Source organism: Xylophilus sp. Leaf220 (assembly GCF_001421705.1).
Taxonomy (GTDB): Bacteria; Pseudomonadota; Gammaproteobacteria; order Burkholderiales; family Burkholderiaceae_C; genus Xylophilus.
Window position 1 is genome coordinate 1 of the sequence record NZ_LMKO01000011.1, and the last position, 49,534, is coordinate 49,534.

43 protein-coding genes are annotated in these 49,534 nt (G+C 70.5%); 26 read left to right on the top strand and 17 right to left on the bottom strand.

From position 1 onward, the window contains the following. A partial coding sequence (locus ASE76_RS08665; protein ID WP_156362600.1) for a HAMP domain-containing protein occupies positions 1 to 857 on the bottom strand: 857 nt, incomplete at its 3' end. A gap of 211 nt (positions 858 to 1,068) precedes the next feature. On the opposite strand from ASE76_RS08665, the gene ASE76_RS08670 reads away from it, so the two are divergent. The 7 genes from ASE76_RS08670 to ASE76_RS20515 all read left to right on the top strand — a co-directional run bounded on the left by ASE76_RS08670 (position 1,069) and on the right by ASE76_RS20515 (position 6,664). After that, positions 1,069 to 1,923, top strand: a complete 855-nt coding sequence (locus ASE76_RS08670) for a 3',5'-nucleoside bisphosphate phosphatase (protein WP_055837811.1) — start codon at positions 1,069 to 1,071, stop codon at positions 1,921 to 1,923. A 13-nt stretch (positions 1,924 to 1,936) separates the two neighbouring features. After that, on the top strand, positions 1,937 to 2,830 hold the full coding sequence (locus tag ASE76_RS08675; protein ID WP_055837812.1) for a DMT family transporter: 894 nt from the start codon (positions 1,937 to 1,939) through the stop codon (positions 2,828 to 2,830). 64 nt (positions 2,831 to 2,894) lie between these two features. Beyond that, on the top strand, positions 2,895 to 3,536 hold the full coding sequence (locus ASE76_RS08680) for an L-threonylcarbamoyladenylate synthase (RefSeq protein WP_055837815.1): 642 nt from the start codon (positions 2,895 to 2,897) through the stop codon (positions 3,534 to 3,536). A 155-nt stretch (positions 3,537 to 3,691) separates the two neighbouring features. Beyond that, complete coding sequence (locus tag ASE76_RS08685; protein WP_055837818.1) at positions 3,692 to 4,360, top strand: site-2 protease family protein; 669 nt, start codon at positions 3,692 to 3,694, stop codon at positions 4,358 to 4,360. Positions 4,361 to 4,393: 33 nt separating this feature from the next. Then, a complete protein-coding gene (locus ASE76_RS08690) occupies positions 4,394 to 5,689 on the top strand; it encodes a tryptophan--tRNA ligase (protein WP_055837821.1) in 1,296 nt (431 codons plus the stop codon). A gap of 7 nt (positions 5,690 to 5,696) precedes the next feature. Further along, positions 5,697 to 6,278: a YigZ family protein gene (locus ASE76_RS08695; RefSeq protein ID WP_055837824.1), complete on the top strand. Its 582-nt coding sequence runs from the start codon at positions 5,697 to 5,699 to the stop codon at positions 6,276 to 6,278. A 221-nt stretch (positions 6,279 to 6,499) separates the two neighbouring features. After that, on the top strand, positions 6,500 to 6,664 hold the full coding sequence (locus ASE76_RS20515) for a hypothetical protein (protein ID WP_156362602.1): 165 nt from the start codon (positions 6,500 to 6,502) through the stop codon (positions 6,662 to 6,664). A gap of 81 nt (positions 6,665 to 6,745) precedes the next feature. On the opposite strand, the gene ASE76_RS08700 is transcribed toward ASE76_RS20515, so the two are convergent. Then, a complete protein-coding gene (locus ASE76_RS08700; protein WP_055837827.1) occupies positions 6,746 to 7,171 on the bottom strand; it encodes a hypothetical protein in 426 nt (141 codons plus the stop codon). Positions 7,172 to 7,456: 285 nt separating this feature from the next. Continuing rightward, complete coding sequence (locus ASE76_RS08705; RefSeq protein ID WP_055837830.1) at positions 7,457 to 8,434, bottom strand: LysR substrate-binding domain-containing protein; 978 nt, start codon at positions 8,432 to 8,434, stop codon at positions 7,457 to 7,459. A gap of 158 nt (positions 8,435 to 8,592) precedes the next feature. Between ASE76_RS08705 and pcaH the strand changes: the two genes are divergently transcribed. Together pcaH and pcaG are read left to right on the top strand one after the other, a co-directional pair. Further along, positions 8,593 to 9,321, top strand: a complete 729-nt coding sequence (pcaH, locus tag ASE76_RS08710; RefSeq protein WP_055837833.1) for a protocatechuate 3,4-dioxygenase subunit beta — start codon at positions 8,593 to 8,595, stop codon at positions 9,319 to 9,321. A gap of 10 nt (positions 9,322 to 9,331) precedes the next feature. Continuing rightward, positions 9,332 to 9,961: a protocatechuate 3,4-dioxygenase subunit alpha gene (gene pcaG / locus ASE76_RS08715; protein WP_369793395.1), complete on the top strand. Its 630-nt coding sequence runs from the start codon at positions 9,332 to 9,334 to the stop codon at positions 9,959 to 9,961. Positions 9,962 to 10,035: 74 nt separating this feature from the next. Here the strand turns inward: pcaG and ASE76_RS08720 are convergent, their stop codons facing one another. Then, positions 10,036 to 10,710 (bottom strand): cytochrome c, encoded by a 675-nt coding sequence (locus ASE76_RS08720; RefSeq protein WP_055837836.1) that lies wholly within the window; start codon positions 10,708 to 10,710, stop codon positions 10,036 to 10,038. Between the two features lie 122 nt (positions 10,711 to 10,832). Between ASE76_RS08720 and ASE76_RS08725 the strand changes: the two genes are divergently transcribed. From ASE76_RS08725 to rpoD, 10 genes are all read left to right on the top strand, one after another. Beyond that, on the top strand, positions 10,833 to 11,687 hold the full coding sequence (locus ASE76_RS08725; RefSeq protein ID WP_055837839.1) for a MoxR family ATPase: 855 nt from the start codon (positions 10,833 to 10,835) through the stop codon (positions 11,685 to 11,687). Continuing rightward, complete coding sequence (locus ASE76_RS08730) at positions 11,684 to 11,935, top strand: hypothetical protein (RefSeq protein ID WP_055837842.1); 252 nt, start codon at positions 11,684 to 11,686, stop codon at positions 11,933 to 11,935. Before ASE76_RS08725 ends, ASE76_RS08730 begins: the two co-directional genes overlap by 4 nt. After that, positions 11,935 to 12,537: a GNAT family N-acetyltransferase gene (locus tag ASE76_RS08735; RefSeq protein WP_055837844.1), complete on the top strand. Its 603-nt coding sequence runs from the start codon at positions 11,935 to 11,937 to the stop codon at positions 12,535 to 12,537. The genes ASE76_RS08730 and ASE76_RS08735 overlap by 1 nt, the downstream gene beginning before the upstream one ends. Positions 12,538 to 12,565: 28 nt before the next feature. Then, a complete protein-coding gene (locus tag ASE76_RS08740) occupies positions 12,566 to 13,753 on the top strand; it encodes a VWA domain-containing protein (RefSeq protein ID WP_055837846.1) in 1,188 nt (395 codons plus the stop codon). 3 nt (positions 13,754 to 13,756) lie between these two features. Further along, the gene (locus ASE76_RS08745) at positions 13,757 to 15,673 is read left to right on the top strand and encodes an autotransporter assembly complex family protein (RefSeq protein ID WP_055837848.1); all 1,917 of its coding nucleotides are present in this window, start codon (positions 13,757 to 13,759) and stop codon (positions 15,671 to 15,673) included. A gap of 36 nt (positions 15,674 to 15,709) precedes the next feature. Beyond that, positions 15,710 to 20,122 (top strand): translocation/assembly module TamB domain-containing protein, encoded by a 4,413-nt coding sequence (locus ASE76_RS08750; RefSeq protein WP_082448226.1) that lies wholly within the window; start codon positions 15,710 to 15,712, stop codon positions 20,120 to 20,122. A 131-nt stretch (positions 20,123 to 20,253) separates the two neighbouring features. Further along, entirely contained in the window at positions 20,254 to 20,607 is a 354-nt protein-coding gene (locus tag ASE76_RS08755; protein ID WP_055837850.1) for a hypothetical protein, read from the top strand. Positions 20,608 to 20,843: 236 nt separating this feature from the next. Further along, the gene (locus ASE76_RS08760) at positions 20,844 to 22,415 is read left to right on the top strand and encodes an alkaline phosphatase (RefSeq protein ID WP_055837852.1); all 1,572 of its coding nucleotides are present in this window, start codon (positions 20,844 to 20,846) and stop codon (positions 22,413 to 22,415) included. A gap of 23 nt (positions 22,416 to 22,438) precedes the next feature. After that, on the top strand, positions 22,439 to 24,451 hold the full coding sequence (gene dnaG / locus ASE76_RS08765; RefSeq protein ID WP_055837855.1) for a DNA primase: 2,013 nt from the start codon (positions 22,439 to 22,441) through the stop codon (positions 24,449 to 24,451). Between the two features lie 298 nt (positions 24,452 to 24,749). Further along, complete coding sequence (gene rpoD / locus ASE76_RS08770; protein WP_055837857.1) at positions 24,750 to 27,167, top strand: RNA polymerase sigma factor RpoD; 2,418 nt, start codon at positions 24,750 to 24,752, stop codon at positions 27,165 to 27,167. A gap of 108 nt (positions 27,168 to 27,275) precedes the next feature. Here the strand turns inward: rpoD and phhA are convergent, their stop codons facing one another. The 4 genes from phhA to ASE76_RS08790 form a co-directional block, all read right to left on the bottom strand. Beyond that, a complete protein-coding gene (gene phhA / locus ASE76_RS08775) occupies positions 27,276 to 28,172 on the bottom strand; it encodes a phenylalanine 4-monooxygenase (protein ID WP_055837860.1) in 897 nt (298 codons plus the stop codon). A 140-nt stretch (positions 28,173 to 28,312) separates the two neighbouring features. Continuing rightward, positions 28,313 to 29,302 carry a tripartite tricarboxylate transporter substrate binding protein gene (locus tag ASE76_RS08780; RefSeq protein ID WP_055837863.1) on the bottom strand — a complete coding sequence of 330 codons (990 nt, stop codon included), beginning with the start codon at positions 29,300 to 29,302 and terminating at the stop codon, positions 28,313 to 28,315. Positions 29,303 to 29,375: 73 nt separating this feature from the next. After that, a complete protein-coding gene (locus ASE76_RS08785; protein ID WP_236698390.1) occupies positions 29,376 to 30,512 on the bottom strand; it encodes a CaiB/BaiF CoA-transferase family protein in 1,137 nt (378 codons plus the stop codon). 119 nt (positions 30,513 to 30,631) lie between these two features. Then, positions 30,632 to 31,642: a hydroxymethylglutaryl-CoA lyase gene (locus ASE76_RS08790; RefSeq protein ID WP_055837869.1), complete on the bottom strand. Its 1,011-nt coding sequence runs from the start codon at positions 31,640 to 31,642 to the stop codon at positions 30,632 to 30,634. A gap of 144 nt (positions 31,643 to 31,786) precedes the next feature. On the opposite strand from ASE76_RS08790, the gene ASE76_RS08795 reads away from it, so the two are divergent. Together ASE76_RS08795 and ASE76_RS08800 are read left to right on the top strand one after the other, a co-directional pair. Then, positions 31,787 to 32,722, top strand: coding sequence for a LysR family transcriptional regulator (locus ASE76_RS08795; protein ID WP_055837872.1), 936 nt, complete (start codon positions 31,787 to 31,789; stop codon positions 32,720 to 32,722). Positions 32,723 to 32,906: 184 nt separating this feature from the next. Continuing rightward, the gene (locus ASE76_RS08800) at positions 32,907 to 34,295 is read left to right on the top strand and encodes a diguanylate cyclase domain-containing protein (RefSeq protein ID WP_055837875.1); all 1,389 of its coding nucleotides are present in this window, start codon (positions 32,907 to 32,909) and stop codon (positions 34,293 to 34,295) included. 105 nt (positions 34,296 to 34,400) lie between these two features. Here ASE76_RS08800 and ASE76_RS08805 read toward each other — a convergent pair whose 3' ends face one another. Both ASE76_RS08805 and ASE76_RS08810 read right to left on the bottom strand, forming a co-directional pair. Further along, positions 34,401 to 36,047, bottom strand: coding sequence for an FAD-dependent monooxygenase (locus tag ASE76_RS08805; protein WP_055837878.1), 1,647 nt, complete (start codon positions 36,045 to 36,047; stop codon positions 34,401 to 34,403). Between the two features lie 10 nt (positions 36,048 to 36,057). After that, positions 36,058 to 37,050 carry a tripartite tricarboxylate transporter substrate binding protein gene (locus ASE76_RS08810; protein ID WP_055837881.1) on the bottom strand — a complete coding sequence of 331 codons (993 nt, stop codon included), beginning with the start codon at positions 37,048 to 37,050 and terminating at the stop codon, positions 36,058 to 36,060. Positions 37,051 to 37,144: 94 nt separating this feature from the next. On the opposite strand from ASE76_RS08810, the gene ASE76_RS08815 reads away from it, so the two are divergent. After that, on the top strand, positions 37,145 to 38,047 hold the full coding sequence (locus tag ASE76_RS08815) for a LysR family transcriptional regulator (RefSeq protein WP_082448228.1): 903 nt from the start codon (positions 37,145 to 37,147) through the stop codon (positions 38,045 to 38,047). A gap of 4 nt (positions 38,048 to 38,051) precedes the next feature. On the opposite strand, the gene ASE76_RS08820 is transcribed toward ASE76_RS08815, so the two are convergent. The 4 genes from ASE76_RS08820 to ASE76_RS08835 all read right to left on the bottom strand — a co-directional run bounded on the left by ASE76_RS08820 (position 38,052) and on the right by ASE76_RS08835 (position 41,963). Continuing rightward, positions 38,052 to 39,215 carry a mandelate racemase/muconate lactonizing enzyme family protein gene (locus tag ASE76_RS08820; RefSeq protein WP_055837883.1) on the bottom strand — a complete coding sequence of 388 codons (1,164 nt, stop codon included), beginning with the start codon at positions 39,213 to 39,215 and terminating at the stop codon, positions 38,052 to 38,054. A 45-nt stretch (positions 39,216 to 39,260) separates the two neighbouring features. After that, positions 39,261 to 39,944, bottom strand: a complete 684-nt coding sequence (locus ASE76_RS08825) for an SDR family NAD(P)-dependent oxidoreductase (protein WP_369793396.1) — start codon at positions 39,942 to 39,944, stop codon at positions 39,261 to 39,263. Between the two features lie 4 nt (positions 39,945 to 39,948). Beyond that, positions 39,949 to 40,914, bottom strand: coding sequence for a tripartite tricarboxylate transporter substrate binding protein (locus ASE76_RS08830; RefSeq protein WP_055837889.1), 966 nt, complete (start codon positions 40,912 to 40,914; stop codon positions 39,949 to 39,951). Between the two features lie 110 nt (positions 40,915 to 41,024). Then, the gene (locus ASE76_RS08835) at positions 41,025 to 41,963 is read right to left on the bottom strand and encodes a dihydrodipicolinate synthase family protein (RefSeq protein WP_055837892.1); all 939 of its coding nucleotides are present in this window, start codon (positions 41,961 to 41,963) and stop codon (positions 41,025 to 41,027) included. A gap of 111 nt (positions 41,964 to 42,074) precedes the next feature. On the opposite strand from ASE76_RS08835, the gene ASE76_RS08840 reads away from it, so the two are divergent. After that, entirely contained in the window at positions 42,075 to 43,016 is a 942-nt protein-coding gene (locus ASE76_RS08840; RefSeq protein ID WP_055837895.1) for a LysR family transcriptional regulator, read from the top strand. A gap of 28 nt (positions 43,017 to 43,044) precedes the next feature. On the opposite strand, the gene ASE76_RS08845 is transcribed toward ASE76_RS08840, so the two are convergent. After that, positions 43,045 to 44,286: a GAF domain-containing sensor histidine kinase gene (locus tag ASE76_RS08845; protein WP_055837922.1), complete on the bottom strand. Its 1,242-nt coding sequence runs from the start codon at positions 44,284 to 44,286 to the stop codon at positions 43,045 to 43,047. Between the two features lie 129 nt (positions 44,287 to 44,415). Continuing rightward, a complete protein-coding gene (locus tag ASE76_RS08850; RefSeq protein WP_055837898.1) occupies positions 44,416 to 44,634 on the bottom strand; it encodes a SlyX family protein in 219 nt (72 codons plus the stop codon). Between the two features lie 93 nt (positions 44,635 to 44,727). Here ASE76_RS08850 and ASE76_RS21155 point away from each other — a divergent pair, with 93 nt between their 5' ends. Next, the gene (locus ASE76_RS21155) at positions 44,728 to 44,928 is read left to right on the top strand and encodes a hypothetical protein (protein ID WP_055837902.1); all 201 of its coding nucleotides are present in this window, start codon (positions 44,728 to 44,730) and stop codon (positions 44,926 to 44,928) included. Continuing rightward, positions 44,919 to 45,590, top strand: coding sequence for a glutathione S-transferase (locus tag ASE76_RS08860; RefSeq protein WP_369793397.1), 672 nt, complete (start codon positions 44,919 to 44,921; stop codon positions 45,588 to 45,590). The genes ASE76_RS21155 and ASE76_RS08860 overlap by 10 nt, the downstream gene beginning before the upstream one ends. Positions 45,591 to 45,629: 39 nt before the next feature. Here ASE76_RS08860 and ASE76_RS08865 read toward each other — a convergent pair whose 3' ends face one another. Continuing rightward, complete coding sequence (locus ASE76_RS08865; protein ID WP_055837907.1) at positions 45,630 to 47,408, bottom strand: methyl-accepting chemotaxis protein; 1,779 nt, start codon at positions 47,406 to 47,408, stop codon at positions 45,630 to 45,632. A 277-nt stretch (positions 47,409 to 47,685) separates the two neighbouring features. Here ASE76_RS08865 and ASE76_RS08870 point away from each other — a divergent pair, with 277 nt between their 5' ends. After that, positions 47,686 to 49,269 (top strand): GGDEF domain-containing protein, encoded by a 1,584-nt coding sequence (locus tag ASE76_RS08870; protein ID WP_055837912.1) that lies wholly within the window; start codon positions 47,686 to 47,688, stop codon positions 49,267 to 49,269. Positions 49,270 to 49,534: the final 265 nt, after the last annotated feature.

A 49,534-nucleotide genomic window follows, 5' to 3' on the forward strand; every position in this document is an offset into this window, starting at 1 on the left:
TGGTTGCCGTGGGCGATCTCCGACGATGCGGTGGAGACCGACTCGACGCCCGCGCGCACCTCGCCCACCACCCCGCGCAGCCGCTGCACCATCGTGTCGAGTGCCTGCAGCAATTGGCCGAATTCGTCCCGGCGGGCCGACTGCGGCTGGGCCGTCAGGTCGCCCGCGGCGATCGATTCGGCCAGTCGCACCGCGTGGGCCAACGGTTGGATCATCGCCCGCACCAGCAGCGCCACCAGCACGGCGCCGGCGACCAGCAGCAGGGCCATGGTGCCCAGCGTCACGGCCAGCGCCTGGCGGCGGGAAGACTGCAGCGCCTGCATGGCGGCGTCGCGCTGCTGCTCCTGCACCTTGACGAAGGCATCGAGCGCGCCGACGTAGCGGCCGATGGCCGGCAGGTAGGTCTTCTCGACGAAGTCCGCGGGCACCGCGGCGCTGGCGGACGCGGTCTTGAGTTCGCGCGCCTGCTTGTTCAGCGCCAGCACGGCGACCCGCTCGTACGCCACCTTCTGCAGGGCGGCCTTGTCGGCATCGCTGGTAGCTTCGGCCACGACCTTGCTCTGGATGCCGCTGATCGCGGCGACGCCCGACTTGACCCGTGCGTCGAACAGCGCGCCGAGGGCGGTATCGGCCGACGCATTGCTCGCCAGCACCCGGTCGCCCACCGTCTCGGTGGCGCCGCGCCACTCGATCGCGGTGGCGATGCGGTGCTCGTAGGCCCGCACCTGCTCCATCGCCGCGTCGGCCAGCACCGTCGCCCGGTACTGGGACCAGGCGGTCACCGCCAGGGTGAGCAACAGCAGGCCGAAAACGCCGCACCACAACTTGGTCGACACGCGAAGGTCGTTGAATTTCATGAAATTATTTCGTGTAGTGAACACAACATGAGAAGGGAAACATTCTGATTCATGCAGCGGGCGTCGTCGTGCATATCTTCCGGCTGAAATTCAGTGTGCAGCGCAAATACAACGGCTATCTGCTATGTTTTCGATAGCTAGTGGCCGAGCGGCAGTCCTTCGGATAGCCCCTTTCGCTCGAACAACCATGCGGTCGCCCTAGAATGGCCGCGTGCCTACCTTCCAGAACGCCGACCTGCATTGCCACTCCGTGGTCTCCGACGGCACGCTCACGCCGGAGGCGCTGGCGGCGCGCGCCAAGGCCAACGGGGTCGAGTTGTGGGCCCTGACCGACCACGACGAGATCGGCGGCGTGCAGCGCGCGGCGGCCGCGGCGAAGGCCGTCGGCCTGCCCTATCTGACCGGCGTCGAACTGTCGGTGACCTTCGCCGACGAGACGGTGCACATCGTGGGCTTGGGCTTCGATGCCGAGAACGCCGATCTCGGCCGCGGCCTGGCCGACACGCGCGACGGCCGTGGCCCGCGGGCCCGGGAGATGGCGGCCCAGCTGGAGCGCGTCGGCATCGCCGGCGCCTACGAAGGCGCCTTGCGCTTCGTGGGCAACCCGGCGCTCATCTCGCGCACCCACTTCGCCCGCTTCCTGGTCGAGACCGGCGTCTGCCGCGACACGTCCGAGGTGTTCCGCCGCTACCTCACCGAAGGCAAGCCCGGCTATGTGCCGCACCGCTGGGCCTCGCTGTCCGACGCGGTGCACTGGATCACCTATGCCGGCGGCGTGGCGGTGATCGCCCATCCGGGCCGCTACAAGTTCACCGCCAACGAGGAGTTCGCGCTCTTCAGCGAATTCAAGGCCCACGGCGGCCGAGGCGTGGAGGTGGTCACCGGCAGCCATACACCTGCGGAATACGGCACCTACGCCGACATGGCGCGCGAGTTCAACCTGGCCGCCTCGCGCGGCAGCGACTTCCACAGCCCCGAGGAATCCCGCACCGACCTGGGCGGCCTGCCGCCCCTGCCGGCCGATCTGGAACCGGTCTGGACGCTGCTGCGGGACCGGATCCAGTGAAGGACGCGGGGCGTTGACGCCGGCGCCGTCCGCGCTGACCGGCCTCGTCCTGGCCGTGGTGGCCACCGCCTGCTTCGCCACCCTCGATGCCAGCACCAAGGTCGCCGGGGCCAGTGTTCCGCTGGCGATGGCGCTGTGGTTCCGCTATGCGTTCCAGGCCTGGTCCACCACCGCGGCCATCATTCCGAGCCGCGGCTTCAGGGCGCTGCGCACCGAGCACCCGCGCTTCCAGTGCCTGCGCGGCCTGCTGCTGATGATGACCAGCATGTTCTCGTTCTTCAGCCTGCAGCACATGCCGGTGGGCGAGTTCACCGCCATCGTGATGGTGACGCCGCTGGCGATCACCGTGCTGGCCGCCACCGTGCTGCGCCAGCAGGTTTCGGGCATGCGCTGGGCGCTGGTGGCCGGCGGTTTCGCCGGCACGCTGGTGGTGCTGCGGCCCGGCGGCGACGCGTTCGGCTGGGCGATGCTGCTTCCGCTGGGGCTGGTGGTCTGCAACGCCTGGTTCCAGGTGCTGACCAGCCGGCTCGCCCAGACCGAGGATCCGATGGTGATGCAGTTCTACAGCGGCTGGGTGGGCACCCTGGTGATGTCGGCGATCCTGCCGTTCGTCTGGGTCACGCCCACCAGCGGCAGCGTGTGGCTGGCGCTCGGCCTGATGGGGCTGATGGGCACCGTGGGCCACTTCCTGCTGACCCTGGCCTATGCCCGCGCGCCCGCCGCCACGCTGATGCCCTGCCTTTACGCGCAGATCGGTTTCGCGGTTCTGGCGGGCTGGCTCTTGTTCGACCACGTACCCGACCGCACATCGGTGGCAGGCATCCTGCTGATCGCGGCCTGCGGCGCGATGGGCGCCTGGCTCACCGTGCGGGAAAGCCGCATCGTCGTCCAGCCGGCAGAGGGATGAACCACACCCCGGGCGAGGTGCGACGCACCGCGCCCCCGCAGCGCATTGAAGAGAGAAGAAGACCATGGCCCAGTATTTCGAAGTCCATCCCGACAATCCGCAGCCGCGGCTGCTCAAGCAGGCCGCCGCCCTGCTGCAGCGCGGCGGCGTGGCCGCGGTACCCACCGACTCCAGCTACGCGCTGGTCTGCCACCTGGACGACCGCGACGCGGTCGACGCGATGCGGCGCATCCGCCAGGTCGACGACCGCCACCACCTGACCCTGATCTGCCGCGACCTGAGCGAGCTGGCCAGCTACGCACGGGTCGACAACAAGCAGTTCCGGCTGCTGAAGTCGGCCACCCCCGGCGCCTACACCTTCATCCTGGAAGCTTCCAAGGAAGTGCCGCGGCGGCTCAGCCATCCGCAGCGCAAGACCATCGGCCTGCGGGTGCCCGACCACAAGGTGCTGCAGGGGCTGCTGGAGGCGCACGGCGCACCGCTGCTGGCCACGACGCTGATCCCGGCGGGCGAGACCGAGTCGCTCAACGACGCGGCCGACATCCGCGCCCGCTACGAGAAGCTGCTGGCCGCGGTGGTCGATGCGGGCGCCTGCCCGGCCGAGCCCACCACCGTGATCGACCTGGTGCCGATGGGCATCGGCGAAGATCCGGTGCTGGTCCGCCGCGGCAGCGGAAGCCTCGCGGCTCTGGGCATGCCCGAGTAGGAAAGGCGATAGAACCTACTGCGCAGCCCGATTGCGCGGTTCCGGTCCTCACCGTACGAGAGTACGGATCCGGTCCTCACTGCACACTCGGGCTTGCTCGCTACGGTTCTATTGCCTTTTCTCGCACCTGCCATCACCCTCTGAGACAATCGCCTGTGGATTTCGCCAACCTGATCCAGACCGTGATGGTCTACGCCTTGCCCGTGCTGTTCGCCATCACCGTGCACGAGGCCGCCCATGGCTACGCGGCGCGGCATTTCGGCGACAACACCGCGCTGATGATGGGGCGCATCACGCTCAATCCGCTCAAGCACATCGACCCGGTCGGCACCATCCTGATGCCGGTAATGCTGTACTTCGCGACTTCCGGCGCCTTCCTGTTCGGCTACGCCAAGCCGGTGCCGGTGCAGTTCGGCAACCTGCGCAACCCCAAGCGCGACATGATCTGGGTCGCCTTGGCCGGGCCGCTTTCCAACTTCGTGCAGGCGATCCTGTGGGCAGTGGCGATGGTCGCGCTGGTAGCCCTTGACGTCGACGAGCCGTTCTTCCTCAAGATGGCCCGTGCCGGGGTGCTGGTCAACCTGGTGATGTGCGCCTTCAACCTCTTTCCGCTGCCGCCGCTCGACGGCGGCCGGGTGCTGGTGGGCCTTCTGCCGTGGAAGCAGTCGCAGATGGTCTCGCGCATCGAGCCCTACGGCTTCTTCATCGTGCTGGCCCTGGTCGTCACCGGGCTGGTGGGCACCTACTGGCTGCAGCCCCTGATGTCGGTCGGCTACAGCGCGATCAACCTCCTCATCACGCCGCTGGTCTCGCTGCTGCGCTGACCGGCGCTCCTCTCTTTCTCCGCTCCTGCTGCCATGCGCCCCACCCGTTTCCTGACCGGCATCACCACCACCGGCACTCCCCACCTGGGCAACTACGTCGGCTCGATCCGCCCCGCCGTGGCCGCCAGCCGCCAGCCCGGTGCCGAGAGCTTCTATTTCCTGGCCGACTACCACGCCCTGATCAAGTGCGACGAGCCGGCCCGCATCCAGCGCTCGACCCTCGAGATCGCCGCCAGCTGGCTGGCGGCTGGCCTGGACCCGGAGCGCGTGACCTTCTACCGCCAGTCCGACATCCCCGAGATCCCCGAGCTGACCTGGCTGCTGACCTGCGTCACCGGCAAGGGCCTGCTCAACCGGGCGCATGCCTACAAGGCTGCGGTCGACCGCAACGCCGCCTCCGGCAACGACCCCGATGCCGACGTGAGCGCCGGCCTCTTCATGTACCCGGTGCTGATGGCGGCCGACATCCTGCTGTTCAACGCGCACCGGGTGCCGGTGGGCCGCGACCAGGTCCAGCACATCGAGATGGCGCGCGATATCGCGTCGAGCTTCAACCACCTCTACGGCGAGCACCTGGTGCTGCCCGAGGCGCAGATCGAGGAATCTGTCGCGCTGCTGCCCGGCCTCGACGGCCGCAAGATGAGCAAGAGCTACGACAACACCATCCCGCTCTTCGTGCCGCAGGCCGAGCTGAAGCGCCGCATCGCCTCGATCGTGACCGACTCGCGCGCGCCTGGCGAGGCCAAGCAGACCGAGGGCTCGGCTCTGTTCCAGGTCTACCAGGCCTTCGCGTCCGCCGACGAAACCGACGCGCTCCGCCAGGCCTATGCCGACGGCATCGGCTGGGGCGACGCCAAGCAGACGCTGTTCGAACGCATCGACCGCGAGGTAGCCCCGATGCGCGAGCACTACCAGGCGCTGATCGCCGACCCGGCCAAGATCGAAGACATCCTGATGGCCGGCGCGGTGAAGGCCCGTGCCCTGGCGACGCCGCTGATGGCCGAACTGCGCCAGGCCGTCGGCCTGCGCCGCCTGGCCGGCGCACCCACCGCCGCGGCGCCCGCCAAGGCCGCCCGCACCGCCCTGCCCACGTTCAAGCAGTACCGCGAGGCCGACGGCCGGTTCCGCTTCAAGCTGCTCGACGCCGACGGCATGCTGCTGCTGCAGAGCCGAGCCTATGCCGCCCCCCGCGATGCGGCGCAGGCCATGGGCGCACTGCAGCAGCCGGGCACCGACCTGGCCGCGCTGCTGGCCGATTGCGCCGAAGGCCCGGGCGATCGCGCGGCCATCGCCGCCGCCCTGCAGGCCCTGGCCGCCGCGAAGGCCTGAGGCCGGTTTGCCCTCGACGCTCGCCGCCGCGGGCCACAGCGACATCCTGGTCAGGAAAAGCCGGTTCATCGGCTGTGTCGAAGGGGTGGACGGGCGGCCTGCCGCCGTCGCCCGGGTGGCAGCGCTCCGCCGGCAACATCCCGATGCCGCCCACGTGTGCTGGGCCTTGATGGCCGGTGGCCAGTCGGCGGCGGTCGACGACGGCGAGCCCGGCGGTACCGCCGGCCGCCCGATGCTGGAAGGGCTGCGGCACCACGACCTGGACGGGGTGCTGGCCACCGTCGTGCGCTATTTCGGCGGCGTCAAGCTGGGCGCCGGGGGCCTGGTGCGCGCCTACTCCGATGCGGTGGCCCGGGCATTGGCCACGGCGTCGAAGGTCGAGGTGCGGCGGCTCGCTTCGCTGGAATGCGAGGTGCCATATGCGCTTGAGGGGCTGGTGCGCCGCGCGATCTCCACGGCTGGAGCGACCCTGCTGGAGGTGCGGCACGGAACCGGCGTACGCCTGCGGTGGCAGATGCCGGAGGCCGAGGCGCCCGCCTGCCGGACCGCGCTGGAGGACGGCGCTCGGGGCGCCATCGGCTGGTTGTAACGCAGTGCGTTCCGGTTGCGCCGTAACGCGCGGATGCAGAACCGGTCGTTTTGCTTACGCCCTTTACCCCGAAAGCCGCTTTTTTTACGCCTTTTGCATGCGGTCTCCCATATTCTCGGGTGCACGGCTGTAGGCAGTTTCCTGATGTAGCTAAGCACCCTGTCCGTCACGGGTCCGCCGACCGCCGCTGTCAAATCCTCTCAATTTCCGAGGGATTCACCATGAGACGTTCGATGCGCACCGCGTTCACCGCCTTCACCGTCACCATCCTGGTCGCCATCAGCGCGGCGGCTGCCGCTCTGCTGCCCGACCATGCAGCCGAGGCGACCGACCTGGGTATCTTCCAGGTAGACGACCTGTTTCCCGCAGGAACGTTCGAGCAGTAAGCTCATTCGCCGGGCAGGAGCCCGGCGCATCACCGTCGCTTTCGACCTCGCCGCACGCCGGATTCCCGGCCTGCGGCTTTGTTATGGGCGAACGGCAGGTGACGACCGGATGGTGCGGGGCGCGGTGACCACGTCGCCCATCGACCGCGTCGGGCCGGAGCTGCGGCTGGCGCGGCGCACGCCGAGGGCATCGGCGCTGATCGTGTCGCGGTCGGCCACCTGGGCCAGGTAGCCGGTGGTGGGGCCGGTGCTGCCCTCGCCCGAACCGATGCCCAGGCACGCGTCGTTGGCCAGGGTGAACATCATCGTGGCACCCGCACCGAAGCGCCGCGGCACCGTTTCGTGCAGGGCGTAGCGCATGTCGACCGGCGGACGGTCGGCCCGGTAGATCACCGCGTTGTTGGGACCGTACACGGTGTAGCAGGTGGCCGATGCCCCGAGGCTGGCGCCGCACAGGACGGCGGCCAGTGCGGCGCGGGACACGGAACCGGGGGACAGGAAGCGCATGGAGTTCTCCGACTCGCCCACGGCGCCGCCGACAGGGAGGCGCCCGCGGGCACCGGGCGATTGTTTCGTGGAAAGGAAAGGCCGGCAAGCGCCGAAGCCTTTCGGGCGAAATCGGCCTACGTTCCGGGCGCGGGCCGATCGGCACGGCATTCACGGCACTCGCCAGGCGACCGGTCTGCGCCAGGGTCCGTTTTCTGCGTCATTCAGGCCTGCAGCCGGCGTAGCCAGACGACCGGCAGCTATCAATTCAGGAGCAAACCAGCTCCACGGGCTACCGGCGCCTCTTCAGGTTTCGAGCCGTCCCTTGCGCACCGCACGCCCCGGTGCCGCGACCAGCGCCGCCGCCGCCGACCGCAGCAGCGCCGCGAGCGCGTCGCACGCGGCCGACGGGACCGCGTCGGTCCGCAGCAGCAGGCCGACCGGCTCCTCGGTGCCGGCAGTGTCGATCCGCAGACGCACCATGCGTTTCTCGACTAGGTCGTCGCGCGCCGCGCCCAGCGGGGTGATCCAGACGGCATCCGACTGCAGCACCACCAGCCGGGCCAGCGCCACGTCCTGTGTCTGGAGCGTGGGGGCCGGCAACGCCATGCCGAGCGATGCGAAGAAGCTCTCGGTATGGTGCCGCGGCACGGTGCCCTGCCCGTAGACCACCAGCGGATGGCGCAGCACCGCCTGCACCGGCACCCGGCGGCGGGACAGCGGATGCCCGGCCCGCGCCACCAGGATCAGCGGCTCCTGGTAGAGCAGGCTGAAGCTCAGGCCTTCCATGAGTCGCGGATCGCTCATCCGGCCCGCGACCAGGTCCAGCTCGGCCGCCCGCAGGTCGTCGAGCAGCGACGCGTTGGTGCCGGTGCGCACCGTGATCTGCAGGTCGGGCCACCGCGAACGCAACTGCGCCAGGGCCTGCGGCAGCAGGGCCGGCGCCACGCTGGGCAGGGCGCCGATGCGCAGCCGCGCCGGCCCGGCACCGGCGGCGGGCGCCAGCGCCTGCGCGCCGGCATCGATCGCCTCCAGCACCCGCAGCGCGTGGGCCAGCAACTGCTCGCCGGCGGCCGACAGGCCCTGCACTCCGCGCCGCCCGGCCACGCCGCGCTCGACCAGGCGGGTGCCGGCCAGCGCCTCCAGCTCCGACAGCGTCTTGGACACCGCCGGCTGCGTGAGCGCGAGGCGCGCCGCGGCCTTGGCCAGGTGCCGCTCCTGCGCCACTGCCACCAGGCAGCGCAGATGGCGCAGCTGCACCTGGCGCGCGAAGCTCTCGGCCATGGGGGACGGTGCCGCAGCGTGCGATGGCGGTAAATCGGCTTTCATCACCGTTGGTTATGCAATCTGTGGAATCTCTCAATTTACAGCATGCAAACCCGGCGGGAGAATCGGCGCCGAACATTCCGGCCGATGCGCCGCCCCACGCCAGGAGACTTCCCATGAACGGCTCTACCGAAAGCCCTGCAACCATCCTCACGCCGCGCGACTGGCAGAGCCATTCGGCCTACCTGTCGCCGGGCTACAAATCCACCGTCAAGCGTTCGCCGACGCGGCCGCTGCTGCCGCTGAAGGCCGCGCTGGGCGAACTCTCGCAGCCGGTCTACGGCCACGACAGCATCGCCGCGCTCGACCACGACCTGACCCGCAACGCGCGCCGCAACGGCGAGCCGATCGGCGAGCGCATGGTGCTGGCCGGCCGGGTGGTCGACGAGCGCGGCCGCCCGGTCCGCAACACGCTGGTCGAACTGTGGCAGGCCAACGCCAGCGGCCGCTACGTGCACAAGGTCGACCAGCACGACGCGCCGCTCGACCCCAACTTCCTCGGCGCCGGCCGTTGCCTGACCGACGACGAGGGCCGCTACCGCTTCCTCACCATCAAGCCCGGCGCGTACCCGTGGGGCAACCACCCCAACGCCTGGCGTCCGCAGCACATCCACCTGTCGCTCTTCGGCCAGTACTTCGCCAGCCGGCTGGTCACGCAGATGTACTTCCCCGGCGATCCGCTGCTGCAGTACGACCCGATCTTCCAGGCCACGCCCGCCAAGGCACGCAACCGCCTGGTCGCCGACTTCACCCTCGACCTGACCGAAGAGGGCTTCGCCCTCGGCTACCAGTTCGACATCGTCCTGCGCGGCGCCGACGAGACGCCGTTCGAAACCCGGAAATAAGGAGACCGCGATGCACGACCACCTGATGAGCGCACTGCGCGAGAACTTCGGCCAGACCCCGTCGCAGACCGTCGGCCCCTACTTCGCCTACGGCCTGACCGCCGCCCAGTACCAGTACGACTTCGACCAGCCGTTCGACGCGGTCGTCGCCTCGCCGCATGCCGAGGGCGAGCAGATCCTGCTCGAAGGCGTGGTGTACGACGGCGACGGCCAACCGGTCGTCGACGCGATGATCGAGATCCAGCAGGCCGACGCGCAGGGCCGCTACGCCCAGGCGTCGGAGGCGCCGCGCGCCACGTCGCGGCAGAACGGCTTTCGCGGCTTCGGCCGCTGCGGCACCGGCACCGATCCGCAGCACCGCTACGTCTTCCAGACCCTCAAGCCCGGCGCCCATTCGCCTGCAGAAGCGCCCCACATCAACCTGATCGTGCTGATGCGCGGCATGCCGCTGCATGCGTTCACCCGCGTGTATTTCGACGACGAGACGGAAGCGAATGCGCGCGATGCGGTGCTGGCGGCCGTGCCCGCCGAGCGCCGCGAAACGCTGGTCGCGCGGCGCACCGATGCCCACGGCCGCATCGTCTACCGCTTCGACATCCACATGCAGGGCCCGAAGGAGACGGTCTTCTTCGACGTGTGAGGCGACCAAGCACCGCCCATGAAAAATGCCGCTCTCGAGCGGCATTTTTCATGGGCGGTTCGAAGCGGCGTGGCTTACCTGAAGCGCGACTCGGGCACCGTCTTCAGGTCGCCGTCGAGCGATCCGATATAGCCCGCCAGCGCCTTCAGCTCGGCATTGGAGAACTGCTTGGCCACGCCCGCCATCACGCCGTTGGAGCGGCCGATGTTGTTGGCGTTGTTGCCGGTCTTGTACGACTTGAGCGCGACGAACAGATAGTCGGCGTTCTGGCCCGCGATGTGCGGGTAGCTCGGATCGATCGGCTTCGAGAAGTTGGCGCCGTGGCAGGACACGCAGATGCCCTTCTGCAGCAGTGCGGCGACCTGGGCGTTCGGCTCGCGCGAGGGCTTGTCCGCCAGGGTGGCGGACGCGTCCTTGCCGTGCTGGGCGTAGTAGGCCGAGACGTCCGCGATGTCCTGGTCGGTCAGGCTGTCGGCGATGCTGCGCATCGTGGGGTGCTTGCGGTCGCCGGCGCGGTAGGCGTTGAGCGCGGCGGCGATGTACTTCTCGCTCTGGCCCGAGATCTTGGGCACCTTGTAGACCTCGGGGAAACTGGCCTGGTAGCCCACGATGCCGTGGCAGCCGATGCACATCGAGACCTTCTTCTCGCCGGCCTTCACGTCGCCCTTCGCGTCCTGTGCGGTAGCGGGGGCGAAGGCGGTCACTGAGGCGACAGCCAGGGCAAACATCGTGGTCAACAGCTTATTCATTTTGCGCGCACAATCTGGTGAGGTTCAGACGCTGATCAGCCTTTGATTATAGGTGTCGAGCCCCTCTCGACCGCGGATTTCGCGGGCCTCCGAATGTCCCGCTTTCCCCACGCCGACACGCCATGAAGTTCCAAGGATCCCAGAACTACGTCGCCACGCAGGACCTGATGCTGGCGGTGAATGCGGCCATCACCCTGCAGCGTCCTCTCCTCGTAAAAGGCGAGCCCGGCACCGGGAAAACGATGCTCGCCGAGGAGGTCGCCGAGACCCTCGGAATGCCGCTCCTGCAGTGGCACATCAAGTCGACCACCAAAGCGCAACAGGGTTTGTACGAATACGATGCGGTGAGCCGCCTGCGCGACAGCCAGCTGGCCGGCATCGAGGGTTCCGACCGCGTCAAGGACATCCACAACTACATCGTCAAAGGCGTGCTGTGGCAGGCCTTCACCGCCGACCGACCGGTGGCGCTGCTGATCGACGAGATCGACAAGGCCGACATCGAATTCCCCAACGACCTGCTGCGCGAACTCGACCGGATGGAGTTCTACTGCTACGAGACGCGCGAGCTGGTGAAGGCCCGCAACCGGCCGCTGGTGTTCATCACCTCCAACAACGAGAAGGAGCTGCCCGACGCCTTCCTGCGCCGCTGCTTCTTCCACTACATCAAGTTCCCCGACGCCGAGACGATGCAGAAGATCGTCGACGTGCACTTCCCGTCCCTGAAGCGCGAACTGCTCTCCGCGGCGATGAAGACCTTCTACGACGTGCGCAACCTGCCCGGCCTGAAGAAGAAGCCCAGCACCTCCGAGCTGATCGACTGGCTGCGGCTGCTGGTGGCCGAGGACATCCCGGTCGAGGCCCTGCACAGCCCCGACAGCAAGGTCGCGGTGCCGCCGCTGGTGGGCGCCTTGCTGAAGAACGAACAGGACGTGACGCTGTTCGAGAAGCTGGTGTTCATGAACAGCCGCAACCGATGAGCAGCGCCGCCCCTTCGTCGCGCCAGCTCCTGCTGCTGGGCCTGGCCCAGTCGGGCGGCTTCCTGGTCGGTGCGGTGCTGGGCCGTTTCGCCGGCCTGTGGCTGGGGCTGGACGCCTTCGGCACCGAGGGCTACGGCACCCGTGCGATGCTGGGCATCGCCCTGGTCGGCATCGGTGGCGGCGGCGGTGTGCAACTGGCCCGCTGGGCATTCGCGCGGCGCTACGGCCCGCTGCAGAGGGGCATGTGATGGCGTTCGTGGAACCGGTGGTCTTGACGGTGGGCGACCTCGCGCTGGTGCCGCTCGGACTGGAGCATGTCGACGGGCTCCGTTCCGCGGCGGCAGACGGCGAACTGTGGCGGCTGCGGATCACCTCGGTGCCGACACCCGATGACACCCGGAATTATGTGGAAACCGCGTTGCGCATGCGCGAGGCGGGCGATCGCTTCGCCTTCGCGGTGACCGACGCCGCCACCGGCGAGGTGCGCGGCACCACCAGCTTCCACGACATCGTGCCGACCCTGCGGCGGGTCGAGATCGGCTACACCTGGTATGCCAAGCGCTGGCAGCGCACCCACGTCAACACCACCTGCAAGCTGCTGATGCTGACCCATGCGTTCGATGTGCTGCAGTGCCACGTGGTGGGATGGCGCACCGACAACTTCAACTTCGCCTCGCAGCAGGCGATCGAGCGGCTGGGCGCCCGCAAGGACGGCGTGCTGCGCGGCCACGCGCTGCGCCGCGATGGCACGATCCGCGACACGGTGATGTACAGCCTGCGCAGCGGCGAATGGCCCGAGACCCGTGCCCACCTGCAGCACTTGCTGGAGCGCCGCGCGGCCGCGGCCTGAGGCCCGAAGCCGCGCCGGGAGTGCCGCCATGCTGATCGACTTCTTCTACACGCTGCGCAGCGCCAAGCTGCCGGTCTCGGTGAAGGAATTCCTCACCCTGCTGGAAGCCTTGCAGGCCGACGTGGTGGGCCCGCAATCGGAGGGCGCCTGGACGCTCGACGACTTTTACCACCTCTCCCGCACCGTGCTGGTGAAGGACGAGAAGCACTTCGACAAGTTCGACCGCGCCTTCTCCGCCTACTTCAAGGGCGTCGAGTTGCTGACCGACTTCAGCCAGGACCTGCCCGCCGACTGGCTGCGCAAGCTGCTCGACCGCGAGCTCTCGCCCGAGCAGAAGGCCGCGATCGAGAAGATGGGCTGGGACGAGCTGATGGAGACGCTAAAGAAGCGCCTCGAGGAGCAGAAGGAACGCCACGAAGGCGGCAGCAAGTGGATCGGCACCAACGGCACCTCGCCTTTCGGCCACGGTGGCTACAACCCGCAGGGCGTGCGGATCGGCGGGCCGGGCAAGAACAAGAGCACGGTGAAGGTCTGGGAGCAGCGGGCCTACAGGGACTACGACGACACGCAGGAGCTGGGCACCCGCAACATCAAGGTGGCCCTGCGCCGCTTGCGCAAGTTCGCCCGGCAGGGCGCGGCCGACGAACTGGACCTGGACGACACCATCCACTCGACCGCCGCCAACGCCGGCTACCTCGACATCAAGATGGTGCCGGAGCGCCGCAACAACGTGAAGCTGCTCCTGCTGATGGACGTGGGCGGCACGATGGACGAGCACGTCGGCCGGGTCGAAGAGCTGTTCTCCGCCGTCCGCAGCGAGTTCAAGCACCTGGAGTTCTACTACTTCCACAACTGCGTCTACGACTTCGTCTGGAAGAACAATCGCCGGCGCTTCGCCGAGAAGTTCGAGACGCACGACATCCTGCGCAAGTACAACCGCGACTACAAGCTGATCTTCGTCGGCGACGCCACGATGAGCCCCTACGAGATCCTGCACCCGGGCGGCAGCGTCGAGTACAACAACGAGGAGCCGGGCGCCGAATGGCTGCAGCGGCTGACCCACGCGTTTCCCAAGTACGCCTGGATCAACCCCGAGCCGCCGGGCGTCTGGCAGTACCGTCAGAGCATCGCGGTGATCCAGCAGCTGATGTCGAACCGCATGTACCCTTTGACACTCAAAGGCCTCGAGGAAACGATGCGCCTCCTGTCAAAATAGGTGATGCCCGGGCGCCTCTCCTACTCCTCTTCCTCCTCTCGATTAACCGCACTGTCCCTTTTTCTCTGCACCGCCCTCGCGCTGCCGGGCTGCAGCCTGCTGAAGAAGAAGGACGAGGCCTCCGCCGCGGACGACGGCACCCGGGTGCTCAGCAGCGCCGATGCGCAAGAAAGGCCCGCCGGCGACGGGCGCGACGCCTTCACCCTCGAAGTGCGTGCCCCCGACGAGATCCGCGACTACCTCACCCGCCACATGGAGCTGCAGCGCTACCGGTCGCTCGCCGACCTGGACGCGCGCGAGCTTTCCCGGCTGCTGGGCGCGGCCGAAGCCAATGCGCGCGAACTGCTCGCCACGCTCGGCTACTTCGCTCCCCGCCTGACCCTCGACATGCGGGAGACGCCCGAGGCCAAGGCGCCGCGGCAGATCGTGGTGGCGGTCGATCCGGGCGAGCAGACGCGGATCACCGACGTGCAGGTCGACTTCACCGGCGCCATCGCCGACGACCCGCGCGCCGCCGAGCAGCGCACCGCCATCCGCAACGGCTGGTCGCTGCGGCCCGGCCAGGGCTTCACCCAGAACGGTTGGGACGCCGCCAAGACCGGCGGCCTGCGCCGGCTCAACGCCCAACGCTTTCCTACCGGCAAGGTGGAGAGCAGCAAGGCCGACGTGGACGCCGACACCCAGCAGGCACGGCTGGCGGTGACCTATGCGTCGGGGCCCGCCTACCGCTTCGGCCCGATCCAGGTGCGCGGCGCCGAGCGCTACCCGCCCGAGGTGGCGCAGCGCCTGTCCCTGCTGCCGGTGGGTGCCGACTACGACCAGGCCAAGCTGCTCCAGGCCCAGCAGCGGCTGGCCGCCAGCGGCTATTTCGATTCGGTGTTCCTGACGCTCGACCCCAACGCACCCGACCCGCTCACCGCCCCGGTCATCGCCCAGGTGCGCGACGCCCGGCTGCAGAAAGTGGTCTTCGGCGTGGGCCTGAGCACCGACAGCGGCCCGCGGGTCAGCCTGGACCACACCCACAACCAGCTGCCGATCATCGGCTGGCGGGCGGTCTCGAAGATCTCCATCGACCAGAAGACCAAGTCGTTCGGCTCGGAGCAGTCCTCGCTGCCGGACGACCGCGGCTGGCGCTGGGTGACCTCCGAGCTGGTCAAGCGCGAGACCTCGGGCAGCTATGAGGTCAACAGCGGCCGGCTGCGCGCAGGCCGCGGCAAGAGCACCGACCGGATCGACCGCAACTACTACCTGCAGTACGACTACGCTGCCAACCAGGGCATCAACGCGCCACCGTCGGCCTCGGCTCTCAGCGTCAACTACGGCTGGACCGGCCGCTACTTCGACAACCCCACCGCACCCACCCGCGGCTACGGCGTGGCGCTGGAAATCGGGCCGGGCTACACCCTGATGGGCGAGCGGTCGCCCTTCTTCCGCACCTATGCACGCGGCCTGTACTTCGTGCCGCTGGGCACGGTGCAGCCGGCCGACGGCGGCGAGGCCCGGCGCAGCCGGCTGCAGTTGCGGGCCGAGGCCGGAGCGGTCATGACCCGGGCCAACGCCCAGGTGCCGGCCACCCTGATGTTCCTCACCGGCGGCGACACCACGGTGCGCGGCTACAGCTACCGCCAGATCGGCGCCCGGACCGAGGGCGACCAGATCTTCGCCGGCCGCTACCTGGGCGTGGGCAGCGTGGAGTGGCAGCGCCCGGTGGTCTGGAACGGCGAGATGACCGAGTTCGAGAGCGCGGTCTTCGTCGACGCGGGCGCGGTGGCCGACCGGGTGGGCGACCTGAAGGCCAAGGTCGGCGTCGGCACCGGCGTGCGCTGGCGCAGCCCGGTCGGCCCGGTACAGGCCGATGTCGCCTACGGCGTCGACACCAAGCGGCTGCGGCTGCACCTGCGCCTCGGTTTCACTTTCTGACGCCCCGCCGGCGCGGGCTGGCAATACTCGTCGCACATGGCATCCACGTCCCCCGACGCTCCGCGTCCCGATCCGCTGGAAGGGGCGCGTCCAGGCTCCCCGGACGGCCGCGCCTCCGCTCCCCCTCCGCGTACGCCCCGCCGGCATCCGGCGCTGCGCAAGGTGGTGTTCGCCTTGGTGGTGCTGCTGGCCCTGGTCGCGGTGCTGCTCGGGGCCGCATGGGTCTGGACCGGATCGTCGAACTCGCTCGCGACCGTGCTGGCCCAGGTGGCACAGCGCATGCCTGCCGGCCAGACGCTGCAGTCGCGCGACGTGAGCGGATCGGTCCGTGCCGGTGGCCGGATCGGCTGGCTGCGCTACGAGAGCCCGACGCTGGCCGTCGAGCTGCACGACACCACCATCGGCTGGCAATGGCGGCCGCTCCTGAAGAAGCGCGTCCAGCTCGGCGAGCTGCACGTGGCCCGCGTGGTCGCCGAGAAGCGCGGCCCGGGCGACGACAGCCCCACCCAGCCGCTGCAGGAAATCACATTGCCGGTCGAGGTCGATCTGCCCTTCCAGGTCGATGCGATCGACTGGTCGGGCCCGCCGCCGCTGCAGGCCCGCAACCTGGCCGGCCGCTACCGCTACACCGACGGCACCCATCGGCTCGAAGTCGACGGCATCGACGTGGCCGAGGGCCACTACAGCGGCCAGGCCACGCTGCAGGGCGCCGCGCCGATGGCGCTCGACGCCACGCTCGCCGCACGGCTGCGCACCGCCGTGCCCGGCACGGAGGGCACCAGCGTCGCACTGCAAGGCGAGGCCACGGTCAAGGGCACCTTGGCGACCGAGGCCGCGCGCCTGGCCGTCGCGGCCCGCCTCCAGCAGACCGAGACCGGCACGGCGCCCGCGACCAGCGCCGACCTGAAGGCCCGGATCGCGCCGTGGCTGCCGCAGCCGCTGGTCCAGCTCGATGCCCGGCTGGCAGCGCTCGACCTGGCCGCCTTCTGGCCGCAACTGCCCAGCACCCTGCTCGAGGGCCAGGTGCAGGTCCAGCCCGAAGGCGACGGCCTGCGCGCCAGCGCCGACCTGAGCAACGCGGTCGCAGGTCCCTGGGACCGGAAGCGCTTGCCGGTCGACGAACTGCAGGCCCTCGCCACCCTGCAGCAAGGCACCTGGACCGTGCCCGAGGCCACGGTGCGCACCGCGGGCGGCGAGATCCGGCTGGAGGCTCGCTTCACCCCGGCGGTGCCGCCCGACGCCGCGGCCACTGCCGCCCCCTCCGCGCCGCCGGCAGGCTCCGCACCGCCTGCCGCGTCTTCCGCGACGCCTTCGCCGCCCCCGGCCACGCCTGCCACGCCTGGAACGCCCGCGGTCTGGACCGCCAGCGCCACCTTGCGCAACATCCGCCCGGGCGCCCTGCACACCCAGCTGGAAGGACCTGCCATCGGCGGCACGGCCAAGGCCGAGACGCGGGGCACCTCGATCCTGTTCGACACCGACCTGCAGGCCGTCGGCCCCGCGCCCGCGAAGGCGCAGACCGCCCGCAAGGGCCGCGCCGCGCCGGCCGGATCGCCGCTGGACGGCCTGGGTTTGCGCAGCCTCGCCGCCAAGGGCGAGTGGAACGGCCAGGTGCTGGACCTGGCACGGTTGCAGGTGCAGGCCACCGACGCCTCGCTGCAAGGCACCGCCAAGGTCCGCGTGCCCGAGCAGGCGGGCGAAGGCCAGTTGAGCTTCGTGCTGCCCGGCGCCGCCGGCAAGGTGCAGGGGCGCATGGCACCCGCCAGCGGCAACGGCGAGCTGTCGCTGCAGATGCGCGATGCGGCGCAGATGCAGGCCTGGATCGCCCGGCTGCCCGGCCTGTCGGGCGTCTTCGCCGGCATCGGCCTGGACGGCGCCGCCCAGCTGGACGGCCGCTGGCAGGGCGGATGGAAATCGCTGCAGCAGCGCCTGGCGAACGGCACGGCGCCCAAGGGCGGCGACCTGACCCTGCAGGCCACGCTGGACGCGCCGCGCCTGGAGGTACGCCTGCCCGCCGCCGGCGCCGCAACCGGCGCGACCGCCCCGGCCACCGCTGCCGGATCGGCCGGCGCCGCAGCCCCCACCACGACTGCCGCGACCGTCATGCCCGCTCCGGCAGCCGCCACTGCAGTGACCGGGACCGGGACCGAGGCCGCGGGGAACGCCGCCGTTGTACCCGCCTCTGCCACCGTCAAGGGAACGACACCCGCTGCTGCGGTGAAAGCAGGCCTGTCCCAGACCATCGCCCTGCGCAAGCTGCGCGCAGAGGTGAGCGGCAGCCTGGCCCAGGCCGCGCTCTCCCTGCAGGGCGAGGCCACGATGGGTACCCGACGCGCGAACCTGCGCACCTCCGCCAGCGGCGGCATGGACGGCCCCGGAAAATGGCGCCTGGCACTGGACCGGCTGCAGCTGGAAGCGCAGGACAGCACCCTGCCCGGCCCGTGGAACCTGGTGCTGGACGCACCCGTGTCCGCCACCGTGCGGCAGGAGGCCCGGGCCCTGGCGGTCGAGGCCGGTGCCGGCCGGGCGAGCCTGCGCGGCCCGGTCGACGGCACGGTGCGGCTGGCCTGGGAGCCGGTGCGCTATAGCCAGACGGCACGCGACAAGGCGCCCGCCGCGCACCGGCTGCAGTCCCGCGGCCGGCTCACCGGCCTGCCGATGGCCTGGGCCCAGGCCTTCACCGCCGGCGGCAAGGACGCCCTGGCCGGGCTGGGGCTGGCCGGGAATCTGGTGTTCGACGGCGACTGGGACATCGATGCCGGCGACAGCCTGCGAGCCCGCGCCAGCCTGGCCCGCCAGAGCGGCGACATCCGGGTGGAGACCGGCGAGGCGCCGGCCGTCACCCGCGTCAGCAGCAGCGGCACCGGCACCGGCATCCAGGGCGCGGCCAGCTCCAGCGCCGCGCCCACTACCGCCGCCGGCATCCGCCAGGCGCGGGTCGAGCTGAAGGCCGATGGCGACGCCGTGGCGGCCGAGCTGCTGTGGGACAGCGAACGCGCCGGCCAGGTCACCGCCAGCGCCTCCACCCGGCTGCAGCGCGCGGACGGCGGCTGGAGCTGGGCCGACGACGCGCCGCTGGCCGGCAAGCTGGATGCGCGGCTGCCCAATGTCGGCGTATGGTCGGTGCTGGCGCCGCCCGGGTGGCGGGTGCAGGGCTCGCTGCAGGCCGCCGCCACCCTGAGCGGCAACCGCGCGGCACCGCAGTGGAACGGCACGCTCAATGCAGACGGCCTGTCGGTGCGGTCGGTGGTCGACGGCATCGAGTTGCGCAACGGCCGGCTGCGTTCCACCCTGCGCGGCGACCGGCTGGAGATCACCGAGTTCACCCTGCAGGGCGGCACCGGCAGCAGCACCCGCATCGCCGGCATCGCCGGCAGCCGCTCCACCGGCCGCAGCCTGGCGGGCGACGACGGCGGATCGCTCACCGCCCGCGGCGATCTCAGCTGGGGCAACGGCATCCGTATCGTGCTGAACACCGACATCCGGTCCTTGCGGGTCTCGGTGCGGCCCGACCGGCAGGTGACGCTTTCCGGCGACCTGCAGACCCGGCTGGAGAACGGCAAGCTGACCCTGCGCGGCGCGCTGAAGGCCGACCGGGCCGCGATCATCCTGCCCGACGGCGGCGCGCCCAGCCTGGGCTCCGACGTGGTGGTGCATTCGGCCGCCAAGGACCGCGAAGCCGCCAAGGCCGCCGAGCGCGAGGACCAGGCCGCCACCCGGGTCAACACCGCGCAGCCGCCCGACATCGTCGTCACCTTCGACATGGGCGACGACTTCGCGGTGCAGGGCAAGGGCCTCACCACCCGCCTGACCGGCAAGCTGGAGATCGCCAGCACCATGGGCCTGAACGTGCCGCCACGGGTCACCGGCGACATCCGCACGGTGCAGGGCCGCTACCGTGCCTACGGCCAGCAGCTGGATATCGAATCGGGCCTGGCGCGGTTCAGCGGCGCCTACGACAACCCGGCGCTCGACATCCTGGCGATCCGGCCCAACATCGCCGTGCGGGCCGGCGTGCAGATAACCGGCAGCGCGCAGTCGCCGGTGGTGCGGCTGTACTCCGACCCCGACCTGCCCGATGCCGAGAAGCTCTCGTGGGTGGTGCTGGGCCGGGCGGCCGCCAGCGGCGGCGCCGAGGCTGCGCTGCTGCAGCAGGCCGCGCTGGCGCTGCTCTCCGGCGGCGGTGGCGGCTCGGGCAACATCGCGGCCAAGGTCGGGCTGGACGAGGTCGGCTTCAAGGGCCCGGGCAGCGGCAGCGACGCCTCGGCCGCGGCGCTGACCTTCGGCAAGCGGGTGTCGCAGAACGTCTACCTGACCTACGAGCGCAGCCTGTCGGGCACCCTCGGCACGCTCTACATCTTCTACGACCTGACCCGCCGGCTGCAGCTGCGCGGCCAGACCGGCGCGAAGAGCGCGGTCGACCTCGTCTACACCATCACCTACGACTGATCACCCGGTGGGAGCTAGTATTCGCCGGTGCCGGCCTCCTGCCCAGGAGCACCGCGCCCGGCCCGAAACCCTCCCGCCCCGGTACCCATCGCCACCGAAGACGCGCCTCCCACGGCGCGAGGAACACAACCATGGAATGGTGTATCTACCAACTGGGCCCGCTCCAGCGGCACTGGCAACACCTGTCCACGGTCGCGGAGCTGGCGGGGCAGCTGGCCGCGCAGGAAGCCACCACCACCGTCCGGCAGGGTGCGGCCGACACCCAGTCGACGGTGAACTACCGCCAGTTCATGGCCGACTGGGAAGCCGCCAAGGTGCTGGCGGCCGAGGCCGGATGGGGCGGCGACCTCTACCACGACCCGGTCGTCTTCTGGATCCCGATGCACGGCGAGTTCTTCTACGGATTCGCCTTCAAGCAGCAGGACCAAGCGGTGACCTACGTGGTGAGCCCCGCGTCGCTGCAGCACCTGGACGGGCCCTGCTGAGGGCGGCTCGAACGTGTGGCCGGCGGGTCGACGGGCGTAGCGGCTCGCAGCGGTCCCCGTAGCTCCCCGGATCGGTTGCTATATTTTTCATAGCTAGCAGTCGGCTCCATACGCCGGCCAGCGGCCTTTTTCGTTCGAATCGTTGTCGCGTAGGGCTGCCCCGGCCGCGTGCTCCGCGCCGCCGCCCTCCCCGGCGCTCCGCTACCCTAGCGGCCCCACCATCCCCCGCACCCTTCATGGACCGAAGACTCTGGCTGCGCCTGGCGGCCGCCGCCGCGACCGGCGCACTTGCGCTTCGTCCGGGCCTCGCCCGCGGCCTGCGGGCCGATCCCTTCGCCTGCGGCGTCGCCAGCGGCTCGCCGTCGGACGACGGCTTCGTCCTCTGGACGCGCCTCGACGCCACCGCCCTGGCGCAGCCGGCGGCCGAGGTGCCGGTGCGCTGGGAGCTCGCCGACGACGACGGCTTTCGCCGCATCGTGCGTGCCGACACCGCCGCCGCCCTGCCGGCGCTGGGCCATGCGGTGCATGTCGAACTGGCGGGCCTGCCGCCCGACCGCTGGTTCCACTACCGGTTCATGGCGGGCGACGCGGTCAGCGCGGCGGGCCGGACCCGCACCAGCCCGGCGGCGGACACCCTGGCCGCGCGGCTGCGCTTCGCCTTCGCCTCCTGCCAGCGCTGGGAGCACGGCTACTACGCCGCTTGGCGCCACCTGGCGGCCGAGCAGCCCGACCTGGTGGTGTTCCTGGGCGACTACATCTACGAGACCGCCACGCCCCGCAAACCCGACCGGCCGCTGGCCCGCACCCACGCCCTGCACCGGGCGGTGACCCTCGCCGACTACCGCGACCGCTACGCCCTGCACAAGAGCGACCCCGACCTGCAGGCCGCCCACCGCGCCTGCCCCTGGATCGTCACCTGGGACGACCACGAGGTCGAGAACGACTACGCCGGCCTGCACGGCCGCGCAGCGCCCGCCGACTTCCTGGCGCAGCGGGGCGCCGCCTACCAGGCCTTCTACGAGAACATGCCCCTGCGCAGCGGTGCCCTGGTGCGCGGCATGGCCGGCCTGGGCACCCTGGGCGGGGTGCGGGTGAACGAGCGCTACGCCTTCGGCCGGCTGGCCCGCTTCCATGTGCTCGACGGCCGCCAGTTCAAGGACCTGCAGGCCTGCCGCGACCGCACCAGGAGCAGCGCCGGCGCGGTGCGGGAGGAGGAATGCCCCGAACTGCAGTCGCCCGGCCGCAGCTTCCTTGGGGCCGCGCAGGAGCGCTGGCTCGATGCGGGCCTGGCCGAGGACGCGGCCGGCGGCGCCACCCGCTGGACGGTGCTGGCCCAGCAGACCCTGTTCTCGCCCCGCCACTACGGCCCCGCCGGCCACGCCACGGTGCCGACCGACAGCTGGGACGGCTACCCCGCCGCGCGCGACCGGCTGATCGGCGCCATCGCCGGCCATGCACCGCGCAACACCGTCTTCGTGGGCGGCGACATCCACCAGAACTACGTCTGCAACCTGCATGCCGATGGCGCCCGCGCTGCCGGTCCGGTGATCGCCAGCGAGTTCTGCGGCACCTCGGTCTCGTCGTTTTCCGGCACCACCCAGGAGCGGGTCGACGCCCTGGTGCGGCGCAACCCGCAGGTCGTCTTCGCCGACTGCGAGAAGCGCGGCTACGCCCTGGCCGAGCTCACGCCGCGCGGCTGGGACACCTTGCTGCGCGGGGTCGACGATCCGGCCCGTGCCGACAGCGGCATCGCCACCCTCGCGCGCTTCCATGTCGCGGACGGACGGCCGGGCGTGCAGCGCGGCTGAGCCGCTGCCGGGATAATCCCCCGGTGGCCATTCCCCCGTCGTTCATCCAGGAGCTCGTGACCCGCACCGACGTGGTCGAGGTGGTGGGCCGGCACGTGCAGCTGAAGAAGGCCGGCGCCAGCTTCACCGGCCTGTGCCCGTTCCACAACGAGAAGTCGCCCTCGTTCTCGGTGAGCCCGTCGCGCCAGACCTACCACTGCTTCGGCTGCGGCGCGCACGGCAACGCGATCGGCTTCCTGATGGAGTACGTCGGCATGGGCTTCGTCGACGCGGTCAAGGACCTGGCCCAGCAGCAGGGCCTGGAAGTGCCCGAGGACGACGTCTCGCCCGCCGAACGCGCCCGGGCCGCCGAGCAGCGCCAGCGCCAGGCCACCCTCAGCGACGTGCTGGAGCGCGCCGGCGACGCCTGGCGCAAGCAGCTGAAGACCTCGCAGCGGGCGATCGACTATTTCAAGGGCCGGGGCCTGTCGGGCGCGGTGGCGCGGCGCTTCGGCCTGGGCTACGCGCCGCCCGGCTGGCGAGGCCTCGCCAGCGTGTTCCCGGCCTACGACGACCCCCTGCTGGCCGAGAGCGGCCTGGTGATCGTCGGCGAGGAAGAAGACGGCGTGCCCGAATCCGAGCGCAAGCGCTACGACCGGTTCCGCGACCGGGTGATGTTCCCGATCCGCAACGTCAAGGGCGAATGCATCGGCTTCGGCGGCCGGGTGCTGACCGACGAGAAGCCCAAGTACCTCAACTCGCCCGAGACGCCGGTCTTCAGCAAGGGCCGCGAGCTCTACGGCCTCTTCGAGGCCCGCTCGGCCCTGCGCGAGCACGGCTACGCCCTGGTGACCGAGGGCTACATGGACGTGGTCGCCCTGGCCCAGCTGGGATTTCCCAACGCGGTCGCCACGCTGGGCACCGCCTGCACCCACGAACATGTGCAGAAGCTCTTCCGGTTCACCGACACGGTGGTCTTCAGCTTCGACGGCGACGGCGCCGGCCGGCGGGCGGCGCGTAAGGCGCTGGATGCGGCCCTGCCCTTCGCCGAAGACACCCGCTCGGTCAAGTTCCTGTTCCTGCCGGCCGAGCACGACCCCGACAGCTTCATCCGCGAGAACGGCACTGAGGCCTTCGCCCGGCACGTGGCCGACGCGGTGCCGCTCAGCCGCTTCCTGCTGGAGGCCGCCCGCGAGGGCTGCGACCTGGATACCGCCGAGGGCCGCGCCCGCATGGCCAGCCAGGCCCGGCCGCTCTGGCAGGCCCTGCCCGAGGGCGCGTTGCGACTGCAGTTGATCGCCGAGATCGCCGAGGCGGTCCAGCTGGAGGCGCGCGGCCTGTCGGAGCTGTGGGCCGCCAAGGAGGCGGGCCGCGGCGGGCGCGGGGCCGAGCGCCGCGCGCCCGAACCGGCCGACCCCGGCGCGCCCGACCAGCCGCCCCGCCCGCCCGCTGCCGACCCGCGGGCCGGGCGGCGGCCGTGGCGCGCGGACGGCCGCGGCGCCTCCTTCGGCCGCGGCAAGTCGGGCTTCCAGGATTTCCGCGACCACCAGGGCCACGAGGGCTACGACGACTACGGCGACGCCACCGGCGGCGCCCGCCGGGCCCGCACCGCGCCGCCGAGCCGCGCCGACCATGCCGCCTGCCTGCTGCTGACCCACATGGCGGCGATGGAAGACCTGTCGCAGGACGAGCACGTCATGCTGAGCGCCCTGCCCGCGCCGCACGGCCCGCTGTTCGTCTGGCTGGAAGGCCAGCTCCACGAGCACGGCCCGCTGCCCTGGGCCGCCATCCGCGAGGGCCTGGAAGGCCACGACTGCGAAGCCACCGCCCTGCGCCTGATGGCCGGGCCGCACGCCGAGACGGTGGCCGAGGCCGACCTGAAGGACATCAGGGCCGAGCTGCGCGGCGTGCTGCGGCTCGAGTTCATCGAGCAGATCAAGCGCCAGCAGAGCGAGGCGATCGCCGCGGCGGCGACCGACCCGGCCGCGATGCAGCGCTGGCGCGCACTCGACGAGCAGCGCAAGGCCCTTGTGTCGGCACGCCCCGTCCCCATGTAGGAAACCTCGCCGCGCTATAATGCGCGGTTAGCTGACGGCAAGAGCGACAGCAGCACCTCCGGATACCGGCCCACCGATGCCACCGCGCACGACCGCCCCATCCCCGCAAGGACTGCACTCCAAATGATCGCCCAGACATCTTGTCGTCCGAGGATTTCTCCTCACTTGCAGTAGGTACCGGGCAGCGCCGGGTCTTCTGCAGCACAGGCAGCGGGCCCCGGTCCCTGCCGTTTCTGTCAGCGCCGGGTTCGTGGCGCCTTGCATCTTCTTTGTGTCCGTCTTTGATCCCGAGGTTCTCATGCCTGCTCAAAAGCCCGCGAAGTCCGTCAAGCCCGCCCCGCCCGCCAAGACCGTTTCCAAACCCGCAGCGCGACCGTCGAAAGCCGCTGCCCAGCCAGCAGTGCGGGCCGCCGCCCCTGCCGCCGCGAAGAAAGCCACGATAGTGACCGTTCCCAAGTCCACCGCCTCGAAACTCAAAGACGCAGCCGACGAACTGCTGAAGAACGCCGCCAAGGCGGCCAAGGCCACCAAGCCCAAGGTGGTGAAGGCGCCTGCCGCCGCGGCCGCAGCCGGCAGCGACGACGTTGCCGCAGCCGCTGCGCCCAAGAAGAAGCCGGGCCGCCCGGCCAAGGCCGCCGCACCCGCCAAGACGGCTGCGCGCAAGGCCAAGGACAGCGACGGCGACGACACCGACCTGTCGGACATCGAGGCCGAGTTCGCCGAGGAGCCGGAAGCCGAGACCGCGGTCGTCGCCGAGACGGGCGACGCCACCGCCGCCGCCCCGGCCGAGAAGGTCAAGCCGCTGCGCATGAAGATCAGCAAGGCGAAGGAACGCGCCCTGATGAAGGAATTCGGCCTGGACGAGACCGTCCTGTCCGAAGAGGACATGGCCAAGCGCCGTGCCCGCCTGAAGGCCCTGATCACGCTCGGCAAGACCCGCGGCTACCTGACGCAGGTCGAGATCTCCGACCACCTGCCCGACAAGCTGGTCGACGCCGAGACGATGGAAGTCGTGATCGCCATGCTCAACGACATGGGCATCGCGGTCTACGAGCAGACGCCCGACGCCGAGACGCTGTTCCAGAACAACGTCACCCCCACCGCCGCCACCGTCGAGGAAGCCGAGGAAGAGGCCGAAGCCGCGCTCTCCACCGTCGACAGCGAGTTCGGCCGCACCACCGACCCGGTCCGCATGTACATGCGCGAGATGGGCACGGTCGAGCTGCTGACCCGCGAAGGCGAGATCGAGATCGCCAAGCGCATCGAAGGCGGCCTGCAGGCCATGATGGAGGCGATCAGCGCGTCGCCCGCCACCATCGCCGCGATCCTGGTGATGGGCGAGGACATCCGCGAAGGCAAGGTCGTCATCTCGACCATCGTCGACGGCTTCTCGAACCCCAACGAGGCCGACGACTACGTGGCCGAGGAAGACTTCGACGAGTTCGACGAGGAAGATGACGACGACGGCAAGGGCGGCTCCAAGGCGCTGACCAAGAAGCTCGAGGAATTGAAGCGCGAGGCGCTGTCGCGCTTCGACCGGATGCGCGAGCTGTTCGAGACGGTCCACAAGATCTACGACAAGGAAGGCTACGGCACCCCTGCCTACCTGAAGGCCCAGGCCGCCCTCAGCGAGCAGCTGATGACGATCCGCTTCACCGCCAAGACCATCGAGAAGCTGTGCGACATGGTGCGCGCCCAGGTCGACGACGTGCGCAAGAAGGAGCGCGAGCTGCGCCGCATCATCGTGGACAAGTGCGGCATGCCGCAGGAGACCTTCGTCAAGGATTTCCCGCCCAACCTGCTGAACCTGAAGTGGGTCGAGAAGCAGGTCGCCTCGGGCAAGTCCTGGAGCACGGTGATGGCCCGCAACATTCCGCCGATCCAGGAACTGCAGCAGAAGCTGATGGACATCCAGTCGCGGGTGGTCGTGCCGCTGCCGGAGCTGAAGGGCATCAACAAGCGGATGAACGACGGCGAGCGCGCATCGCGCGACGCCAAGAAGGAAATGATCGAGGCCAACCTGCGCCTCGTGATCTCCATCGCCAAGAAGTACACCAACCGCGGCCTGCAGTTCCTCGACCTGATCCAAGAAGGCAACATCGGCCTGATGAAGGCGGTCGACAAGTTCGAATACCGCCGCGGCTACAAGTTCTCGACCTATGCCACTTGGTGGATCCGCCAGGCGATCACCCGGTCGATCGCCGACCAGGCGCGCACGATCCGCATCCCGGTGCACATGATCGAGACGATCAACAAGATGAACCGCATCTCGCGCCAGCACCTGCAGGAGTTCGGCTTCGAGCCGGATGCGTCCATCCTGGCCGAGAAGATGGAGATCCCCGAGGACAAGATCCGCAAGATCATGAAGATCGCGAAAGAGCCGATCTCGATGGAAACGCCGATCGGCGACGACGACGACAGCCACCTGGGCGACTTCATCGAGGACGGTGCCAACACCGCCCCGATCGAGGCCGCGATGCAGGCCGGCCTGCGCGACGTGGTCAAGGACATCCTCGACGGCTTGACGCCGCGCGAAGCCAAGGTGCTGCGGATGCGCTTCGGCATCGAGATGTCGACCGACCACACGCTGGAAGAAGTCGGCAAGCAATTCGACGTGACCCGCGAGCGGATCCGCCAGATCGAAGCCAAGGCGCTGCGCAAGCTGAAGCATCCGAGCCGCTCGGACAAGCTGCGCAGCTTCATCGACACGCTGTAAGTGCCCGTCGCCCGGAGACGGGCATGAAAAGAGCGCCTGGCCGTTGTTCCGCAACGACCAGGCGCTCTTTTTTTGGTAGCGCCGTACCGGCCGCCAGGAACAGGGCCGTCAGGCCGCCTTGCGCGCGGCGTGGTAGCGGCCGGTGCCGCGATGCAGCACCCGGTCGGTCGCCGGCACGTCGCCCGGCTCGTATTCGGGCAGGCGCCGCACCCGCTCGTACAGCGGTCCGAAATCGACCTCGGCGAGCTTCAGCAGGTCGTCCAGGCGGTCGAGCACGAAATACGTTTCCTGGAAGTCGTCGATCCGGTAGCGGGTGCGCATCACCCGCTCCAAGTCGAAGCCGATGCGGTTGGGCGACGCATCGTCCAGCGCGAAGACGCTTTCGGTGTACGACGAGGCGATGCCCGAACCGTAGATGCGCAGGCCGGCCGCCTCGCGCACCAGGCCGAACTCGACCGTGTACCAGTAGACCCGCGCCAGCTGCGGCAGCACGCCCAGCGCCTGCGCCCGCAGCCCGCCCTGGCCGTAGGCCTGCACGAAATCGGCGATCACCGGGTTCATCAGCATCGGCACATGGCCGAATACGTCATGGAAGACGTCGGGCTCTTCCAGGTAGTCGAGCTGCGCCGGCGTGCGGATGAACTGGCCCGCCGGAAAGCGGCGGTTCGCCAGGTGGTCGAAGAACACTTCGTCGGGCACCAGGCCCGGCACCGCCACCACCTGCCAGCCGGTGTGGCGCATCAGCACCTCGCTCAGCTGCTCGAAGTCGGGAATCTGCCCGGCGCCGATCGGCAGGGCCTGCATGCCGGCGACGAAGGCCTCGCAGGCGCGGCCGGGCAGCAGCTTCGACTGCCGCTCGAACAGGGTGCGCCAGGTGGCGTGCTCCTGCGGCGTGTAGCGCTCCCAGCCCTGCGGGATGGTCCAGTCGGGCCGCCCGGGCGGGCGGTCGGCACCGGCGGCGGCGCCGTGCAGGATGCGGGGGGATGTCTCGGCGGCGGGGCCCATGCAGGTTCCTCTCGTTGTGGTCTGCATGCACTGTAGCGGCGGCGGGCGGCAGGCTTTCTGCGAAGTTCTGTGCGGCGGCGCGGAACGGCGCATGTATGCGGCGCCGCGGCCGGTATCCGCGCGCGATGGCGCCGCAGCGATCAATCCATCTGCACCTTGGCCTGCCGCACCACCGCGGCCATGCGCGCCAGTTCGGTCCGGAAGAAGGCGGCCGTCGCCTCGGGCGTCTGCATCTGGACGGTATAGCCCTGCGCCACCAGCGCGTCCCGAGCCTCGGGCATCGCTACCGCGGCCTTGAAGCCTTCGTAGAGGCGGTTGACCTCGGCCCGGGGCAGGCCGGCCGGTCCGATGGCGGCGATCCAGCCTTCCAGCGCGTAGTTCGGCAGGCCCTGCTCGGCGATGGTCGGCACCTCGGGCAGGGCCGGCGTGCGCTGCGCGGTGGTCACGCCCAGGGCACGCAACGCACCGGAGCGGATGTGCGCGGCGGCCGGCGCCACCGCCACCACCGCCAGCTGCACCTGGCCGCCCAGAACGTCGGCCATCAGCGGGCCCATGCCCCGGTAGGGGATGTGCTTGATCTGGACCTGCGCCTCGTGCACGAACATCTCGGCGCCCAGGTGCAGGATGGTGCCGTTGCCGCTCGATCCGTAGTTGAGCTGGCCCGGCCGGGACCGGGCCAGCGCGACCAGTTCCTGCACGTTCTTCGCCGGCACCGACGGGTGGGCCACCAGCACGAAGGGCGTGGCGCCGATGACGGTGATCGGCGTGATGTCGTCGATCGCGTGGAACGGCACGCTCTTGTAGACGCTCGGGTTGACGACGTGGTTGTTGGAGACGATGCCGATCGTCTGCCCGTCCTTCGGAGCGCGCACCAGTTGCGCGGTACCGGTGATGCCGCCGGCGCCGGGCAGGTTCTCGATCACCACCGGCTGGCCCAGGGCCTTGCCGACGCTGGGGCCGATCGCCCGCATCGCGCCGTCGGCGCCCGACCCCGCCGACAGCGGCATGATGACCCGCAGCGGCTTGTCGCCGAACTGGGCGAACGCCGCGCCCGGAGCGGCGAAGGCGGCGGCCGCGAGCGCACCGAAGGCGCGGCGGTCGAGCGGGCGGGAGGCGGTGGCGTGGCGCATGGGCTTGTCTCGTCGTTATGGTGGTGGGAAACAGTACGGGCACGCCGCCGCACGGCTGCGGCAGCGGGCGCTCTCAGGCCACGGCGGCGGCCGCATGCAGCGCCGCGATGCCGTCGGCGTCGTAGCCCAGGCCCTGCAGCAGCTCGCGGGTGTGCTCGCCCAGCGTGGGCGGGTGCAGGCGCACGCCCAGCCGCTCGCCGGCCATCGTGATCGGGAACAGCGCCGCCTGGGCGATGTCGCCGGCGTGCGGGCCGTCGGGCAGGCGGATGTCGGCCAGGCCGCCGGTGGCCCGCAGGTGCGGGTCGTCGAACAGCTCCTCGGGCCGGGCAATGGGCGCGAACGGCAGGCCGTGCCGCTCGAAGGTGGCCGACAGCTCCGCCACGGTATGGTCCGCCAGCCGCCGGCGCAGCGTGGCCAGCAGGGCGGGCCGGGCGACCACGCGGGCGTTGTTGGTGGCGTAAGCGGGTTCGGCCAGCAGGTCGGCATAGCCGAAGGCGTTGCAGAAGGTGGTCCACTGCGCGTCGCTCACCGCCGCCAGGAACACCTGGCCGTCCCGCACGGTGAACACGTCGTAGACCGCCCAGGCGGAGATGCGCTCGGGCATCGGCGCGGCGGCCTGCCCGGTGATCGCGTACTGCAGCATGTGCTGGCCGACCAGGAACACGTTGTTCTCGAACAGGGCCGACTGCACCTCCTGGCCCACGCCGGTCTGCATCCGCTGCATCAGCGCGCCCAGCGCGCCGATGGCGCCGAACATGCCGCCCATGATGTCGTTGACGCTGGTGCCGGCGCGCAGCGGGTCGCCGGGCCGGCCGGTCATGTAGGCCAGGCCGCCCATCATCTGCACCACCTCGTCGAGCGCTGTGCGGTGCTGGTACGGCCCCGGCAGGAAGCCCTTGTGGCTGACGTAGACCACCCGCGGGTTGACCTTCGACAGCGCGGCATGGTCCAGGCCGTACTTGGCCATGGCGCCGGGCCGGAAGTTCTCGGCCACCACGTCGGCGGTGCCGCAGAGCTTGTGCGCCACCTCCAGCCCCGCGGGGCTGCGCAGGTCGAGCGCGATGCTCTTCTTGTTGCGGTTGAACATCGGGAAGAAGCCCGCGCCCGCGCCCAGCAGGTGCCGGGTGCGGTCGCCGTCGATCGGCTCGACCTTGATCACCTCGGCGCCCATGTCGGCCAGCACCATGCCGCAGGTCGGGCCCATGACCATGTGGGTGAATTCGACGACGCGGATGCCGTCGAGGGGCAGCCGGCGCGGCGCGGCGCGGGCACTCGCCGCGCCTTCCGCGGTGTCGGACAGGGCGGCATGCGCCGCGGCGGTGGAGGTGTTCATGCGCAGGCGGTCTCGCGGGGGATGGAAGCACCGCCCGGCACCGGCAGGCCGGGCGTGGCGGGGACGAAGGTCTTCGGAAAGCCGGCGCGCCAGAGGGTACCCTGCAGCGTCTCGCCGTCGAGCCAGCCGGCGATGCGCTGCCGCAGCGCCAGCAGCGCCGGCAGATCCAGGCCGGTGGCGATGCCCATGCTCTCGAGCATGAAGGCCAGGTCCTCGGTGTCGACGTTGCCGCTGGCGCCGGGCGCATGCGGGCAGCCGCCGATGCCGGCCAGGCAGGCGTCGAAGCGGTCGATGCCCACCTCGAGCGCCGCGTAGGCGTTGGCCAGGCCCATGCCGCGGGTGTCGTGGAAATGGGCGCTCCAGAGCCGGTCGCCGGCGATGCGGCGGGCCGCCTCGAACAGGTCGCGCACGGCGCCCGGGTCGGCATAGCCCACGGTGTCGGCCAGGCTCACCCGGTCGGCGCCGGCGTCCAGCAGGCCCTGCATGCAGCGCAGCACCGCGTGCGGCTCCACCCGGCCCTGGAGGGTGCAGCCGAAGGCGGTGCCGATGCCGCCGTCGATCAGCGCCTTCGATCCGGCGGCGTCGCGCGCCGCGCGGATGCGGCCGACCTCGGCGATCACCTCGTCGGGCGTGCGGCGCAGGTTGGCCAGGCTGTGGGCATGGCTGGCCGAGAGCGGCACGATCATCGCGTCGGCCCCGTGGGCCAGCGCCAGCTCGGCGCCGCGCAGGTTGGGCACCAGCACCGAGGCGAACACGCCGGGCAGCGCCCGCGCGGCGGCCAGGAGGTCGGCGGTGTCGGCCAGCTGCGGCATCAGGCGGGCCGGCACGAAGGAGCCGACCTCGATCTCGCAAAGCCCGGCCGCATGCGCATCGCGCAGCCAGGCGATCTTGTCCGCGGTGGGCACCACCCGCGCGATGCTCTGCAGCCCGTCGCGCAGGCCGACTTCGCGCAGCGTGGCACGGCGTGGCCGCGCGGCCGGCGCGCTGGAGGCCAAGGGAATGTTCATGCGTTCGTCTCCGTGGGGAAGCGCCGGGGCCCGGCGGGCGCCACGCTCTACCGCAGTCTAGGCATTCCGAAACGATTCGCAAGATTTCATTCGGAACCCTTAAGATGCCGAACCGGAATACCTGAGGCGCCAGCCCGTTCTAACGTGAACCTTGACCTGACCAGCCTGCGCCTTTTCGCCGCCGTGTGCGAGACCGGCAACATCGCCCGCGCCGGCGAGCAGCAGCGCATCGCCGGATCGGCGATCAGCAAGCGGATGGCGCAGCTCGAGCACGCGGTCGGCACGCCGCTGCTGGTGCGCAGGCGCCGCGGCGTGGCGCCCACCACCGCCGGCGAGACGCTGCTGGAACACACCCGGGCGGTGCTGCTCAACCTGGAGCGGATCGAGCGCGACATGGCGGCCTACGCCACCGGCGTACGCGGCCAGGTGCGGGTGCTGGCCACCGCCTCGGTGCTGGCCGAGTCGCTGGCCGACGACGTGGCCGCCTTCCTGCAGCTGCCGGCGCACCGCGACATCCAGGTGCACATCGAGGAGCAGCTCAGCCCCGGCGTGGTCCGCGGCGTGCGGGAGGGCAGCGCCTCGCTCGGCATCTGCTGGGACGCGGCCGACCTGCAGGGGCTGCAGAGCCGCACCTACCGCAGCGACCACCTGGCGATCGTCGCCTACCCCGGCCATCCGGTGGCCGAGCGCCGCAGCATCGCCTTCGCCGAGGCGCTCGACCACGAATTCGTCGGCATGCCCGCCCTGAGCGCGGTGCAGGTGGTGCTGCAGCGCGCCGCCGCGGTGGCCGGCCGGCCGCTGGTGCACCGGATGCTGGTGTCGAACTTCGACGCCGCGCTGCGGGTGGTGCGCGCCCGGCTCGGCATCAGCATCGTGCCGCAGGAGGTGGCCGAGCCCTATGCCGCCGCCTACGGCCTGGCCGTGGTGCCGCTGGCAGACCCCTGGGCGCGGCGGCGGTTCGCGATCTGCCTGCGCGACCTGCAGACGCTCTCGCCGGCCGCGGCCCTGCTGCTGGCGCACCTGGAGGCGGTCGGCCGGAGCCCAGCCGCCCACGCCACTCCGGATCCACGGGAAAAGTAGCCGCAGCCCGCTCCACGCACCGACCATCAGCTACACTTTCCATAGCATCCCGGAGTTTCGCCGACCGGGCTTCCACGCGGTCGGCCAGAATGCATGCGGGCTTTCCGCGGCCGGACACCGATCCGGTCCCGCCCAGGGACGTCGCCTCCATTCGATGCCCCGCCCTGCCGAGACTTCACCGCACATGCCCACCATCGGAATCGACGTCTCCCTCGCCCAGGTCATGGACCTGATGGTCGACGCCGTCTGCGTGGTGGACCCGGCCGGGCGGTTCCTGTTCGTCAGCGCGTCGGGCGAGCGGATCTTCGGCTACCGGCCCGAGGAGATGCTGGGCCGGCCGATGCTGGAGCTGGTGCACCCCGACGACCGGCAGCGCACGCTGCGGGCGGTCGACGAGCTGGTCGCCGGGCACCTGCAGCCGCACTTCTACAACCGCTACCTGCGCAAGGACGGCCGGGCGGTCGACATCATGTGGTCGGCCCGCTGGTCCGAAGCGGGGCAGGTGCGGGTGGCGGTGGCGCGCGACGTCACCGCGCTCAAGCATGCCGAGCGGCGCCAGGCCGCGATGCTGGCGCTGGCCGAGGCGGCCTACGCCGCGGTCGACGTGCGGGCGCTGCTGCAGCAGGTCCACCAGATCGTGCGCGGCCTGCTGCCGGCCAGCGGCTTCGGCGTGGCGCTGCACGACGCCGCCAGCGGCCGGCCGCGCTTCGCCTACGCCAGCGGCCTGCCCGCGGCCGAGGGGCCGATGCCCGCGGCCCGCACCCTGTCGGCCGACGTGATCCAGAGCGGCCAGCCGCTGCACTACACCGCGCAGGACCGTTCCGCCCGCCCCGGCCCGCCGCCGGGCGACCTGGCGGCCGACGCGCTCGACTGGCTGGGTGTGCCGCTGCACGGCCAGGCGGGGGTGATCGGGGCGCTGTCGGTCCAGCGCCGGGCGGGCGATGCCGGCTACGACGAACGCGACATCGAACTGCTGCAGTTCGTCTCGACCCAGGTGGCGGCCGCCATCGAGCGCCGGCAGAGCGAGGCGCGGCTGCGCCACCTGGCCGAATACGACATGCTGACCGGCCTACCCAACCGGGCGCTGCTCGACGAGCGGCTGCGCGCCGGCCTGGCGCGGGTGCGGCAGGCGGGCAGCCGGTTCGCGGTCCTCTACCTCGACCTGGACGGCTTCAAGCAGGTCAACGACACCCTGGGCCACGCGGTGGGCGACCAGCTGCTGCAGGAGGTGGCGATCCGGCTCTGCGCCAGCGTGCGGATCTCCGACACGGTGGGCCGCATGGGCGGCGACGAATTCATGGTGCTGCTGCACGACGTGGGCGAGGCGCCGCAGGCGCTGCAGACCGCCGAGAAGATCCGCGCCGCACTGGCGCAGCCTTTCGCGCTGGCCGGGCAGGCGGTGCAGGTGGCGGCCAGCATCGGCATCGCGCTGGTGCCGTCGCACGGCGACGAGATCGGCCTGCTGCTGCGGCAGGCCGATGCGGCGATGTACCGCGCCAAGCGCGACGGCGGCAACCGGCTCTGCGTGGCCGAAGCCCGGGCCGACCGTGGCGCCATGGACGCCGCCCCCTAGCGGCCCGGGCCCGGCAGGGCGCACGATCCGGCATCGCCGCAGCTTCCGTGCCTGCGCCGGCCGACGGCGGCACGGCGGTGCGCCGGCGCCGGCGCCGGTGGACGGTCAGGCCACGGCGGCCTCCAGCTCCGGGATGCCGGCCGACAGCGCTAGCACCCGGCGCGCCTGGCCGACGGACACCGCGCCCGCGCCGCCGGTCCAGGCGACGAACTGGTCGGGGCGTACCAGCACCAGCCGGGCACCGTACCGGGTCTGCTCGCCGCTGCCGGTGGCCTCCACCACCGTGAGGGGCAGGTTCTGCGCGGCCGCGGCATCGCGGAACGCCTGGACGGCCGACGCGTCGGCATCGAATGCCAGCAGGGTGAAGCCTTCGCCCAGCGCCTCGTAGACATTGCGCCCCGACGGCAGCGCCGCGGGCGCCAGATGGTGGCCGGGCCGGGCGTCGAACCGGTGGGAGCCGCTGGCGCTGCTGGTGCGGTCTTCTCCGCCCCAGACGACGGTGGAGCCTTCGTAGTGCGGCTCGAAGGCGTGCACCTCGCCGACGGCGCCCTGGGCCCGCGCCGTCCATGCCGCCTCGAACGCGGCCAGGTCGCGCGACGGGTCGTGCGCATCCAGGAAAACGCGGTCGTCCTCGATGGACTTGGCGATGAAGTCGCGCATGGTCGAGGCGAAGACCGGACGCCGCTCGGCGTCGTAGGAGTCGAGCAGGCGCTCGCCACCCCAGCCCTGCAAGGTGGCCGCCAGCTTCCAGCCCAGGTTGCGGGCGTCCTCCAAGCCGGAGTTGACGCCGTAGCCGCCGTAGGGCGGATGGCTGTGCGCCGCGTCCCCGGCGACGAAGATGCGGCCGGCACGGTAGCGATCGGCCAGCATGAAGCGCAGGTCCCAGAAGCCGATGTGCTCGAACTCCACATCGAACGGCGCACCCACCGCCTCGTGCAGGTAGGCCGCGAAGTCGAAGTTGTCCTTGGTGGTGCCGGGCGGCACCGGCGCATGGAAGAACCAGGTGCTGCCCAGGTCCACCCGGCCGAAGAACTTCCAGTAGCCCTTCAGCTCCGGCTGCAGCACGTTGTAGTAGGACTTGCCGGGGTAGCGCTCCAGCAGCCGGTGCAGCTCGCGCGACCGGAAGACCAGCAGCACCATCATCCGGTCGTGGTCGGTGCGGGTCTGGGCGATGCCCGCCTGCTCCCGCACCACCGAGCGGGCCCCGTCGGCGCCGACCGCATAGGCGCAGCGCAGCACGCGCTCGCCCTCGCCGCCCCGCTCGGCGATCGTGACCGACACGCCGTCGTCGTCCTGCGCCACGCTCCGGGTCTCCCAGCCGTACACCGTCCGCACCGAGGGCAGCTCGGCCACGCGCTGGCGCAGCACCGCTTCGGTCGCGTACTGCGGCAGCCGCTCGTTGCCGGTGAAATAGTAGGGCTTGACAAGTTCGCGCTGCAGCCAGTCGTAGGTATGCGGGCCCAGCAGGCTGCCGTGCGCCGTGAGGCCGCCGATGCCGTATTCGACCGGAATGGTGCGTGCGGCACGCAGCCGCTTCTCGGCACCCCAGAAGTGGAAGTGCTCCATCGTCCGCTGGGTCAGGTTCTGTCCCTTGGGGATCGGCTGGGGCTGCGGGTAGCGCTCCACCACCACGACCCGCACGCCGCGCTGGCCGAGCTCGATGGCGAGCCCCATGCCCACCGGCCCGCCTCCGGCGATGACCACCTCGGCATCGTGCTGCGCATTCGCTTGTTCTGTGTGCATTGCGTTCATTCGTTGTGTGTCATTCCGCCGTGATGCCCTGGGCCTTGATCAGGTCGGACCACCGCCGCGCATCGGCCGCGACGAGCTTGCCGAAGGCCTCGGGCGAACCGTGCGCCGGGGTCATGCCCTGGGTCTCGAAGGATTTCGCGACGGCCGGTTGCGCGAGCACCTCGCGCAACTCGGAATTGAGCCGGTCGACGAACGGCCGCGGCGTGCCCGCGGGCGCGAACACCCCGTACCACATGTCGACGTTGAGGTCGCCGAGCTTCAGGACGCCGAGCGGCGGCACCTCGGGCAGCAGCGGGTGCGGCATGTCCGAGCTGATCGCCAGCGCCTTGAGCTTGCCGGCCTTCACATGCTGCAGCGCGACGTGGATCGGCAGGAACATCGTGTCGATCTGCCCGCCCAGCAGGTCGTTCAACGCGGGCGCGGTTCCGCGGTAGCTGATGTGCGTCAGCGAAATCCGGGCGCGGTTCTTCAGCAGCTCCATCGCCAGGTGGTGGGGAGTGCCCGGGCCCGGAGAGCCGTAGTTGAGCGCGCCCGGCTTGGCACGGGCGCGGTCGAGCAGGTCCTTCAGCGACTCGATCCTGGCGTTGGGGCCGGCCACCAGCACCAGCTGGCCCCAGCTGGTCTGGCTCACCGCCTGCAGGTCGGTCAGGGGGTTGAAACCCTGCTTGGGGTAGAGCGCCGTGTTCATCACCAGCGTGTTGACGCTGACCAGCAGGGTCGAGCCGTCCGGCGCGGCGCGGACCACCTCCTGGGTGCCGATGATGCCCGACGCGCCGGGCTTGTTGTCGACGAAGAACGGCCGCTTCAGCCGCTCCGACAGGGGCGCCGCGATCTGGCGGGCCACCATGTCGATGCCGGTGCCGGGGGTGAACGGCACGACCAGGCGCACCGGCACCTCGCCCGCGCCCTGGGCTCTCGCGAAGGGCGCGACCGTCGCGGCGAGCCCGCCCAGCAGCAGCCGCCGGCGATGGACGCAGGAGCACGACCCGTTGGAATTCTTCATGGATGTTTGTCTCTCTGGAAGTTGATGGACAATTACAGCGGCATCTCCGGCATCGAACAAACGGTAATTTTTGATGAATTCGTCACAGAAACTGATGAATATCGGCAGCCGCCAGCTCCAGGCATTTCTCGAGATCACCCGCCTGCAGAGCTTCGCCAAGGCGGCAGAGCAGGTGAGCCTGTCGCCCTCGGGCATGAGCATGCTGGTCAAGGAGCTGGAGGACCAGGTGGGCGCGCGCCTGTTCGACCGCACCACCCGCTCGCTCGCATTGACCGACGCAGGCCGGCGGCTGCAGCCGGTGGCCGAGCGGGTGATCGGCGAGCTGCGCTCGCTGGGCGCGGTGATCGACGGGAGCGAATCGGCGGTGCGGTCTCGCCTGTCGGTCGCGGCCACGCCCATGGTGTCGGCCAGCCTGCTGCCCGACGTGGTGCGCGGCTTCGGCACCACCCATCCCGGCGTGCAGGTCCACCTGGCCGATGTCGAGGTGGAAACCGTGCGCAAGGCGGTGTTGCAGGGCGACGCCGACATCGGCCTGGGCTTCTTCGTCAAGCCGGCCGTGGGCATGTCGCGCCAGCCGCTCTGCCGGTTCAGGCTCATGCACATCGGGCCGCCGAACGCGTCGAGCGGCGGCCTCGGCAAGAGCCAGACCTGGAAGAGCCTCGAAGGCCTGGCGCTGCTGAGCCTGCCGTCGGGCAACCCGATCCAGGTGCTGATCGAAAAGCAGCTGGCCCGCATCGGTTGCCTGCCGGAAGAGCGGCTGCGGATGAACCTGATGGGCACCATCATCGGCATGGTGCGGGCGGGGCTGGGCCACGCGGTCATGCCCTCCTTCGCGATGGAGGAATGCCTGCGCCAGGGCCTGTCGGTGGCGATGCTGCGCGAACCGGTGGCGCACCTCGACCTGTACCTGGTGGCGCGCTCCGGCACCCGACCGAAAGCGGCCGCGCGGGCGTTCGCCGAATCGCTGAAGCTGGCCGCCGCGCGCCTGCCGGGCTAGCGGCTCAGGCCAGTTCGCGCATCGCGGCGATCAGGTCGGCCTTGCCCTCGAAGCCGATGCCCGGCAGCGGCGGCAGCGTGACGTAGCCGTCCTGCACGGCCACCCCGTCGGGGAAGCCGCCGTAGGGCTGGAACAGGTCGGGGTAGCTCTCGTTGCCGCCCAGGCCCAGGCCGGCGGCGATCGCCAGCGACATCTGGTGGCCGCCGTGCGGGATGCAGCGGCTCGGCGACCAGCCGTGTTCCTTCAGCATGTCGAGGGTGCGCAGGTACTCGACCAGGCCATAGCTGAGCGCGCAGTCGAACTGCAGCCAGTCGCGGTCCTTGTGCATGCCGCCGTGGCGGATCAGGTTGCGGGCGTCCTGCATCGAGAACAGGTTCTCGCCGGTGGCCATCGGGCCCTGGTACACCTCGCCCAGCTTCGCCTGCAGCTCGTAGTCGAGCGGGTCGCCCGCCTCCTCGTACCAGAACAGCGGGTACTGGGCGAGGGCCCGGCCGTACTCGACCGCGGTCTTCAGATCGAAGCGGCCGTTGGCATCGACCGCCAGCTGCTGGCCCGGGCCGAGGATCTTCAGCACCGACTCGATCCGCTCGCAGTCCTCGGCCAGCGAGGCGCCGCCGATCTTCATCTTCACCACCGAGTAGCCGCGCGCCAGATAACTCTCCATCTCCTTTTTCAAGCCGTCGAGGCCCTTGCCGGGGTAGTAGTAGCCGCCGGCGGCGTAGACGAAGACGCGCGGGTTCGGCGTGCCGGTGCCGTAGCGCTCGGCCAGCAGTTGGTAGAGCGGCTTGCCGGCGATCTTGGCGGTCGCGTCCCAGATGGCCATGTCGATGGTGCCGACCGCGACCGAGCGCTCGCCGTGGCCGCCCGGCTTCTCGTTGATCATCATCCGCGACCAGACCTTGTGCGGGTCGAGGTTCTCGCCGGTCTCGTCGAGCAGCGAGGGCGTGTCGGCGTCCGCCAGCCGCGGCAGGAAGCGCTCGCGGATCAGGCCGCCCTGGCCGTAGCGGCCGTTGGAGTTGAAGCCGTAGCCGACGACCGGCCGGCCGTCGCGGATCACGTCGGTGACGACGGCCACCAGGCTCAGCGTCATCTTCGAGAAATCGATATAGGCGTTGCGGATGTCCGATTTGATCGGGCGGGTGGACTCGCGGATGTCGACGATCTTCATGGTCTTGGCGTGCTTTCTCTGCGGTAAAAAAACGAATGGCTGGCGCTAGCGGGGCAGTGACGATCCGCCGCAGACGGCGATGTCCTGACCGGTGATGGCCGCGGCGATGGGCGACAGCAGGTAGCCGACCAGCCCCGCGATCTCGGCGGGCGCGATCAGCCGGCCGATCGGGGGCAGGCGCGGTGCGCTGGCGGCGCGCGACGGGTCCTGCAGCATCGCGGTGGCGGTGGCCGCGGGCGAGACGACGTTCACCGTCACCCCACGGTCCGCCACCTCGGCCGCCCAGCTGCGCGCCAGCGCGACCAGGGCCGCCTTGGTCGCCGCGTACTGGCCGCGGCCCGGCATGCCCTGCGCCACCCGGCTGCCGACGAACACCACCCGGCCGCTGCCGCGTGCGGCCATGCCGGGCACCAGCGCATCGGCCAGGCGGGTGGCCGCATCGACATGCAGCCGCCACATCAGCTCGCCGCCCGCCAGGTCCAGCTGGCCGAGCGGCCCGACGCGCAACACGCCCGCGGCATGCACCAGTGCATCCGGCACGCCCAGGCTGGCGGCTGCCCGGGCGATCTCGTCGCCCTGCGCCAGGTCGACCTGCACGTGCGAGAAATCCGCACGCACGATGCCCGGGGCCGACACGTCGAGCCCGCTGACCCGCCAGCCCGTGGCCAACAGCGATTCGGCGATCGCGCGGCCGATGCCCGAACTGCTGCCGGTGACGACGGCGTGCAAGGCGTCACTCGACACGGATATTGCCCTCGGTGACGATCTTCTGGCTGCGCACCATGTCGTCGTGCTGGAACTTCTCGAAGTCCTTCACGCTGCCGGGCGTGAGCAGCAGGCCCTGCTCCTGCAGCTTGTCCTTCATGTCGGTGGCCAGGGCCTTGTTGACCTCGGCATTGAGCCGGGCGGTGATCTCGGCCGGCAGCCTGGCGGGGCCCCACAGGCCGTACCAGCTGTAGGCCTCGTAGCCTGGGATGGTCTCGCCGACGGTGGGCACGTCGGGCAGGTTGGGCGCGCGGTTGGCCGAGGTGACGGCGACCACCCGCAGCATGCCGCTCTTGTGGTACTGGAGCGATCCCAGGATCGGGTCGACGAAGCCGTCGATCTGGCCGCCGATCAGGTCCTGGAACGCGGGCGCGGTGCCCTTGTACGAGACGATCAGGTAGTCGAGGTTGCCGGCGCGCTTCAGCATCTCGGTGGCCAGGTGGCCGGCCGAACCCACCGAGCCGACCGCGAAATTCATCTTGCCCGGATTGGCCTTGGCATAGGCCAGCAGCGACTTGATGTCGGTCACCGGCAGGTTCTTGTTGATCGCGACCGACAGCGGCGCCTTGGCGACCAGGGCCACCGGGGTGAAGTCCTTCACCACGCCGTAGGGGACCGATTTCATCGTCATCGGCGCCGTCGTGAAGGTGGAGGCGTTGAAGAGCAGCGTGTAGCCGTCGGCCGGCGACTTGGCGACGATGTCGGCGCCGATGATGCCGTTGCCGCCGGGCTTGTTCTCGATGACGAAGCTCTGGCCGGTCTGCTCGCCCAGCTTCTGCGCGAGCTGCCGGCCGACGGTGTCGAGCGTGCCGCCGGGCGGGAACGGGATCACCACCCGCACCGGCTTGGAGGGGTAGGCCTGGGCGAAGGCGGCGCCGGCGGCGGCCAAAGCGAGTGCGGCTGCGGCAGCTCTGACGAAAGTCTTGCGTTGCATGCGGTGTCTCCTGTTTTTATCGATGTCGATGCGCTGCGGCCGGAAGGCCCAGAGCCCGCGGCATGCGTCGCCGCCTGCCGCACGGGGGCCGGCCGCGGCCGGCCGTGGATTCAGCGCTTGAGCAAGCCGGCCTGCTCCACGGCGGCGCGCAGGGCCGCCACCTCCTGCGCGTTGGGCGCTTCGGTAGGAGGCCGCACCGTGGCGTCGTCGATCACGCCCGCCAGGTACATGCCGCCCTTCATCCGGGCATGGGCCTCGCCGGTGGGCTCGCCGCCGCCGTAGACCGCGTCCTTCAGCGGCGTGATGACCGCCTGCACCTCCATCGCCTTCTTGAGGTCGCCGGCCTTCACCGCGTTCCACAGGTCGATGATCAGCTGCGGGATGAAGGTGGCGAAGCCGACCAGCGCGCCGTCGACGCCCTGCACCATCGAGGCCAGCAGGTACTCGTCGTGGCAGGTGAGGATGGCCTTGGAGGCGTCTGCCTCGCGGATCGCCTGGATGTCGCGGGCGTACTTGTTCATGTCGCGCTGGCCGACCTTGAAGGCCTGCAGGTACGGCAGCCTGGCCAACTCGGCCAGCAGCTGCGACGAGTAGGAGGCGCGGGTCCAGGCGGGGTAGACGTGGCAGACCAGGTCGAGGTCGGGCGCGGCCTTGTGGATCGCGTCGAAGTACTGCAATGCGTGGCCCGGCGTGAAGCCGAAGCGCAGCCAGTGGTGCGGCGGCATCACGTCGAGCGCCACCGCGCCGGCGGCCTTGGCCAGGCGGGCGTGCTCGGCGGCCTCGGCCAGGCCTTCGCAGACGATCGACGAGATCACCGGGCAGCGGCCCTTCAGTTCGTCGGCGACGATGCGGGTCACCTCGGCCCGCTCGGTGGGGGTGAGCGAGAACACCTCGCCGGTGTGGCCGTTGGTCATGATGGCGACCACGCCGTCGTGGCCCGCCAGCCACGAGGCGAGCTTGCGCAGCGCGGGCTCGTCGATCCGGTGGTCGGGGGTGAAGGGGCAGGAAATCGCCGGGATGATCCCGCGATAATTCGCGATGGCTGGCATGCTGTGTCTCCGGTGTGCAAGGGCTGCTGGGTGTGCAGGCCGCATGATTGCTCCGCCGGCCGCGCCGGTCCAATACCCGAATCGCATACATCTATCGCAGAGCACCCACGCATGGGCCCCGGCAACCGACCGCTCGACCTGGAATGGCTCGAGGACTTCCTGGCGCTGGCCGACAGCGGCAGCTTCTCGCGCGCGGCCGAGGCCCGCTCGATCGCCCAGCCGGCCTTCAGCCGCCACATCCGCGCGCTGGAGGACTGGGTAGGCGTGGAGCTGTTCGACCGCAGCGCCCATCCGGCCGCCCTGACCGCCGCCGGCCAGCGCTTCCTGCCGCTGCTCGAAGACGTGCTGGCCGGGCTGGAAGCGGCCCGCATCAAGGCCCGCGCCGCGCACGACATCGCCGCGGCCAGCCTGCGCTTCGCCGCCACCCATGTGCTGTCGCTCACCTTCTTTCCGCGCTGGCTGGGCGGTGTCGAGGCGGCGCTGCAGGTCGGCCCGATCCAGATGGTGTCGGACAGCTCCCAGGCCTGCGAGGACCTGGTGCTGCAGCGCCGGGTGCAGTTCCTGCTGTGCCACGGCCACCCCGACGCGCCGGGCCGGCTGGACGAGGCGCAGTACCCGGTGGTGCGCCTGGCAGACGACCTGCTGCTGCCGGTGAGCGCAGCGGAAGCCGGCGGGCGGCCGCGCCATGCCATCGGCAGTGCCGGGGCTCCGCCGCCGGTGCTGGCCTACAGCGAGGCCAGCGGCCTGGGCCGCATCATGCGGGCCCGGATGCGCGGCGCGCTCGGCGATGCGCCCTCGCCCACCCTGCCCGAGGCCGCGGTCGTCTTCACCGCCCACCATGCGGTGCTACTGAAGACGATGGCGCTGGAGGGCCGGGGGATCGCCTGGCTGCCGCGCAGCCTGGTCGCGGAAGACCTGGCCCGCGGCAGTCTGGTCGACGCGGGCGGCGCGCAGTGGCAGCTGCCGATCGAGATACGGCTCTACCGCCAGCGCGCCGAGATGGCGCCGGTGGCCGAAGCGCTCTGGACGCTGGCGACGACGGCCGGGGCCTGAGCGCAGGCCGCCGCAGCGCGGACCCTCGTCAGCCGACCTCGCGCCCGTCCTCGGCCGCCCGCGCCAGCAGGCCCTCGGTCGCCGTTCGCGGCAGCAGGGCCCGGAAGCAGGTGCCCCGCGCGGCCGAGGAGGTCACCTCCAGCGTGCCGCCGTGCGCCCGCGCGATCTGCTCGCAGAGATAGAGCCCCATGCCCACGCCGCCGCCGGGCGGGGTGGCGGTCGGCCGCCAGTAGGGCTCGAAGAGATGGGGCATGTCGAGCGCGGGGATCGGCCGCCCGCCGTTACCCACCTCGATATGCAGCATGTCGGCATCGGTGTGCACGTCGACCCGGATCGGCTGCTCTGCGGCACCGTAGCGCAGGGCGTTGTCCAGCAGTTTCGACAGCATCTGCTGCACCCGCAGCGGATCGCAGCGCACCGGGCCCAGCAGGCCGATGCGGTCTTCGATGTCGCGCTCGGGGAAGCTGGCGCGCCGTTCGGCCACCAGGTCGCGCAGGCTGTCGGCCAGGAAGGAATCGATCCGCACGTCGAGCTGGATGCCCGAGCCCAGCCGGCCCTGCGCGAAATCCATCATGTCCTCGATCATCCGCAGCATGCGCTGCACGCTCACGTCGAGCCGGTCGCCCATCTTCACCAGCACCGGATCCGCAGTGCGCAGCCGCAGCAACTCGGCCATCATGGCGATGGTGCTCAACGGATTGCGCAGGTCGTGGCCCAGCACCGCGATGAACTGCTCGCGCAGCTCGGCCAGCGCCTGCTCGCGTTTCAGGGCCGAAGCGGTCTGTGTCTGCACACGCTCGCTCTGCAGCTGGGCCGCGATCAGTTCGGCGAAGGCCATCACGATGCCGACGGTCTGGGCCCCCGGTACCGTGGCCGGCTGCCGGTCGATCGCGCAGAGGTTTCCGAAATACTCGCCGCTGGGCAGCACGATCGGCACCGAGATGTAGCGCTCGATGCCGAAGGTCTGCAGGCCGGCGTGTGCGCAGTACCGCGGATCGCGGCTCGCATGGTCGATGACCACCGGCCGGCGGGCGACGCGCGCCTCGTGGCACAGCGTCGCCGCGGCGGGGAACTGCTGGCCCACGCACACTCCGAGCGCGCCGCGGTCTTCCACCGCGCAGGCCGTCCAGTGGCTGTCGGTGAGCCGCGCGATGGCGGCGAATTCCATTCCCGTGGACTGGCAGACGATCTTCAGGAGCGACGGGACCGCGCTGATCCGGCCGATGGCGGCGATGTCGCGTGCGATCGCCTCTGCGCTGTCGTCTTGCATGGTGAGGGGCCGATAGGTGTCGGCCACCGCACACCCGATGCGCCTATGACCCGACGTTGAACATCAAGAAACACATTATTACTCGGTTTACAGCTGGAATCGAATGTGTCGACATCCGCAAAGCCGCTCTCAGTAATGGGGCGGCAATTCGTCGCGCAGGTTGGTGGCGGCGCCGGTGCCGCCGTCGGGCGTCTGTTGCTGCAGGTGCTGCACCTGCAGCAGCAGGCGGTCGATCTGTTGCTGCTGGCGGTAGACGACGAGGTTCAGTTCGTCCACCAAATCTTCGGCGAAGCTCGCCTTCATCTCCAGGGCGTCGAGGCGGCCCGCCATGTCGTGCAGTTGTTCCATGCGGCTATTGGACCGCAGTTTCCATGCGCCCAAGGACGCCCCGCCGGTGGAGGGGGCGATGGTCTAATCCGCCTTTCCGCCCCCGAAAGCCGCATGACCACGCCCGACACCGCCGCATCGCTCGCGCTCAAGCTCAAATGGATCAGCCAGCAGTTCGCGCGCGACCTGCCGAACCTGGCGCCGGCCGAACGCCAGCGCCGCGAGCGGGAACTGGCCGACGCGGAGCGCGCCCTGCGCGAGCGGATGGCCGAGGACGCCGACGACTCGGGCCCCGGCGCGGTGCCGTGGAACTGAACGCGCAGCCCCTGCCCGTCCTGTATTCGTTCCGGCGCTGTCCGTATGCGATGCGGGCCCGGGCCGCGCTGCTGTCCGGCGGCGTGCAGTGCGAACTGCGCGAGGTGGTGCTGCGCGACAAGCCGGCAGCCCTGTGGGCCGCATCGCCCAAAGGCACGGTACCGGTGCTGGTGCTGGCCGACGGCCGGGTGATCGACCAGAGCCTGGCCATCATGCGCTGGGCGCTGGAGCGGCACGATCCGGCCCGGTGGCTCCAGCCCGCGTGCGGCAGCCTGGACGCGGTGTGGGCGCTGGTCGATGCGTGCGACGCGGTCTTCAAGCCGGCGCTCGATGCCTTCAAGTACCCGAACCGGCCGACGGATTTGCCGGCCGGCACGGACGCGCGCGGAGTCGGCGCGGCCTGGCTGCAGACGCTGGAGGAGCGCCTGCGCACCGCGCCGCATCTGTTCGGCGACCGCCCGTGCCTGGCGGATGCGGCCATCCTGCCTTTCGTGCGCCAGTTCGCGATGGTCGCGCCCGATGGCTTCGCGGCGGAACCCTGGCCCCACCTCCACGCCTGGCTGGCCGAATGGAGCGGGAGCGCGGCGTTCGTGCGGACGATGCACCGCTATCCGCCGTGGGACGGCCGTCCCGGCACCGCCTGGTTCCCGCCGGCAGGCTAAACGCCGGGCGCCTGGCGCGGTGCGCGGCCGGCGCAGGGATCAGAATTTTTCCCAGTCGTCCTCTGCGGCACCCGCCACCGCCGTGGACCGGGCGACAGGCACCGCGCGGGGCGCTGCGGCAGCCGCTGCAGGAGCGGTGCGAACCGACAACGTGGGCACGGCCGGCTTGCGGACCTGCACCGCTGGTGCCCGGACCGGTGCCGCCGGCAGGGCGCCGCGGCTGCGCTGCTGCACACCCTGGATCAGGGCCTGGGCCGTCGACGCATCGAGCCTGAAAACGCTGACCACGTCGACCAGGCGTGCGGCCTGGTGGTTGAGGCTGTCGGCCGCGGCGGCCGATTCCTCGACCAGCGCGGCATTCTGCTGCGTCACCTGGTCGAGCTGGTTGACCGCGTCGCTCACCTGCGAGATGCCCTGCGACTGCTCGTGCGTCGCCGCACCGATCTCGCCGATCAGGTCGGCCACGCGGCGGGCCTGATCGACCACTTCGCCGATGGTGGTGCCCGCCTCGCCCACGAGGCGCGTGCCGGCGTCGACCTTCTCCACGCTTTCGCCGATCAGGGTCTTGATCTCCTTGGCCGCCGTCGCACTGCGCTGCGCCAGGCTGCGCACTTCCGATGCCACGACCGCGAAGCCGCGACCCTGCTCGCCCGCACGGGCTGCTTCCACCGCCGCGTTCAGCGCCAGGATGTTGGTCTGGAACGCGATGCCGTCGATCACGCCGATGATGTCGCCGATCTTGCGCGAACTGGCCGAGATGTCCTCCATCGTGCGCACCACCTCGCCGACCACCTCGCCGCCGCGGCTGGCGGTGGTGCTGGCCGACTGCGCCATCTGCGTCGCGGTGCGGACCGTCTCCGCGTTCTGCTTGATGGTGGAGTTCATCTCCTCCATCGAGGCGGCGGTCTGCTGCAGGTTAGAGGCCTGCTCCTCGGTGCGCTGGCTCAGGTCGGCATTGCCCGTCGCGATCTGGCCGGCGCCGGTGGCGATCGATTCGCTGCCCTGGCGCACTTCGCTCACGACGCGGCTCAGGCTGCCGCGCATCAGCTCCATCGCGGCCAGCATGCTGGTGCTGTCGCCCTTCTTCAGCAGCACGTCGACGGCCAGGTTGCCGCGCGCCACTTCCTGCGCGATGGCCGCGGCATAGGCGGGCTCGCCGCCTAGCTGCACCTTGACACGGCGGGTGATCGCCCAGGCCAGCAGCGCGCCCAGCACTGCCGCCAGCGCAGCCACCACCAGCATGGTGAGGCCGGCGGATGCGGCGTTGCGCTCGGACTGGTCGACCGCCGACTGCATGAGTTCGCGCTGGTACTTGTTGAGCGTTTCCAGCGACGCGAAGAGGGCGCTCTGCGTCGGCCGGACTTCGTTGAGCAGCACGTCGCGCGCTTCGTCGCGCTTGCCGCCGATCGCCAGCGCCATCGCCTTGTCGACCGTCTGGTTGTAGGGGGTGCGCAGTTTTTCCACCTCGGCCAGCAGTGCGCGGCCGTTGCTGGAGGTGATGGTCTTGCTCAAGGCGGCGATCGTGGCGGTGTTGGCGGTCCGTGCCTCGGCCGTGCGCTTCTTCTCGGCCTCCATCTGCGCGGCGTCGGTCAAGAGCGCCATGTTGCGCACCGCACGCGCGACCACGTTCAGGTTGTCCTTGATGTCCTGGACCTGGAGCACCTTGACGATGCGATCGTCGGCGAGCAGCTTGATCTCGTCGCCGACCGAGTTGAGCTGCAACCGGCCGTAACCCGCAACCAGAACGCCCATGAGGATCACGGCGGCGAAACCCATGCCCAGCATCGTGCCGAGTTTCATATTTTTGAAGGAGTTCATGTGGCGAATCAATAAGTTACAGTTTTTGCATTGTCCTCTTCCACCGGTTCGATCGGGGTGCAAGTTGCCAATAACGGCCATAGCGGTTGGCATGCATCCAGTACGTCTGTCAGTTTGATGCAACTTTTGTAAGTTCTTCGGTTTATTACCTGGGTTTATATAGGCCAAGAAACTTTCCTGCGGCCTTTTCAGGCCGACCCTCTTCGGCTGCCTCCATACAGACTGGTCTGGCACACTTGCCAGGCCTCCCGTTACATATCTCGCTCCCCACACCGCCATGCCTGCACGCCCGCCCTCCGAGATCGCCCGGGACACCCTCAAGCTGCTGGCGGCCCGCAAACTCGCCCCGTCCCCCGACAACTACCAGGCGCTCTACGACGAGATCGCCGGCGCGGCCACGCCCGCGCCGTTTCCCGACGGCCCGCTGGGCCGCATCGCCCGTGCCTTGCCCGGGCAGACGCCGGTGCAGAAGCGCCTGCTGACCCAGTTCGACGCGGCGGTGCAGCAAAAGAGCTGGACCGACCTGCAGCGCGCCATCGCCGGCTATGCGCAGCTGGGCCTGGGCGCCTCCGCCGCGCAGGACACGACCGCGGTCTCCCCCGCGGCAGAGGCGGCGGTGGACAGTACGGCCAACACCCCGGTGGAGCTTGCGCCGGCGGCGGCGGTGGAGACCCTGCCCGCCGCCTTGCTGGAGCAGATCGCCCGCCTGGTCGAGAACGTGATGCCCGCCCTCGGCACCGAGGACGCCCGGCTCCAGCAGACCGCCGACACCCTGCTGCAGGCCCTGCGCGCGCCCTCCCCGGCCCAGGTGCTGCAGCCCATGCTGGCCGACCTGGGCTTTAGGCTCTCGTTCGCGGCCGAGGACCAGTCGGCTATCCGCGCCGGGCTGCTCGCCTCCCTGCAACTGATCTTCCAGAACATCGGCGAACTGAGCCTGGACGACCGCTGGCTCAAGGGCCAGGCCGACGCGCTGCAGGCCGCCGCCGAGCCGCCCCTGACGCTGCGCAGCCTGGACGACCTGCAGAAGCGCTTGAAGGACGTGATCGTCAAGCAGTCCGAATCGCGCCAGCGCAGCCTCGATGCGCAGGCGCAGATGAAGGACATGCTGGCCAGCTTCATCGCGCGGCTCTCGCAGATGACCGAATCGAGCGGCGTCTACCAGGATAAGATCGAACAGTGCGCCGACCGGCTGGGCGCGGTGCGCTCGCTGGAGGAGATGGCGCCGGTGCTCCAGGAGGTGATCTCCGCCACCCGCGCGATGGCGCTCGACAGCCGGGTCCACCGCGACGAGCTGCAGTCGCTCCAGGACAAGACCGCCGCCACCCAGGCCGAGATCGGCCGCCTGCAGGAAGCCTTGGAGAACGCCAGCGCGCAGGCCCGCCACGATCCGCTGACCGGCGCGCTGAATCGAAAGGGTCTGGACGAAGCCGCCGACCGCGAAGTGGCCCGTGCCCGCCGGGCCGGCACCGCCGTCTGCATCGGTTTGCTCGACATCGACAACTTTAAGCAGATCAACGACCGGCTGGGCCACGCGAGCGGCGACGCGGCGCTGGTGCACCTGGCGCAGGTGGCGCGCGAATCGCTGCGGGCGCAGGACACGTTGGCCCGCTATGGCGGCGAGGAGTTCGTGGTGGTCATGCCGGACACGCCGCCGGCCGAGGGCGTGGCGGTGCTGCAGCGGCTGCAGCGGGAACTGACAAAGCGCTTCTTCTTGGCGAACAACGACAAGGTGCTGATCACCTTCAGCGCGGGGGTGTCGGCGGTGTCGGCCAGCGATACGCCGGGGGATGCGCTGAAGCGGGCGGATCAGGCGATGTATCTGGCGAAGAAGGCGGGGAAGAATCGGGTGATGTTGGCGTAGGGGTGGGTGGCCGGCGTAGTCCGGCCTGGCCTGGCTGGCCTGGCTGGCTGGCTGGCTGCTGTATCTTGCCCCCTCTCCCCCTGGGAGAGGTTGGGGTGAGGGCCGCGCCCGGCTTTTGTGTGTCGCTGCTGCTTATCGCTGCATTGCCTGTTTTGGGTCCGGAGGCGGGGATTTCGCCCCCGCGGGCGAGTCCCTTTCTTTGCTTCGCCAAAGAAAGGAACCAAAGAAAGGCGACCCCGCTGCGGCGGTCCGGCTGCGCCGGACT

What these genes read in the sequence shown, in the direction of transcription:
- ASE76_RS08680 (WP_055837815.1), top strand. Translation starts at nt 2,895, where the DNA reads ATGGCCCAGTATTTCGAAGTCCATCCCGACAATCCGCAGCCGCGGCTG.
- ASE76_RS08690 (WP_055837821.1), top strand. Translation starts at nt 4,394, where the DNA reads ATGCGCCCCACCCGTTTCCTGACCGGCATCACCACCACCGGCACTCCC.
- ASE76_RS20515 (WP_156362602.1), top strand. Translation starts at nt 6,500, where the DNA reads ATGAGACGTTCGATGCGCACCGCGTTCACCGCCTTCACCGTCACCATC.
- ASE76_RS08700 (WP_055837827.1), bottom strand. Translation starts at nt 7,171, where the DNA reads ATGCGCTTCCTGTCCCCCGGTTCCGTGTCCCGCGCCGCACTGGCCGCC.
- ASE76_RS08705 (WP_055837830.1), bottom strand. Translation starts at nt 8,434, where the DNA reads ATGGCCGAGAGCTTCGCGCGCCAGGTGCAGCTGCGCCATCTGCGCTGC.
- pcaH (WP_055837833.1), top strand. Translation starts at nt 8,593, where the DNA reads ATGAACGGCTCTACCGAAAGCCCTGCAACCATCCTCACGCCGCGCGAC.
- pcaG (WP_369793395.1), top strand. Translation starts at nt 9,332, where the DNA reads ATGCACGACCACCTGATGAGCGCACTGCGCGAGAACTTCGGCCAGACC.
- ASE76_RS08720 (WP_055837836.1), bottom strand. Translation starts at nt 10,710, where the DNA reads ATGAATAAGCTGTTGACCACGATGTTTGCCCTGGCTGTCGCCTCAGTG.
- ASE76_RS08725 (WP_055837839.1), top strand. Translation starts at nt 10,833, where the DNA reads ATGAAGTTCCAAGGATCCCAGAACTACGTCGCCACGCAGGACCTGATG.
- ASE76_RS08730 (WP_055837842.1), top strand. Translation starts at nt 11,684, where the DNA reads ATGAGCAGCGCCGCCCCTTCGTCGCGCCAGCTCCTGCTGCTGGGCCTG.
- ASE76_RS08735 (WP_055837844.1), top strand. Translation starts at nt 11,935, where the DNA reads ATGGCGTTCGTGGAACCGGTGGTCTTGACGGTGGGCGACCTCGCGCTG.
- ASE76_RS08740 (WP_055837846.1), top strand. Translation starts at nt 12,566, where the DNA reads ATGCTGATCGACTTCTTCTACACGCTGCGCAGCGCCAAGCTGCCGGTC.
- ASE76_RS08745 (WP_055837848.1), top strand. Translation starts at nt 13,757, where the DNA reads ATGCCCGGGCGCCTCTCCTACTCCTCTTCCTCCTCTCGATTAACCGCA.
- ASE76_RS08750 (WP_082448226.1), top strand. Translation starts at nt 15,710, where the DNA reads ATGGCATCCACGTCCCCCGACGCTCCGCGTCCCGATCCGCTGGAAGGG.
- ASE76_RS08755 (WP_055837850.1), top strand. Translation starts at nt 20,254, where the DNA reads ATGGAATGGTGTATCTACCAACTGGGCCCGCTCCAGCGGCACTGGCAA.
- ASE76_RS08760 (WP_055837852.1), top strand. Translation starts at nt 20,844, where the DNA reads ATGGACCGAAGACTCTGGCTGCGCCTGGCGGCCGCCGCCGCGACCGGC.
- rpoD (WP_055837857.1), top strand. Translation starts at nt 24,750, where the DNA reads ATGCCTGCTCAAAAGCCCGCGAAGTCCGTCAAGCCCGCCCCGCCCGCC.
- phhA (WP_055837860.1), bottom strand. Translation starts at nt 28,172, where the DNA reads ATGGGCCCCGCCGCCGAGACATCCCCCCGCATCCTGCACGGCGCCGCC.
- ASE76_RS08780 (WP_055837863.1), bottom strand. Translation starts at nt 29,302, where the DNA reads ATGCGCCACGCCACCGCCTCCCGCCCGCTCGACCGCCGCGCCTTCGGT.
- ASE76_RS08785 (WP_236698390.1), bottom strand. Translation starts at nt 30,512, where the DNA reads ATGGTCATGGGCCCGACCTGCGGCATGGTGCTGGCCGACATGGGCGCC.
- ASE76_RS08790 (WP_055837869.1), bottom strand. Translation starts at nt 31,642, where the DNA reads ATGAACATTCCCTTGGCCTCCAGCGCGCCGGCCGCGCGGCCACGCCGT.
- ASE76_RS08800 (WP_055837875.1), top strand. Translation starts at nt 32,907, where the DNA reads ATGCCCACCATCGGAATCGACGTCTCCCTCGCCCAGGTCATGGACCTG.
- ASE76_RS08805 (WP_055837878.1), bottom strand. Translation starts at nt 36,047, where the DNA reads ATGAACGCAATGCACACAGAACAAGCGAATGCGCAGCACGATGCCGAG.
- ASE76_RS08810 (WP_055837881.1), bottom strand. Translation starts at nt 37,050, where the DNA reads ATGAAGAATTCCAACGGGTCGTGCTCCTGCGTCCATCGCCGGCGGCTG.
- ASE76_RS08815 (WP_082448228.1), top strand. Translation starts at nt 37,145, where the DNA reads ATGAATATCGGCAGCCGCCAGCTCCAGGCATTTCTCGAGATCACCCGC.
- ASE76_RS08820 (WP_055837883.1), bottom strand. Translation starts at nt 39,215, where the DNA reads ATGAAGATCGTCGACATCCGCGAGTCCACCCGCCCGATCAAATCGGAC.
- ASE76_RS08830 (WP_055837889.1), bottom strand. Translation starts at nt 40,914, where the DNA reads ATGCAACGCAAGACTTTCGTCAGAGCTGCCGCAGCCGCACTCGCTTTG.
- ASE76_RS08835 (WP_055837892.1), bottom strand. Translation starts at nt 41,963, where the DNA reads ATGCCAGCCATCGCGAATTATCGCGGGATCATCCCGGCGATTTCCTGC.
- ASE76_RS08840 (WP_055837895.1), top strand. Translation starts at nt 42,075, where the DNA reads ATGGGCCCCGGCAACCGACCGCTCGACCTGGAATGGCTCGAGGACTTC.
- ASE76_RS08845 (WP_055837922.1), bottom strand. Translation starts at nt 44,286, where the DNA reads ATGCAAGACGACAGCGCAGAGGCGATCGCACGCGACATCGCCGCCATC.
- ASE76_RS08850 (WP_055837898.1), bottom strand. Translation starts at nt 44,634, where the DNA reads ATGGAACAACTGCACGACATGGCGGGCCGCCTCGACGCCCTGGAGATG.
- ASE76_RS21155 (WP_055837902.1), top strand. Translation starts at nt 44,728, where the DNA reads ATGACCACGCCCGACACCGCCGCATCGCTCGCGCTCAAGCTCAAATGG.
- ASE76_RS08865 (WP_055837907.1), bottom strand. Translation starts at nt 47,408, where the DNA reads ATGAACTCCTTCAAAAATATGAAACTCGGCACGATGCTGGGCATGGGT.
- ASE76_RS08870 (WP_055837912.1), top strand. Translation starts at nt 47,686, where the DNA reads ATGCCTGCACGCCCGCCCTCCGAGATCGCCCGGGACACCCTCAAGCTG.